The organism is Streptomyces sp. MK7 (assembly GCF_032658145.1).
Classification (GTDB): Bacteria; Actinomycetota; Actinomycetes; order Streptomycetales; family Streptomycetaceae; genus Streptomyces; species Streptomyces spiralis.
In genome coordinates, this window is the sequence record NZ_JAVACL010000018.1 from 55,533 (window position 1) to 111,037 (window position 55,505).

Sequence of the window (55,505 nt, forward strand, 5' to 3'; positions counted from 1 at the left end):
TAACACCTCATTGCGCCAAGTGGGGCAGGCACGTTGCGCAACCGCTGCGGCCCCGAAAGAGGATGGCCGTTTCCACCGAAAGGCGGCACGTCATGTGGTCCGTTCCGGTCCATCTGCGCGCGCCGTGTCTCCGCAGCCCGGCCGTCGTGCGGCTGTGAGGGCGTCAACTCGCGCCAGCGGACGGCACGGTGACGCGGGCCGTGCGTTGGTCGCCGTCCAGGATCCGCAGCGCCCGCGCAAGCGTCGCCGCGTGCAGCTCCGTCTCGCCCCGCTGGTGCATCAGCGTCAGTGCGTCGCGCAGCTCGGCCGCCCTGCCGACCAGGGCCTGGGCGGCCCGCAGGCCCCGGTAGGTGTCGCCGGACCGGCCGGGGTTGATCCGGCCGAGCAGGTCCACCACGTCGAGGTAACGGTCGATCAGTTCCGCCTCGGCGCGGGTCAGCGCGGGCAGCGGCGGCAGCTCGGGTGGCAGCATCGTCGGCTCACCCCGCGTCCGGTGCGGTCCGTGCGGCGTCGCGGCCCGGGACGATCCGGTCCACCAGCCCGTACTCCAGCGCGCCCCGCGCGTCCAGGACCCGCTCGCGGTCCAGGTCCGCGGCCACCTGCTCCGGGCCGCGCCCGGTGTGCCGTACGAGCATGTCCTCCAGGCGGGCCCGCACGCGCAGCAGCTCCTCCGCCCGGACGGTCAGGTCCGACACCTGCCCCTCCACCGGCTCGGGCAGCGACGGCTGCCGCAGCACCATCCGTGCCCCGGGCAGCGCGGACCGCTTGCCCGGCGCGCCCGCGGCCAGCAGCACGGCGGCGGCGGCGACGGCCTGGCCCAGGCAGACCGTCGCCACGTCGCAGGAGACGAACGCCATCGTGTCGTGGATCGCCGCCATGGCCTCGAAGGAGCCGCCGGGCGAGTTGACGTACAGCGAGATGTCCCGGTCGGGGTTCTGGTGCTCGAGATGGACGAGCTGTGCGATGACGTCGTTCGCCGAGGTGTCGTCGATCGGTGTGCCGAGCAGGACGATCCGTTCCTCCAGGAGTTTGGCGTACGGATCCATGGTGCGTCGTCCGCCGCTCGTGAGCTCGGTGAACTCCGGCAGGACGTGGTGGTCGGACGGTCGGTTCATGGCGCATCCCTCCAGAAAGAGATCTGTAAAAAATGTACAGGACGTACGCGCGTCGAGGGGGATGTCGACGGGGATCGCGCGGTGATTCGGTCTCCGGTCGTGCTCGGCAGGCTCCTGGAGCAAGCTGGAGATGGAACTCCGGCCGCTCGACGACCCAGGGGATCTCCATGGCGTTCTTCGCGATTTCCCGGTGGCATCCCCTCCAGCCGCTCTCCGTGACCGATCTCGTGCTGGAGCACGAGCGGCTGCACGAGGAGATCGGCCAGCTGCGGCACGCCGTGACCTCGCACGCCGTCATCGACCAGGCCATCGGTGCGGTGGTGGCCTTCGCCGGGGTGCCGCCCGACGACGCCTGGCGGGTGCTGCGGGAGGTCTCGCAGCGCACGAACACCAAGGTGCGCACGGTCGCCGAACACGTCCTGAAGTTCGCACAGGGCGGCGCGCTGTCCGACACCGAGCTGGAGGAGCTGAGGCGGGCGCTCGACCGGCACGCGGCGGGCCTGCCCGTGGGCCGTTCCGAGCCCTGAGGGCGACCGCGATGGCCCCGTAAGGTGGGTGTATGGCCTACGAGATTCCGGTGACGCAAGCCAGGGCTGAGCTCGCCGATCTGATCAACCGCGTGGTGTACGGCGGTGAGCGCGTCGTGGTCACGCGGCACGGCAAGCCTCTGGTCGCCCTGGTCTCCGCCGCCGACCTGGAACGACTGGAGGGCGAGTGCGAGGAGCCCGCCGGGGACCAGGTGATCGGTGCCGTCTCCCAGGTCCGGGACGTGGCCCCCGCCCCGCGCGAACAGCACCGCTTCGGCATCACGGCGGAGCACCGGGGACCGGAATCCCGCTAGCGCGTCGCCTTCTGACCGTACCCCCTCCGGGGCCGGGCCTTGGCCGGGCGCCGCGTATGGGCCGGCCCATCTGCCGGTCATGAAATGATCAAGGTCTGGTTAACGTCGACGAAACTCCGGCGAACTAGCCTCGCGTTCCACGCCACCTGCGGTTTTTCCGTCCGGGATGTTCGCAGATGGGCCATGTGTCCGTGTGTTAGACCTGTCCCGTCGCGGTGGCTGCGGCAACCGGACCCCGCACGGTCCGGAGCGAGGACTGTGAGGTGGGTACGTGCAACTGACCCCGCACGAACAAGAGAGGCTGCTGATCCATGTGGCGGCCGACGTGGCCGAGAAGCGCCGGGCCCGAGGGCTGAGGCTGAACCACCCGGAGGCGGTCGCCCTCATCACGTCGCACATCCTCGAGGGCGCCCGCGACGGCCGTACCGTCGCCGAGCTCATGTCCACCGGACGCAAGCTGCTCACCAGGGACGACGTCATGGAGGGCGTGGCGGAGATGATCCACGACGTCCAGGTCGAGGCCACCTTCCCCGACGGCACCAAGCTCGTGACCGTCCACGAGCCGATCGTCTGAGGGGGAGGACCGCCGTGATCCCCGGAGAGATCCTGTTCGCCGACGGCCCGATCGTCTACAACGAGGGCCGTGAGGTCACCCGGCTGACCGTGCTGAACGCCGCCGACCGCCCCGTCCAGGTCGGCTCCCACTACCACTTCGCCGAGGCCAACCCCGGCCTGGAGTTCGACCGCGCCGCCGCGCACGGCAAGCGGCTGAACATCGCCGCAGGAACCGCCGTGCGCTTCGAGCCCGGCATCCCCGTCGACGTCGAACTCGTCCCGCTCGCCGGTGCCCGCATCGTGCCGGGGCTGCGCGGCCGGATCGGGGGTGCCCTCGATGCCTGAGATCTCCCGCGCCGCCTACGCCGACCTGTTCGGTCCCACCACCGGCGACCGCATCCGGCTCGCCGACACCGACCTGGTCGTCGAGATCGAGGAGGACCGCTGCGGCGGCCCCGGACGCGCCGGTGACGAGGCCGTCTTCGGCGGCGGCAAGGTCATCCGCGAGTCCATGGGACAGTCGCGCGCCACCCGCGCCGACGGCGCCCCCGACACCGTGATCACCGGTGTCGTCATCGTCGACCACTGGGGCATCGTCAAGGCCGACGTCGGCATCCGCGACGGCCGGATCACCGGCATCGGCAAGGCGGGCAACCCCGACACCATGGACGGCGTCCACCCGGACCTCGTCCTCGGCCCGGAGACCGAGATCATCTCGGGCAACGGCCGCGTCCTCACCGCCGGCGCCATCGACGCGCACGTCCACTTCATCTGCCCCCAGGTCGCCGACGAGGCGCTCGCCTCCGGCATCACCACCCTGGTGGGCGGCGGCACCGGCCCGGCCGAGGGCTCGAAGGCGACCACCGTGACCCCCGGCCCGTGGCACCTGGCCCGGACACTGGAGGCGCTGGAGGCGTACCCGCTCAACATCGGCCTGCTGGGCAAGGGCAACACCGTCTCCCACGAGGCGATGCTCTCCCAGATCCGCGGCGGGGCGCTCGGTCTGAAGCTGCACGAGGACTGGGGCTCCACGCCCGCCGTCATCGACGCCGCGCTCACCGTCGCCGACCGCACCGGCATCCAGGTCGCCATCCACACCGACACCCTCAACGAGGCCGGTTTCGTGGGCGACACGCTCGCCGCGATCGCCGGGCGCGGCATCCACAGCTACCACACCGAGGGCGCGGGCGGCGGACACGCGCCGGACATCATGACCGTGGTGTCCGAGCCGAACGTGCTCCCCAGCTCCACCAACCCGACCCGCCCGTTCACCGTCAACACCGCCGAGGAACACCTCGACATGCTGATGGTGTGCCACCACCTCAACCCCGCGGTGCCGGAGGACCTGGCGTTCGCCGAGTCGCGGATCCGCCCGTCCACGATCGGAGCCGAGGACGTCCTGCACGACCTCGGCGCGATCTCGATCATCTCCTCCGACTCCCAGGCCATGGGCCGGGTCGGCGAGGTGGTCCTGCGGACCTGGCAGACGGCGCACGTCATGAAGCGCCGCCGGGGAGCGCTGCCGGGCGACGGGCGCGCCGACAACCACCGCGTACGTCGATATGTCGCCAAGTACACGATCAACCCGGCCGCCGCGCAGGGCCTGGACCACGAGATCGGTTCCGTCCGGACCGGCAAGCTCGCCGACCTGGTGCTGTGGGAGCCCGCCTTCTTCGGCGTCAAGCCGCTGCTGGTCATCAAGGGCGGGCAGATCGCGTACGCCCAGATGGGTGATGCGAACGCCTCGATCCCGACCCCGCAGCCCGTCCTGCCCCGCCCGATGTACGGCGCGATCGGACGGGCGCCCGCCTCCAACTCGTTCAACTTCGTGGCCCCGCTCGCGCTGGAGGACGGGCTGCCGGAGCGGCTCCAACTGGGCAAGCGCTTCGTCGCCATCGCCTCCACGCGCGGGGTGACCAAGGCCGACATGCGGGAGAACGACGCGCGGCCGGACGTACGCATCGACCCGGACAGCTTCGCCGTCCACATCGACGGCGAGCTGGTCGAGGCGACACCGGCCGCCGAACTGCCCATGGCCCAGCGCTACTTCCTCTTCTGAGGGTGCCGGCATGTCACGAGCGGCACTTCTCGTCCTGGCCGACGGCCGCTTCCCCGCCGGAGGGCACGCGCACTCCGGCGGGGCCGAGGCGGCCGTCAGGGCCGGGCGCATCACCTCAGCGGCGGACCTGGAGGACTTCTGCCGGGGGCGGCTGCACACGACCGGGCTGGTCGCCGCCGCCCTCGCGGCGGCCGCCGCACTCGGGCACGACCCGGCGGAACTCGACGCGGCGGCGGACGCGCGGACCCCGTCACCGGCGCTGCGGGTGGCCGCGCGCAAGCTGGGGCGGCAGCTGATGCGGGCCGCCCGGGCGACCTGGCCGACGGGCGAACTGGACGCCGTGGCACGGGCGTTCCCCAAAGGGGCCCATCAGCCGGTGGTGCTCGGACTGACGGCGCGGGCGGCCGGGCTGGGACCCGAGGACGCGGCGCACTGCGCGGCGTACGAGAGCGTCAGCGGGCCGGCCACCGCGACGGTACGGTTGCTCGGCCTCGATCCGTTCGACGCGACCGGTGTGCTGGCGCGGCTGGCGCCCGAGCTGGACGCGGTGGTCGAGCGGGCGGTGGCCGCGGCCCGGCTTGCCGCCGTCGACGGGGCCGATGCGCTGCCCGCGGCGTCGGCGCCGCTGCTGGAGATCGGGGCGGAGGCGCATGCGGCCTGGCCGGTGCGGTTGTTCGCGTCCTAGGCCGTTCCCGGTTCCTCCCAGGGAGTTGGCCCCCGCCGCCCCTTCCCGTTCCCGACCCTGGGGGCTTCGCCCCCCGACCCCCCATCGGCCTGAACGGCCTCGTCCTCACACGCCGGACGGGCTGACGTGCCCCGACCGGGCTGCTTGTAATGGAGCCATCTCATGCATCTCGATCATTCCCACCTCACCACCCCCGCCCCGAGCGCCGATGCGCGTCGGCCCGACGGGAGCCGGCGGGCGCTGCGGATCGGGCTCGGCGGGCCCGTGGGGTCCGGGAAGACCGCCACCGTCGCCGCGCTGTGCCGGGCGCTGCGCGAGGAGTTCTCGCTCGCCGTCGTCACCAACGACATCTACACGCGCGAGGACGCCGAGTTCCTGTTGCGCGAGGCGGTGCTGCCGCCCGAGCGGATCACGGCCGTGGAGACGGGCGCCTGCCCGCACACGGCGATCCGGGACGACATCTCGGCGAACCTGGAGGCCGTGGAGGACCTGGAGGACGCCGTCGGTCCGCTGGACCTGGTCCTCGTGGAGTCCGGCGGGGACAACCTCACCGCGACCTTCTCCAAGGGGCTCGTCGACGCGCAGATCTTCGTCATCGACGTCGCCGGCGGCGACGACATCCCGCGCAAGGGCGGCCCCGGCGTCACCACCGCCGACCTGCTCGTCGTCAACAAGACCGACCTCGCGCCGTACGTCGGCTCCGACCTCGGGCGGATGGCCGCCGACGCGAAGGTCGCGCGCGGCGAACTGCCGGTCGTCCTCCAGTCGCTGCGGAGCGAGACCGGGGCGTCGGAGGTCGCCGACTGGGTGCGGGCACGGCTCGCCGTGTGGGCGGCATGACGGCCGTGGTGCCGAGCGCGGCCGCCGCCACCGCCTCGACGAGCGGCGTCCGGGCCGCAGCGCGGATCGTCGCCCGGGACGACGGACGGGGCGGTACCTCCCTGCCCGTACTGGAGGGCGAGGGGCCGCTCGCGCCGCGGCGGACGCGGGGGAGCGGCGCCGAGGCGCACGTCCTGCTCGTCGGCGCGATGAGCGGACCGCTCGGCGGTGACCGTTTCACCGTCGACGCACGGGTCGGGAGCGGGGCCCGGCTGCGGATCGGGTCGGCCGCCGCCACCCTCGCGCTGCCGGGTCAGGCCCCGGGCGAGGCGCGGTACGACGTACGGCTCACCGTGGCCGACGGCGGCGAACTGCACTGGCTGCCCGAGCAGTTGATCTCCGCACGGGCCAGCGACCTGCGGGTCACCACGCGCGTCGACCTGGCGCCGACGGCGCGTCTCGTGCTGCGCGAGGAGCAGGTGCTCGGCCGGGCGGGGGAGCGACCCGGGCGGCTCACCAGCCGTCTCACTGTCCGGATCGGCGGCCGGGCTGTGCTCGACCAGGAGTTGTGCTGCGGCCCCGGCGCACCGGCCGGCTGGGACGGGCCCGCCGTGCTGGCCGGACACCGGGCCGTGGGACAGCTCGTCGTGGTGGGCCCGGAGTTCGCAGGGGCACCGGTGGCGGCCCGCATGCTCGGCGAGGGCGCCGTGCTGGTCCCGCTCGCCGGGCCCGCCGCGCTGGTGAGCGCGGTGGCGCCGGACGCGCTGCTGCTGCGCCGTCTGCTCGACGAGGCACTGGCCTCGCTCGACCCGGCAGCACCCCCGGATGCGGCACCGCATCTCCGCTGAGCGGAACTGCCCACGCCGGTTATCGGATTGGCAAAGAAGGTCAACGCCCCCTGTTCTCAGGGACCTCACAGCCGGAAGGATCCCCCGTAGCCAATTCGTAACGATGTACGGGGAGGTCCTACTTGAGGGACATCAGACCGAAGAGCCGGGTCATGGCGCTCGGTTCGGCCGGCGCGCTGGTCACGGCGACCCTGATAGCCGGCGCCGTGTCGGCCCCCGCGGCCAGCGCGGACAGCCGCCACGGCCAGAACCGCGAGGCGGTCGGCGCGGCCATCGCCGCCGCCCGCGCCGCCAAGGCCGGTATCGACTGGCGGGACTGCCCCGCCGACTGGGGACTGGCCAAGCCCATCCAGTGCGGCTACGTCTCGGTGCCGCTCGACTACACGCACCCCTTCGGCAAGCAGATCAAGCTCGCCGTCGACCGCATCGGCAACACCGGTACCCCGCAGGAGCGTCAGGGCGCTCTCGTCTACAACCCGGGTGGTCCGGGCGGCTCGGGCCTGCGCTTCCCGGCCCGGGTCACCTCCAAGAACCCCGTCTGGGCCAACGTGGCGAAGGCCTACGACTTCGTCGGCTTCGACCCGCGCGGTGTCGGCCATTCGGCGCCCATCTCCTGCATGGACCCGCAGGAGTTCGTGAAGGCACCCAAGATGGACCCGGTGCCGGACTCCGAGGCCGACAAGCTCGCCCAGCGCAAGCTGGCCCGCGAGTACGCCGACGGCTGCCTGGACCGCACCGGCCGGGCGATGCTCGAGCAGATGACCACGCCGAACACCGCCCGAGACCTGGACGTCATCCGCGCCGCGCTCGGTGAGAAGAAGATCAACTACCTGGGTGTCTCCTACGGCACCTACCTCGGCGCCGTCTACGGCACGCTCTTCCCGGGCCACATCCGCCGGATGATCGTGGACAGCGTCGTCAACCCGGCGAAGGAGAACATCTGGTACCAGGCCAATCTGGGCCAGGACGTCGCCTTCGAGGGCCGCTGGAAGGACTGGGAGGACTGGGTCGCCAAGAACGACGCCAGCTTCCACCTGGGCACCACTCGCGACGCCGTCCAGGCCAAGTGGCTCCAGCTGCGCGCCACCGCGAAGAAGAACCCGATCGGCGGGGTCGTCGGCCCGGCCGAGCTGCTCGGCTTCTTCCAGAGCGCCCCGTACTACGACTCCGCGTGGGTGCCGGTGGCGACGGTGTTCAGCAAGTACTTCGCCGGTGACACCCAGGCGCTCGTCGACGCCGCCGCCCCCGACATGTCCGACACCGCGGGCAACATCTCCTCGGAGAACGGCAACGCCGTCTACACGGCCGTCGAGTGCACCGACGCCAAGTGGCCCACCAGTTGGAAGAAGTGGGACCAGGACAACACGCGGCTCAACGCCAAGTACCCGTTCCTGACCTGGTCCAACGCCTGGATGAACCTGCCCTGCGCCAATTGGCCGGTTCGGCAGCAGACCCCGGTGAACGTCAAGACCGGCAAGGGCCTGCCGCAGGTGCTGATCGTGCAGTCCACGCGGGACGCGGCCACCCCGTACCCGGGCGCCGTCGAACTGCACAAGCGCTTCAAGGGCTCCCGTCTCATCACCGAGAAGGACGCGGGCTCCCACGGCGTCACCGGTCTGGTCAACCCGTGCATCAACAGCCGGGTGGACGCCTACCTGCTCACCGGCAAGGTGGACCGGTCGGACGTGACCTGCACTCCGCACGCGACCCCGCAGCCGTAACGGGCGGACGCACGCGCTGAGGGGCGGCCGGCATGCCCGGCCGCCCCTTCGCCGTCCCGTCCCGGCCCCGGGCCAGAGGTCAACCCAGCGGCGAACGCGGGAACCTGCGCTCCTTCTCGCCCGCGGCGGCGGCCTGCTCGGCCTTGGCCACGCCCGCGTACTGGTCGACGTACTCCTGCTCGGACAGCGTCAGGATGGCGTACATGATCTCGTCGGTGACGGCGCGCAGGACCGCCTTCTCGTCCTCCATCCCGGCGTAGCGGGAGAAGTCCAGCGGCTTGCCGAAGCGGATGACGACCGGGTGGATCCTCGGCACGACCTTGCCCGGAGGCTGGGCCTCGAACGTACCGATCATCGCGCAGGGCACCACCGGGACGCCCGCCTTGAGCGCCATGACCGCGACGCCGACCTTGCCCTTGTACAGGCGGCCGTCGTGCGAGCGGGTGCCCTCGGGATAGATGCCGAGCAACTCCCCCTTGCGCAGCACCCCGAGCCCCTCCCGGATCGCCGCCTGGCCGGCCTCCTTCCCGGAGCGGTCGACGGGGATCTGCCCGGCGCTGCGGAAGAAGGCGGCCGTGAGGCGGCCCTTGAGGCCCGGGCCCGTGAAGTACTCCGCCTTCGCGAGGAAGGTGATGCGCCGTCTGAGGATCGCGGGCATCAGGAAGTGGTCCGAGAACGACAGATGGTTGCCCGCGACGATGGCCGCACCGGAGTCCGGCACATGCTCCAGCCCCTCGATACGTGGCCGGAAGACCATCCGTAGCAGCGGTCCCAGCAGCACGTATTTGAGCAGGTAGTAGAACAAAGGGGTCGCTCCTCATCGTGCGGATCCGCCAGGCCGACGCGCTGGGCCGGCGTGTTCTCGCAGGTCAACCTCTGTGCCGTGGGGTGTAAGTGTATGTGCGGGGGCGGGCGCGCGGAACCGGGCGCGCGGCGCCTGCCGGATACCGCGCGCCCGGCGACGTACGGTGGGCCGTATGGCCCCTCCGCTTCCGGGTCCGCTGGAGGACCTGGCGCCGCTGCTCAGCCACTACGGCTACTGGGCCGTGGGTGGCGTGGTCCTGGTGGAGGACTTCGGGGTCCCCGCCCCGGGCGAGACCATCCTGATCGCGGCGGGTGTGTACGCCGGCGCGGGTGAGCTGAACGTCGTGGCCGTGGGCGTGATCGGGTTCCTGGCCGCCGTCGTCGGGGACAACATCGGCTATCTGATCGGCCACTTCGGCGGGCGCGCCTTCGTCCACCGGTGGGGCAGGTACGTCTTCCTGACACCGAAGCGGTTCGAGGCGGCCGAGCGGTTCTTCACCCGGCACGGCGGCGAGATCGTCACCGTGGCGCGCTTCATCGAGGGGCTGCGCCAGGCCAACGGCATCCTCGCCGGCACCACCGGCATGCCCTGGCGCCGCTTCCTCGCCTTCAACGCGCTCGGCGCGGCGCTGTGGGTGGGCCTGTGGGTGACCCTCGCGTACGTCGCCGGCACGCACATCAACGCCGTCTACGAGACCATCCAGCGGTACGAGGGGTACGTGCTCGCCGGGATCGCTGTCCTCGTCGTCGCGCTGATCGCCCGGCATCTGCTGCGGCGCAGGCGCCGACGCCAGGAGAGCCGGGAGGAACACCCTTGAACACTCCTGAGGAATACCCCTGGGGGGTATGCTGTTCCCGTGTGGTGAAGGGCCTCGTCGGCAGGCGAGGCCGCATCAGCGCCGGCAGGGGAGAGCGACGACGATGACATATCCAGCAAGCCCGCACGAACACCAGCATGAACACCACGGACCCCCTCACGGACACCACCAGGGGCACCCTCACGCGCAGGCCGCTCCGGCAGGCACGGGTGCCTCCTGGCGGACGGCCGCGCAGGCGACGCTGCACTGCCTGACCGGCTGCGCCATCGGCGAGGTGCTCGGCATGGTCGTCGGGACGGCGGCCGGGCTGCACAACGCCGCCACGGTCACCGTCTCGATCGCACTGGCCTTCGTCTTCGGCTATGCGCTGACCATGCGTGGGGTCCTCCGCGCGGACGTCCCCCTGCGCCAGGCGCTCAAGGTCGCCCTCGCCGCGGACACGGTGTCCATCGCCGTGATGGAGCTGATCGACAACACCGTCATGGTCGGGGTGCCCGGCGCCCTGGACGCGGGCCTCGCCGACGCGCTGTTCTGGGTCTCGCTGGTCCTCTCCCTCGTCCTGGCCTTCGTGCTGACCACTCCGGTCAACCGGTGGATGATCGGCCGGGGCAGGGGACACGCGGTCGTGCACGCCTACCACTGAACCTCGCCGGCCGTGACGCCGGTCACGCCGGCCGGTGTCACGGGTGGGGGCGGTCGTCCGGGCGCGTGGGTTCGTTCATCGGGCCGGGAGCCGTCCGGCCGTAGCGGCCGGGGTGCCGCGCGGCCCGGTGGACGCGCCGTTGGTGCGTGGCGGCGCCGGTCATCAGTGACAGGCCCAGGCAGAAGATCAGGGCGAGAGCGAGTCCGGCACTGAAGATCGCCAGGGTGTTCATGGTGGCGATCTGGTTGCCGAGCACCGAGACCGTGTAGTCGGGCCCGCCGGACAGGTTTCCGGCGATGGCCAGGCCGGTGAACGCGGCGGTGGCCGCCAGGAGAAGCAGTCCGAAGAGCAGCATGGGAGTCATCTCCTCAGGAAGTCCCGTCACCGCCTCGTGTACCCGCATCGCCGCCGCGCCAACGAGCCGGCCCGCAGCCGCGCGGACCGGGCGGGCATGTGCGGTGCCGCTCCCACCGGGTACCCGGCCGGAGCAGTGCGGTGAACGGCACCGCAGGACCTGACGAAGGGAGGCGTCATGGCTCAGCACGTACGCGACATCATGACCAGCCGACTGGTGACGGTGGAGCCGCAGACCTCGGTCACGGCAGCGGCCCAGAAGATGCGCGACGAGGACATCGGCATCGTCCTGGTCTGCGAGGGCGACGAACTGCGCGGTGTGGTCAGCGACCGCGATCTGGTGATCCGCTCGCTGGCGGAGGGCGGCGACCAGGAGAAGCGCACGGTCGCCTCGGCGTGCAGCGCCGAGCTCTTCACCGTGACCCCGGACGAGGACCTGGACTCCGCGGTGCAGATGATGCGCGAGCACGCGGTGCGCCGTATACCGGTCGTCGACCAGGGTCACCCCGTGGGCATCGTCTCCATCGGCGACCTGGCCATCGAACGCGACCCGCGCTCCGCGCTCGGAGGCATCAGCGCGGCCGAGCCCAACGAGTAGGCCACGACGGGACGGACCACGACGGGACGGAACCGGCGAGTCACTGCCGGGACCGACCACTGGGGGCGTCCGCGAGGGCGCCCCCAGCCGTCGGATCCGGGGGCCGTCAGGAGGCCAGGGCCTTCTCCAAGGAGCCGATCGCGGAGCGCAGTTCGTCCTCGGTGACGGTCAGCGGCGGCGCCAGCCGGATCGTGGAGCCGTGGGTGTCCTTGACCAGGATGCCCTCCCGCATCAGACGCTCGCTGATCTCCCGGCCGGTGCCGATGGCCGGGTCGACGTCGACGCCCGCCCACAGGCCGCGCGAGCGGAAGCCCACCACACCCGCGCCGAGCAGAGCGGTCAGCCCCTCGCGCAGCACCGCGCCCAGTTCGGCGGCCCGGCGCTGGAACTCACCGCTCTCCAGCAGTTCGACCACCGCCGTGCCGACCGCCGCGGCCAGCGGGTTGCCGCCGAACGTCGAGCCGTGCTCACCGGGCCGCAGCACGCCGAGCACCTCGTGGCTGCCCACCACCGCCGACACCGGCACGATGCCGCCGCCCAGCGCCTTGCCGAGCAGCACGACGTCCGGCACCACGTCCTCGTGCTCGACGGCGAGGGTGCGCCCGGTGCGTCCCAGACCCGACTGGATCTCGTCGGCGACGAACAGGCAGCCGGCCCGGCGGGTCAGTTCCCGCACACCGGCCAGATAGCCGTCGTCCGGGACGATCACACCCGCCTCGCCCTGGATCGGCTCGATCAGCACCGCCGCCGTGGTCTCGTCGACCGCCGCCTCCATGGCCGCCAGATCGTTGTACGGAACGATACGGAAGCCCGGCGTGAACGGCCCGAAGCCCGAGCGTGCCGTCTCGTCCGTCGAGAAGCTGACGATCGTCGTCGTACGGCCGTGGAAGTTGTCCGCCGCGACCACGATCGTTGCCCGGTCGGCGGGGACGCCCTTGACCTCGTACGCCCACTTGCGGGCCACCTTGATGCCGCTCTCCACCGCCTCGGCGCCGGTGTTCATGGGCAGCACCATGTCCTGCCCGGTCAGCCGCGCCAGCCGCTCGGCGAACTCGGCGAGCCGGTCGTTGTGGAACGCCCGCGAGGTGAGGGTGAGGCGGTCCAGCTGGTGGTGGGCCGCCTCGATCAGCGCGGGGTGGCGGTGGCCGAAGTTCAGGGCCGAGTAGCCGGCCAGCATGTCCAGGTAGCGGCGGCCCTCGACGTCCTCCACCCACGCACCCTCGGCCCGGGCGACGACCACGGGCAGCGGGTGGTAGTTGTGCGCGAGGACCGGCTCCTCGGCGCGGATCAGCTCGTCGGAGGTGCGGGTGTGCGCGGGTGCGGTCATGAGCGGATCTCCTGGGTGCAGCACTTGATACCGCCGCCGGCCTTGTGGAACTCCGACAGGTCGACGGGAACGGGCAGATAACCGTGGTCGGCCAGCCGGCCGGCGAGGGCCGTGGCGTCGGACGAGATGAAGACGTGAAGGCCGTCGCAGACGGAGTTGAGGCCGAAGGCCATCGCGTCCTCGCGGGTGGCGATCACCGCGTCCGGGTAGAGGCCGGCGAGCACCTCGCGGCTGCCGGGCGAGAACGCCTCCGGGTAGTACGCGATGTTCCCGTCGGTGCCGTCCGTGCCGTCGTCGAGGACGAACAGCGCCGTATCCAGATGGTAGAAGTACGGGTCCACCAGGGTCAGGCCGATCACCGGCACGCCCAGGTACTCCTGCGCCTCGCGATGGGCCTCCGGAGTGGTGCGGAAGCCGGTGCCGGCCAGCAGCCACCGCCCGGCAGGCACGAAGTCGCCCTCGCCCTCGCACACCGACTCGGGCCGGTAGACGTCGAACCCGGCCGACTTGAACCAGGTGTCGTAGGGGAGGGACTCCGGGCGCCGCTCCGGCGCGCGGAAGAAGGAGCCGAAGACGCGGCCGCCGACCACGACCGCCGCGTTCGCGGCGAAGACCATGTCCGGCAGACCCGGCACGGGTTCCACGGTCTCGACGGTGTGACCGTGGGCGCGGTAGGCGTCGACCAGCGCCTGCCACTGGGCCTGGGCGAGCGGGACGTCGACGGGGCGGTCCGGATGCATCCAGGGGTTGATCGCGTACTGCACGGCGAAGTGTCTGGGTTCGCAGACGACGAAGCGCCGCCGGCGCGGCACACGGGACTCGGGCACGAAGGGGTTCCTCCGCTTCCTGGGGTGTCGACTGAGGGTTGACACCACGGTAGGAAGTGACGGATACGGCCGACAAGGAACGAGAGCTGCGTGTCTGAGCAGCAATGCTGCGTATCCGAGCCGTTCAGCGCACGTCTGCTGCGTCTTCGGGGGCCGGCTGGCTGGCGCCCGCCTCCGGGCTGTCCGGCAGCAGATGCGACAGCACCATCACGCTGATCGTCTTGCGGATGAACGGCTCCGTCCGGATCCGCTCCAGCACCTCCTCGAAGTGCTCCACGTCCCGTGCCCGCACGTGCAGCAGCGCGTCCGCGCCGCCGGTCACCGTCATGGCCGCCGTGATCTCCGGATGGTTGCGCACCACCTCGGCCAGCCGCCGGGGCGGCGCCGCCCCCTCGCAGTACACCTCGACGTACGCCTCCGTGCGCCATCCCAGCGCCGACGGTTTCACCGTGGCCGTGAACCCGGTGATCACACCCGTCTCGCGCAGCCGGTCCACCCGCCGTTTCACGGCCGTCGCGGACAGGCCGATCTCCGTGCCGATCTCGGCGAAACTGCTGCGGGCGTTCGCCATCAGGGCGGTGAGGATCTTCCGATCCAGGTCGTCGAAGGGTACCGGCCTGCTGTTCATGTCGGCACTGTATCCAGCACCGTATCCAGCGCGAACGTCCACGCCCGGCACATGTCCAGGCGTGGCTTTCGCCCCTAGACTCCACGTTCATGCTGCGCGCCCTCGCCGTCGACGACGAACGTCCCTCGCTCGAGGAACTGCTGTACCTGCTGAACGCCGACCCCCGGATCGCCGGTGTGGAGGGCGCCGGCGACGCCACCGAGGCGCTGCGCCGCATCAACCGGGCCCTTCAGTCCGGCCCCGACGGGCCCGACGCCATCGACGTCGTCTTCCTCGACATCCAGATGCCCGGCCTCGACGGGCTCGACCTGGCCCGGCTGCTGACCGGGTTCGCCCGGCCGCCGCTGATCGTCTTCGTCACCGCCCACGAGGACTTCGCCGTCCAGGCCTTCGACCTCAAGGCCGTCGACTACGTCCTCAAACCCGTCCGCAAGGAACGCCTCGCCGAGGCCGTACGGCGCGCCGCCCAGCTGCGCGACGCCGCCCCGCGGATCACCGTCAGCGAGCCGGACCCCGACCAGATGCCCGTGGAACTCGGCGGTGTGACCCGGTTCGTCGCCGTCGACGACATCACCCATGTCGAGGCCCAGGGCGACTACGCGCGCCTGCACACCACCCGGGGCAGCCACCTGGTCCGCATCCCGCTGTCCACGCTGGAGGAACGCTGGCGCTCCCGCGGCTTCGTCCGCATCCACCGCCGCCATCTGGTCGCCCTGCGCCACATCGACGAGCTCCGGCTGGACGCGGGCTCGGTGAGCGTGCTGGTCGGCGACGAGGAACTCCAGGTCAGCCGCCGCCACGCGCGTGAGCTGCGGGAGCTGCTGCTGCGCCGGACCGCGCACTAGGGGGCGTACGCCATGCCGCAGGACGCCGGCGAACGCCGTGTCACCGTCACCGGCCCGCCCCGCCGCACCCGCCGGGCGCCGGGCCACTACCGCCCGCGCACCGAGATCGACGAGCAGACCACCCTCGGCCACACCTACGTCCGCTCCCTGATCCGCAGTCAGCTGCGCACCGCCCTGGCGGTGTTCGCGGTGCTGGTGCTGCTGGTCGCGCCGCTGCCGCTGGTGTTCGCCGCGGCCCCCGAGGCCCGCCGCCTGACCTGGGCGGTCCTCGGCTTCTGCCTCTACGCCCCCTTTGTACTGCTCGCCCGCTGGTACGTGCGCCGCGCCGAACGCAACGAACGCGACTTCGTACGGCTCGTCGAGGACCGCTGAGGACACGCGGCCGTGAACTCCGCCTACACCGTCCCCGCCGTGGCCCTCGTCGTCGTGGCCACCGTCCTGGTCGGCGCGTTCGGACTGCGCGTGTCCCGGACGACGTCGGACTTCTACGTCGCCTCCCGCACCGTCGGCCCGCGCCTGAACGCGGCCGCCATCAGCGGCGAGTACCTCTCCGCCGCCTCCTTCCTGGGCATCGCCGGCCTGGTCCTGGTCCAGGGACCCGACATGCTCTGGTACCCGGTCGGCTACACCGCCGGCTATCTGGTCCTGCTGCTGTTCGTCGCCGCCCCGCTGCGCCGCTCCGGCGCCTACACGCTGCCCGACTTCGCCGAGGCCCGGCTCGCCTCGCAGGGCGTGCGCCGGCTCGCGGGCGCCTTCGTCGTCGGGGTCGGCTGGCTGTACCTGCTGCCGCAGCTGCAGGGCGCCGGGCTGACCCTGGCGGTGCTCACCGGCGCGCCTGACGCCCTCGGCGGCGTCGTCGTGGCCGCCGTCGTGGTGGCCACGGTCGCCGCGGGCGGCATGCGCAGCATCACCTTCGTGCAGGCCTTCCAGTACTGGCTGAAGCTGACCGCCCTGCTCGTCCCCGCCCTCTTCCTCGTCCTGGCCTGGCAGGGCGACGGCGCCCCCCGCCACGCCTTCGACGAACCGCCCGCCTTCCGCGAGCAGCGCACCGTCCGCGTCGACGGCACCCTCGACCTGCGGCTGGAGCGCCCGCTCACCGTCACCGTCAGCGGGACCGTCGACGGCCGCACCCACCACGACCGGCAGACGACCCTGGCCGCCGGCACCCACCATCTCGAGCGCGGCACCCGGCTGACCTTCGCCCCGGGAACCGCCGTCCCCGAGGCCGCCCGGGGCGGCACCGGAGGCATGTCCACCTCGTTCACGGCGGGCCGCGAGGAACGACCGCTGTACGCCACCTACGGCCTCATCGTCGCCACCTTCCTCGGCACCATGGGCCTGCCGCACGTCGTCGTCCGCTTCTACACCAGCCCGCACGGCGTCGCCGCCCGCCGCACCACGGTCGCCGTCCTCGGCCTGATCGGCGGCTTCTACCTGCTGCCTCCCCTCTACGGTGCCCTCGGCCGGCTCTACGCCCCGGAGCTGACGATCACCGGGAACGCGGACGCCGCCGTCCTGCTGCTGCCCGACCGGATGATCGGCGGCCTCGGCGGCGACCTGCTGGGCGCGCTGGTCGCGGGCGGCGCCTTCGCCGCGTTCCTGTCCACGGCCTCCGGCCTGACCATGGCGGTGGCCGGGGTGCTCACCCAGGACGTGCTGCCCTCGCGCGGCCCGCTGCCCGCCCGCGGCGTGCGGCACTTCCGGCTGGGCACGGTGCTCGCCATGGCCGTGCCGCTGGCCGCGAGCGTGCTGGTCGGCGGGCTGCCGGTGGCCGACGCGGTCGGGCTCGCCTTCGCCGTGTCCGCCTCGTCCTTCTGCCCGCTGCTCGTCCTCGGCATCTGGTGGCGGCGGCTCACCCCGCCCGGCGCCGCGGCCGGCATGCTGACCGGCGGCGGCGCCGCGCTCGTCGCCGTCGCCGTGACCATGGCCGGCGTGCCCGGCAGCGGACCGCTGCGCGCCCTGCTCGCCTGGCCCGCCCTGTGGTCGGTGCCCCTGGGCTTCCTCACCATGGTGCTGGTCTCCCTGGCCACCCCGGGCCGGGTCCCCGCCGGTACGGCCGCGGTCCTCGCGCGCTTCCACCTGCCCGAGCAGCTACGGGCGGAGGTGCAGGCGTGAGCGGTTTCCTCGCCGGACTGTGCGTGGCCGTCCTGCCGCTGCTGGCTGCCGGCTTCTGGCTCGGCCGGCGCACCGCCCGGCCGCCGCACCTCGGCGGGCTCGGCACCCCCGTCGAGCACGCCACCTTCCAGACCCTGCACACCGCATCCCTGGCCGCGCCCCCGCTGCGGGCCGGGCTGACCGGGGAGACCGCCCGCAGATCGGCCCGCCGGCTGCGCTCCCTGCTCGGCACCGACGCGCTCTGCCTCACCGACGACACCCAGGTCCTGGCCTGGGACGGGGTCGGCGCCCACCACCGCGGCGAGATCATGGACCGGCTCACCGGGCCGCTGGACACCGGCCGCGGCGAGGCCTTCCGCCTGACCTGCGCGATCCCGGACTGCCCGGTGCGCTGGGCCGTCGTCGCCCCGCTCACCGTGGACGACCGCGTGCACGGCGCCCTCGTCGCCTGCGCGCCCCGCGAGTCCGCCGTCCTGGTCCGCGCCGCCGCCGAGGTCGCCCGGTTCGTCTCCGTCCAGCTGGAGCTCGCCGAGCTCGACCGGTCCCGCACCCGGCTGATCGAGGCCGAGATCAAGGCGCTACGGGCACAGATCTCCCCGCACTTCATCTTCAACTCGCTCGCGGTGATCGCGTCGTTCGTCCGCACCGACCCCGGGCGCGCCCGCGAGCTGCTGCTGGAGTTCGCCGACTTCACCCGCTACTCGTTCCGGCGGCACGGCGACTTCACCACGCTGGCCGACGAGCTCCACGCCATCGAGCACTACCTGGCGCTGGTGCGGGCCCGCTTCGGCGACCGCCTCGCCGTCACCCTCCAGATCGCCCCCGAGGTGCTCCCGGTCACCCTGCCCTTCCTGTGCCTGCAGCCGCTCGTGGAGAACGCCGTCAAGCACGGCCTGGAGGGCAAGACCGGCACCTGCCGCATCCGCATCACCGCCCAGGACGCGGGCGCCGAGGCGCTCGTCGTCATCGAGGACGACGGCGCCGGAATGGACCCCGAGCTGCTGCGCCGCATCCTCGCCGGCGAGGACAGCCCCTCCGGCGGCATCGGACTGTCCAACGTCGACGACCGGCTCCGCCAGGTCTACGGCGACGACCACGGGCTGGTCATAGAGACCGCGCCGGGCGCGGGCATGAAGATCGTCGTCCGGCTGCCGAAGTACCAGCCGGGCGTGCACTCCTCGGGACGGCTCGGGCAGCTCGCCGACTGAGGGACGGGGCTCAGCCGCTGCCGTGGGTGACCACCATGCCGAGGGTGATCAGACCCAGCACGACCCAGCCGAACCACAGCCAGCCGTTGCCGCCGAGCGCCACCGAGTAGGCCGTCACGGCGACCAGGGAGCCCACGGTGAGCGCTCCCATCGCCTTCGTGGAACCGTCCGTCGAACCGGGCATCGCGACACCCTCCTCGTGGTCCGTCTCCCCTCCATGGTGCCCCGGTTCCGCCGTCCGAGCGGTGGCGGTGCGGGGGAAAGCGGGGGATCGCGGAGGAAGAAGTCCGGGGACTCGAAGAAGCGTTCCGCTCAGGTGGTCAGTTCCCGCGTGCCTGGAGCGAGGCGAGATAGGCGTTGTACGCCTCGAGTTCCTTGTCGCCGTCCCGGTCCGCGGCCCGGTCCTTGCGCTTGGCCTGCCGCTGCTCGGAGCGGTACCACTGGAACAGCAGCGCCAGCAGCACCAGGACGGAGGGGACCTCGCTGAAGGCCCAGGCGATGCCGCCGGCCGAGGTCTGGTCGGACAGGGCGTCGATGCCCAGGGAGGCGGGCGGGTGGCTGAAGGTGTCCACCATGGGCGTGGAGCCCATCATCAGGGCGATGCCGAAGAACGCGTGGAACGGCATTCCCGCGAACAGCTCCAGCATCCGCATCAGATAGCCCGGGCGGTTCGTACCCGGGTCGATGCCCATGATCGGCCAGAAGAAGGCCAGGCCGACCGCGAGGAAGTGCACCATCATCGCGACGTGCCCCGCCTTCGACCCCATCAGGAAGTCGAACAGCGGTGTGAAGTACAGCGCGTACAGGCTCGCGATGAACATCGGGATGGTGAACGCGGGGTGCGTGACGATCCGGACGTAGCGGCTGTGCAGCAGTGCCAGCAGCAGCTCGCGCGGCCCCTTGCGGCCCCGGCCGGCCACCGGCAGCGCGCGCAGCGCCAGGGTGAGCGGGGCACCGAGCAGGATCAGGATCGGCGACAGCATGCTGATGATCATGTGTTGCACCATGTGCACGCTGAACATGACCATCCCGTAGTCGTTCAGTCCGGTGCACATCGTGAGCCCCACGGTCAGCACGCCCACGACGTACGCGACGGTGCGGCCCACCGGCCAGGAGTCGCCGCGCCGGCGCAGCCGCACCACGCCCCAGCCGTACAGGCCGAGGCCGAGCAGACAGGCGACGAGGAAGAACGGGTCCGCGGACCACGCGAGGCCGCGGCCCAGGGTGAACGGCGGCAGGTCCATGGTCATGCCATGCCCGCTGTGATCCATCCGCCGGCTCCTGATTCGTGGGGGTTGTGCGCTGTCTGACCGCAGCTGTGCGTGTCCGCCGCTGTCTGTCCGCAGCTGTCTGTCCGCACCAGACTAGAACCGCCCCCGGCCGCGACGGCGACCGGGGGCGGTTGGAGTCCGAGTGTGCCGCGTGTGACCTACAGCACGCACTCCGCCTCGGCGTACCGGTCGGCGGGAACCGTCTTGAGGGTCTCCACCGCCTCGGCCAGCGACACCATCACGATGTCCGTGCCGCGCAGCGCGGTCATCCGGCCGAACTCCCCGCGGTGCACGGCCTCCACGGCGTGCCAGCCGAACCGGGTGGCCAGCACCCGGTCGTACGCCGTCGGCGTGCCGCCGCGCTGGACGTGCCCGAGGATGACCGGCCGGGCCTCCTTGCCCAGGCGGTGCTCCAGCTCCAGGGAGAGCTGCCGGGCGATGCCCGCGAACCGCTCGTGGCCGTAGATGTCCTTGCCGCCCTCGTCGAAGTCCATGGTGCCCGGCAGGGGCTTGGCGCCCTCCGCGGCCACGACGATCGCGAACCGCTTGCCCGCCGAGAACCGCTCGCCGACCTTCTTCGCCAACTCCTCGATGTCGAAGGGCCGCTCGGGAACGACGACGGCGTGGGCACCGGCCGCCATGCCGGACTGGAGCGCGATCCAGCCGGTGTGGCGCCCCATGACCTCGACGATCAGCACCCGCTGGTGGGACTCGGCGGTGGTCTTCAGACGGTCCAGGGCCTCGGTGGCGACGGTCACGGCCGTGTCGAAGCCGAACGTGACGTCCGTCACCGCGATGTCGTTGTCGATGGTCTTCGGCACGCCGACGATGGGCAGGCCGTTGTCGGAGAGCAGCCTGGCCGCCTTGAGCGTGCCCTCACCGCCGATCGGGATGATCGCGTCCAGACCGAGCTCCTCGACATGGCCCCTGGCCCGCTCCACACCGTCCCGCAGGTGCTCGGGGCGGACCCGGGAGGAGCCGAGGATGGTGCCGCCGCGCGCCAGGATGCCGCCGACGGCGTCGAGGTCGAGCTTGAGGTAGTCGCACTCCAGAAGGCCCTTCCAGCCGTCCCGGAAGCCGATGACCTCGTCGCCGTGGTCGGCGACGGCGCGGTGCACGACGGACCGGATGACGGCGTTCAGGCCGGGGCAGTCGCCGCCGGACGTGAGGACACCAATGCGCATAGCCCGAATAACCTTCTCCACATGGGCACGGGACCGGACCGCGCTGTCCGGCTCGATCCCCGCCACCCTAGCGGCACCAGGGGGCAGGTCCGAACCATGCGTCCGCCTGCTGGACGGGGCCGCTCACCTGTGCGGACGGCCCGTCAGACGGGCTGGTCGCGCCGTGCTGACGGGCCGGTGTACGCGAGGTCGCACGAGCCGCGGAAGAACCGTTTCGCGCGCCCCCGACAGGCGCCGGGGGCTGCGCGGGCTGCCGCGCGGCCGTTCCCGCGCGGGCCGCTGGGCGGCTGCCCTACGCGGGCTGCTGCGCGGCCGCGATGCGCTCGTTGCGCAGGGCCTCGTACCAGCGGTCGTCGATCGGCGGCAGGGCGTTGACGTCGAGCGCCAGCTTCAGCAGCAGGTCCGCGATCTGCGGGTTGCGGGCCAGTACCGGCCCGTGCATGTACGTGCCGAAGACGGTGTCGTTGTACGCGCCCTCCGTGCCGTCGCCCGTGCCGTTGCCCTTGCCGATGCGGACCTGCGCGAAGGGGCGGGCGGTCGGGCCGAGGTGGGTGACGCCCTGGTGGTTCTCGAAGCCGGTCAGCGGCGGCAGACCGAGACGCGGGTCGATGTCCCCCAGCACGTCGCCGACGCACCGCTCGCCCTCGCCGCGCACCGACACCACGTCGAGCAGACCCAGGCCCGGCTCCCGCTGGCCGAGGTCGTTGACGAACTCGTGGCCGAGGATCTGGTAGCCGGCGCAGACGGAGAACACGATCGCCCCGTTCTGCACGGCCTGGTGCAGATGACCGTCGCGGCGCAGCCGCTCCGCCGCGAGCCGCTGCGGCCGGTCCTCGCCGCCGCCGATCAGGTAGATGTCGCCTGAGGTCGGGATCGGCTGGTCGCTGCGCACGTCGAGGCGGGCCACGTCCAGGCCGCGCTGGCGGGCCCGGCGCTCCACGACGAGCGCGTTGCCCTGGTCGCCGTAGGTGCTCAGCAGGTCCGGGTAGATCCACACCAGCCGCAGTTGGTTGTCGCTCATGAAGTGGTCGTCCTCCGTGGTCAGTTGCCGACGCGGCGGCGCAGGTCCTGGAACGCGGTGTAGTTGGCGATGACCTCGATCCGGCCCGGCGGGGCCTGCTGCACGGCCTGGTCGAGGTTCTCGCAGACCTGGAAGTGCTGGTTCGCGACCTCCAGACGCACCGCGAGGTCCAGCTTCCGGTCACCGATCACGAAGAGCGGGTGGCCGGTCAGACGCGTGTAGTCGACGTCCCACAGCCAGGAGGTGTCCGTGCCGTCCGCGCCGCGCGCGTTCACCGACAGGATGACCGGGGTGGGCGGCGGGTCGATGAGCGAGAACGTCTCCAGCCAGCCGGCCGGGTTCTTCGCCAGCAGCAGGCGCAGGTCGCGGCCCTGGAACTGGACGACGTCGTAGCGCCCGGCCACCGCCTGCACCTGGTACATCCGCTCCAGGGCGACCTGCGGCGGCACCCCGAAGACGGCGGCGACGGCCGCGGAGGAGGCGGCGTTGGCCTTGTTGGCGCGGCCCGGCAGCTGCAGGTGGATCGGCCAGGCCGAGCCGTGCGGGTCCAGCACGTGGTCACCGGAGAGCGCCCAGCTGGGCGTGGGCCGGCGGAAGCCGCACTCGCCGCAGAACCAGTCGTCCCCGGGGCGCTGCATCACACCGCCGCAGGACGGGCACGACCAGGCGTCGTCCTTCCACATCTGCCCGGCGGCCACCCAGATCACATTGGGCGAGGAGGACGCGGCCCACACCACCAGGGGGTCGTCGCAGTTGGCGACGATCACGGCCTTGGAGCCGGCCAGCCCCTCACGCCAGTTCTCGGCGAGCATCCGGGTCTCGGCGGCCCGGTCCAGCTGGTCGCGGGAGAGGTTGAGCAGCGCGATGCACTTGGGGTCGGTGTCGCGGGCCACACCCGCGAGGTACTTCTCGTCGACCTCTATCACGCCGAACTTCGCGTCCGAGCCGCCCGCCAGCGCGGAGGTGATGCCGGCCGGCATGTTGGCGCCGAGGGCGTTGGAGACGACCGGGCCGGCGGCCCGCAGCGCCTCGGCGATGAGCCGCGTGGTGGTGGTCTTGCCGTTGGTCGCCGAGACCAGGACGACGTTCAGGTTCTGGGCGAGCCGGGCCAGCAGGTCGGGATCGAGCTTAAGGGCGACCCGACCGCCGATCACCGAACCGCTGCCGCGCCCCGCGGCACGCGATGCCGCCGCGACCGCCTTGCCCGCGGTCACGGCCAGCTTGGCCCGCGGCGTGAGCGGGTCCGAGTTGCCTGCCATCAGTTCTCGATCCTCCTTGCATACGCGCCGCGCCTGAGCCATCCGGCAACGTGGTGTGGGCCTCAGCCTATCGAGATCCGTTCGCACTCCCGAACCCCGGCACCGTCGCGACGCCCGCGCGCCCTTCGCGCGTGACGACAGGACCGTACCCTTGCCGCCATGCCACACCGCTCGATCCCGGGCGCCCGCGGGCGCGTCCGGACCCTCAGCCTGCTCTCGGACCCGGTGCTGCACGCGCCCTGCCGCGAGATCACCGGCTTCGGCCCCGAACTGTCCGAGCTCGTGGAGGACCTGTTCGCCACGATGTACGCCGCCCGTGGTGTCGGCCTGGCCGCGAACCAGGTGGGGGAGTCTCTGCGGGTGTTCGTCTACGACTGCCCCGACGACGAGGACGTGCGTCACCTCGGTCACGTGGTGAACCCGCGCCTGGTGGAGACCGGCGGCGTGGTGGTCCGGGGCCCGGAGGGCTGTCTGTCCCTGCCCGGCCTGGAGGCGGGCGCCGAACGCCACGACGAGGCGGTCGTCGAGGGCTTCACGGTGACCGGAGAGCCGGTCACGGTGCGCGGGACGGGGTTCTTCGCCCGCTGCCTGCAGCACGAGTGCGACCACCTGGACGGCGGCCTGTACATGGACCACCTGACGGGGTGGCGCCGGCGCAGGCTGCTCAGGCAGGCGGCGAAGGCGCCCTGGAACCGCGATGGGGCCGATGGCGGGGGGTCCGGGTTCTAGAACCCCGGGCCCGGGGGGCGGGTTCTAGAACCCCGGGCCGCCCATCCTGTCCCCGGCCGCCGCGAGGCGGCCCCAGAGGAGGTCGGCGAGGCTGCGGACCAGTTCGGCGCGGGAGCAGGGGCGCTCGCCCAGCCACCAGTCACCGGCCGCGTGCATCATGCCGACGATGCCGTGGCCCCACACGCGCGCCAGCTGCTGGCTGTTCGGGCCGAGGTCCAGGCGCTCCTCGATGACCTGGGCCAGCTCCTCGCCCATGCGGCGCAGCAGCGGGGCGGAGTGCTTGCCGACGTCGAAGCCCTGGTCGCCGCCCTGGCCGCCCTCCGCCGGATGCATCAGGAACCGGTACACCTGCGGACGGGCCTCGATGGCCGCCAGATAGGTGTCCAGCGTCGACTCCACCCGTTCGCGCCGGTCCGCGGGGGCGTCCAGGGCGGCCCGCAGCGAGTCGAGCAGGGCGTCGGTGTGCCGCTTGGCGAGTGCGGCGTACAGGCCGCCCTTGTCGCCGAAGTGGCGGTAGAGGATCGGCTTGGTGATGCCGGCCTCGGCGGCGATGGCGTTCATCGAGGCCTGCGGGCCGTCGCGCAGCACCACCCGGTCGGCGGCCTCTAGCAGCTCGCGCCGTCGGCGGTCGGCGGACCGCTGCTGATCGGTCCGCTGTGTGGTGTCCATGAGCTCTCCCCACCCGTGTTGATTCGGTGACGCCTGCGCAAACTAACACCCGCCCCCGTACATCGAACGGGCTGCCGAGGACGGGCGCGGGATCCGACTTTTCCTACCGGCCGGTAACAGGGTACGGTTACCGCAAGTAACACGCAGGTGTGGCACTGGAGGGGACATGGCCGAGTTCACCATGGAGCTCAACGACGAACAGAAGGAGGTCCGGGACTGGCTGCACGGCTTCGCCGCCGATGTGATCCGCCCCGCGGCCGCCGAATGGGACGAGCGTGAGGAGACTCCCTGGCCGGTCATCCAGGAGGCCGCCAAGGTCGGCATCTACTCCCTCGACTTTTACGCCCAGCAGTACTTCGACTCCACCGGCCTCGGCATCCCCATGGCCATGGAGGAGCTGTTCTGGGGCGACGCGGGCATCGCCCTGTCCATCGTGGGCACCGGCCTGGCCGCGGTGGGTGTCCTCGCCAACGGCACCGAGGAGCAGATCGGCACCTGGATCCCCCAGATGTACGGCGATGCGGGCGACGTCAAGGTCGCCGCCTTCTGCTCCTCCGAGCCCGACGCCGGCTCCGACGTGGCCTCCATGCGCACCCGCGCGGTGTACGACGAGGCCAAGGACGAGTGGGTGATCAACGGGACCAAGACCTGGGCGACCAACGGCGGTATCGCCAACGTCCACGTGGTCGTCGCCTCCGTCGACCCGGAGCTGGGCTCCAAGGGCCACGCCTCCTTCATCGTCCCGCCGGACACGCCGGGCCTCGCCCAGGGGCAGAAGTTCAAGAAGCACGGCATCCGCGCCTCGCACACCGCCGAGGTGATCCTCGACAACGTCCGGGTTCCCGGCTCCTGCCTGCTCGGCGGCAAGGAGAAGCTGGACGAGCGCCTGGCGAGGGCCCGCGAGAAGGCCAAGCAGGGTGGCGAGCGCGTGAAGAACGCGGCGATGGCCACCTTCGAGGCGTCCCGCCCGGCCGTCGGCGCCATGGCCGTGGGCACGGCACGCGCCGCGTACGAGGTCGCCCTCGACTACGCCAAGACCCGCGAGCAGTTCGGCCGGCCGATCATCGACAACCAGGGCGTCGCCTTCCAGCTCGCCGACATGCGCACCCAGATCGACGCGGCCCGACTGCTGGTCTGGCGCGCCTCCTGGATGGCGGTCAACGGCAAGCCCTTCACGGCCGCCGAGGGCTCCATGTCCAAGCTGTTCGCCAGCGAGACCGCCAAGAAGGTCACCGCCCAGGCCATCCAGATCCTCGGCGGCAACGGCTACACCCGCGAGTACCCGGTGGAGCGCATGCACCGCGACGCGGCGATCTACACCATCTTCGAGGGCACCAGCGAGATCCAGCGCCTGGTCATCGCCCGCACGATCTCGGGCATGCCGATCCGCTAGGGCCTGCCCGGCGGATCAACGTGCAGGTGAGCGGCGCCGCCGGTCAAGCCGGGTGAGCGGGGGGCCGGCAAACGACGACAACGCCGCCGGGGTCCCCCACGCCCTCATGGCAGTCAGGGAGGGCGTGCCGGGCCCCGTGTCTGCGCCGTGATCCGCCGGACGGGCTCCGGTCGGGCCGGCCGACGTCCGCGTGCCCCATGGGTCGCGTATGTCGCGAACGTCACGCAGTCACCCACGTCACGAACGTCACGCACGGGCGGGGCACGCTTCCGGGCTCAGCGGTGCCGGAGCGGTGTCAGCTGCTCGATGTCGTAGCGCCGGCGCAGGTCTTCGATGGCCTCGTGGTCCGGGGGGCCTCCGTTGCCCAGGATCTCCAGGAGTTCCTCGAAGTACCTCTCGTGGTCCGGGGGCGGGGAGGCCTGGAAGAACATCTTGGCCGGGGATTCCGTGGGGTTGGCGAACGCGTGCGGGCAGCCCGGGGGCACCACGATGACCGTGCCCGGCGTCGCCCGCACGACCCGCTTGCCGGAAGGGGACTCCCACTTCTGCCAGCGGTCGGGGGTCCGGATCCGCGGCTCGAACGCGAGCACGTCCAGCTCGCCCTCCAGCACGTAGAACAACTCCTCGCTGCGCGTGTGCACATGGGCGCCCACGTCGAAGCCCGGCGGGACCTCCACCTCGAAGGTGGAGGCCGTCCGGGAGTGCGAACCGGTCACCTTGAACGTCACACGCTGAGCGGGCGTCTGGACGACCCGGCCGTGGCCCGGCGGTACCAGCAGCCCCTCGTTCGCGGTGGGCGGGGAATCCCCGGCCGCCGGGGCGGGACCCGGATCCTCCACGACCGCGGTGGAGTGAGGCTCGTTCGTCGCCGTCATCTCGGCTCACCACGTCACGGACAGGGTCTCGGGCCCGCGGATCAACGCGCCCTTCCTGAAGGGCACCTGACCCGGCGGAACCGCGAGCCGCAGCCCCGGCAGCCGGTCGAGGAGGGCGTCGACCAGCAGCTGCGCCTCCATCCGGGCCAGTTGGCCGCCCGGGCAGTAGTGCGGGCCGAAGCCGAACGCCACATGGGGGTTCGGGCTGCGCGAGAAGTCGATCTCCTCGGGGTCCGGGAAGACGTCCGGGTCGCGGTTGGCGGCCAGGTACGACACGTAGACCGCCTCGCCCGCCCGGATCCGCACCCCCTTGATCTCCACGTCCTCCTGTGCGATCCGCGACAGCCCGACCGCGTTGCGGTGCGGGATGTAGCGCAGCAGCTCGTCGATGGCCTGCGGACGGATCTCCGGACGGGCGCGCAGCTGGTCGGCCAGCTCGGGCCGGGTCAGCAGGACGTAGAACATCTGCCCGCTGTTGCTGGTGACCGCCTCGCCGCCGATCTGGAGCAGCACCGCGAGACCCACGGCCTCCGCCAGGGAGATCTCACGGCGCCCGACGGCGGCACCGAGCAGCGAGGCCACGTCCTCGGTGGCGCTGTCGACGCGCGCGTCGATCAGCTCGGTGAAGTACGCGCCCATCTCCTCCTTGGCCCGCTCGCTGACGTCGGCGCCGTGCGAGGAGGACAGGATCAGCTGGGTCCATGTGTGCATGCTGTGCCGGTCGGCGACCGGAACACCCAACAGCTCGCAGATCACCGCGATCGGGAACGGGCTGAGCACCGCACTGGTGAGGTCGGCGGGCGGGCCGGCCGCGAGGAGCTCGTCGACCAGCTCGTCCAGCATCCGCCGGGAGTTCTCCCGCACCCGCTCGACCCCGCGCGCGGTCAGCGCGGGAGCGACCGAGCGGCGCAGCCGGGTCTGGTCGGGGGGGTCCAGGAAGCCCACCGCGCCACGGCTCGGGATGAAGTGCGGGGCGAGCCGGGTGACCTGCCGGTCCATGACCGCCTCACGGCTGAACCGGGGGTCGTTGGTGACCAGCCGCACATCCTCCATGCGGGTCACCAGCCACGCCCAGCCCCGGCCGTTGGCCAGCTCGATGCGGGTGACCGGGCCCTCCTCCATCAGGTCGGTCAGCACCGGGTCGAAGTCGACCCCGGGCAGGTCGAGCGCCGGCCAGTGCCGGATCGGGGGGAGGGCTCCGGGGGCGGGCTCGGTGCCGGGGAGCGGTTCGGTGAGGGGAGGTGGCTGGGTGACCGGTGGCGGCTCGGTGACGGGGAGGGGCTCCGTGGAGGGAAGGGGCTCGGTGAGGGGAAGGGGCTCGGCGGGGCTGAGCGTCTCGGCGGCGGTGAGCGTCTCCGTGAGGGTCAGCGCCTCGGAGAGCGTCGCCTCGCTCGCCCCGGCCGAGCGGGCCACGGCTGCCTTTCCGGTCGCCCCGGCCGCCTCGGCCACCCCAGCCGCTCCGGCTGCCCCGGAGGCCTCGGCCGCTCCCGTCACGTCCGTCGCCCCGGTCACGTCCGTCGCCCCGGTCACGTCCGTCGCCCCGGTCACGTCGGCTGTGTCGGTCATGACCGGCCCCCGTTCTGCCAGCTGCCGAGGGACATCTCCGCGGTGATGCCGGGCCCGAACCCGGCCAGCAGCCCGCGCGCCCGGTCCTCGACGCCGCCCTCGTCGAACAGCCGGCGCAGCGCGTCCAGGACGACCGCGCTCGCGATGTTGCCGTACTCGGTGAGCGTGGCCCGGCTGAACCGGAACGCGTGCGGCTCGACGTGCAGGAACTTGCTGAGGTCGTCGAGGATGCGCGGACCGCCCGCGTGTATGACGTAGAAGTCCAGGTCGGTCGCGTCCCAGCCGTGCATCGCGGCGAGGTCCTGCAGGGCCGGGGCGAGCGGCTCCATCGTGGTGGGCACCCGCTTGTCCAGCAGGAAGTGGAATCCGGTCTCCCGGACGTCGTACGCGATCCAGTCCTCCGTCTTGGGGATCAGGTACGAGCCGTTGCGCTCCAGCCGGACACCGGTGCCGCCGGTGCCGCGGACCACGGCGGCGGCGATGCCGTCGCCGAACAGGCCGTTGGACAGCAGCGAGCCGACGCCGAGGTCGGTCGGCTGGTAGCACAGCGAGCAGAACTCGCAGGCGACGATGAGCGCGTTGGCGTCCGGGTAGGCGGAGCAGAAGTCGTGGGCCCGGTTGATCGCGGCGCCGCCCGCCGCACAGCCCAGCTGGGCTATGGGCAGCTGGCGGGTGGTGGAGTCGAAGTCCATCTCGTTGATCAGCCACGCCGTCAGCGAGGGCATCATGAAGCCCGTGCACGAGACGTAGATGATGACGTCGATGTCGGTGGTCAGGAGTTCGGCGTCGTCGAGCGCTCGCTGGATGACCTCGGGGACCCGGGCCTTCGCCTCGTGCTCGTAGAGCTTGTTTCGCTCTTGGAAGCCGGGGTGCTTCAGGGTCTCCTCGATGGGCTGCACGATGTGCCGGGTGTGCACACCGGTGTTCTCGATCAGCCGGAGGGCCAGCGGGAGTTGCGGGTGGTCCGCGTGACGGGAACGCGCGAGCTCCAGCGTTTCCTCCATGGTGATCACGTGTTCTGGAACGGACACCGAGGGCCTGCACAAAGTCGCCATGATCCGTGCCTGCTTTCGCCTTCCGGAAGGCCGGTAGCCCCCCGGTCAGAGGGTGGTGCACCCAGAAGGGTGGTCCACCCACGATCACCCGGGAGAGCGATGATCTCTCGCGGGACTACTCCAATCCGGCGACGAGGGAACGGGGCCGCAGTGCCCCGGCACCGTCCGGCGACCGGCGCGCGAGAGGGCGGCGACGAGGAGAGAAGCGCAGATCAGGGGCTTCGGCGGCGCGGGGCGGGGACCACGGTTCGTCCCGCCCTCGCCGGGGATCGCGGAAGGCACGGCGAGCGAGGGCGCGCGCGCCGCGCCCGGCGAAGGGACGACGCGGCGGTGGGGGCGGCCGCGGCCCCGGGACGCGGAGCGATGGGCTCGTGGGGCCCCGGACGGCGGGGGCTTGTGTGCTGGGGGCTGGGCTGTGCGGGCCGGCTCGGTCCGGCGTGCGGTTCATGGCTCCCGGCTCGGCGTACGGTCCGCGGACCGGCGTATGCCCCCGGGTGGTCCGCGTGGTCCGCTGGTCTGCGTGGTCCGGTGCTTCGCGTGGTCCGCGTGACTCTGGCGCCGTCGGCGCGGTGCCGCGCGCGCTGGAAGGGTCGTGGCGATGCCTATCCGGAGGCCGCCCCGCTGCTGTGCGCGATGCAGGCGACGTCGATCCGGTCGGCCAGTTTGGCGAGTTCGATGGTCAGCGCGGCCACCGTGTCCTCGTCGAGACCCTCCTGCCCGGACTCCACCAGGCGCAGCCACCGGCCGCCCACCGTCCGCAGCAGCTTGCTCACATCTGCCGCGGCCACCTGCAAGGTACCGCGGTCGTCGACGATCAGAGGGAGAGTCACTTCGCGGTTCACACAGGGGATCGTAGCCGCGGAACGCTTACGCTCCGTGCCATACAGTGGTGATGTTGCAGAACTCGCGGATTCCGTGCCCGGACAGCTCACGGCCGTACCCCGACCGCTTCACCCCGCCGAACGGGAAGGCCGGGTGCGAGGCGGTCATCCCGTTGACGTAGACGCTGCCCGCCTCCAGATCCCGTGTGAACCGGTCGACTTCGGCCTCGTCGTGCGTCCACACGTTCGAACTCAGTCCGAACAGTGTGTCGTTCGCGATCAGCACGGCCTCGTCCAGGTCGGCCGCGCGGTAGAGGGTGGCGACCGGGCCGAAGGCCTCCTCCCGGTGGATCCGCATCTCACGGGTGATGCCGGCGAGGACCGTCGGCGGGTAGTACCAGCCGGGCCCGTCGGGGCGCTTGCCGCCGCACAGCACGGTCGCGCCGCCGCGCACCGCGTCGTCGACCAGTTCCTCCAGGTCCTTGCGGGCCTGCTCGCTGGAGAGCGGCCCGATCTGGGTCTCCTCGTGCAGCGGGTCGCCCATCTCCAGCGCCTGCATGCCCCGTACGAAGCGTGCGGCGAAGGCGTCGTAGACGTCGGTGTGCACGATGAACCGTTTGGCGGCGATGCACGACTGCCCGTTGTTCTGGCACCGCGCGGTCACCGCGACCTCGGCGGCCCGGGCGAGGTCGGCGGACGGCATGACGACGAAGGGGTCGCTGCCGCCCAGCTCCAGCACCGTCTTCTTGATCATCTCCCCGGCGGTGGACGCGACGGCCCGGCCGGCGGGCTCGCTGCCGGTGAGCGTGGCGGCCTTCACCCGCTCGTCATGCAGGATGTCGTCGACCGCGCTGGAGGGGACCAGCAGGGTCTGGAAGCAGCCCTCCGGGAAGCCGGCCCGGTGGAAGAGATCCTCCAGGTACAGGGCGGTCTGCGGCACGTTCGAGGCGTGCTTGAGCAGGCCGACGTTGCCCGCCATCAGGGCGGGCGCGGCGAAACGGATCACCTGCCACAGCGGGAAGTTCCACGGCATCACCGCGAGCACGGGCCCGAGCGGCCGGTAGCGCACCCGGACCTCGGTGGCGCCGGAGTCCTTCACGTCGACGTCGGAGGGTTCCTCGTCGGCGAGGAGTTCCTCGGCGTGGTCGGCGTACCAGCGCATCGCCTTCGCGCACTTCACGGCCTCCGCGCGGGCCTGTCGGACCGGCTTGCCCATCTCGGTGGTCATCATGCGGGCGACGTCCTTCTGGTCCTGGACGATGAGGTCGGCGGCCGCACGCATCAGGCGGGCGCGCTCGTCGAAGGCCGTCGTCCGGTAGGTACGGAAGGTGGCCTCCGCGAGCTGGAGCCGGCGCTCGATCTCCTCGTCGCCCATGGCCTCGTACGTCTTGAGCGTCTCGCCGGTGGCCGGGTTCACCGTGGCGATGGACATGACTGACCTCCCTGGGAGCGCTGTGCTTCGACCTTCCCGCGCCGCGGTGGCCGCCGCAACGCGTAGTGCCTCGTCAGAACGAGTGCTCCGCCAGTCGGTCGAGAAACGCGGCCTGGGCGGTGACGATCACCTCGCGCGCCCGGTCCAGGCCCAGCCACGCGACCCGGTCGAGTTCCGGGAACTCCTGGGTGCGCCCGGAGCGCGGCGGCCACTCCATCAGGAACGTGCCGGGGGCGATCTCCGCCGGATCGAGATCGCCCTCGACCGCCCAGACGGTCACGATCTTGCCGTTCTTCTGCCGGACCTCGCCGAGCGGCACGGCCTCGCCCTCGGGAGGCTCCACCCCCAGCTCCTCCCGGAACTCGCGGCGGGCGGCCTCCCAGGCGGGTTCGTCGGGCTCGTACTCGCCCTTGGGCACGGTCCAGGCCCCCGCCTCGCGCCGGGCCCAGAACGGGCCGCCCATGTGCCCGAGCAGGACCTCCGTGCCGGCCGTGCCGTCGCCGGTGCGCCGGAACAGCAGCAGACCGGCACTGTGCCTGCCCCGACGGTCGCTCACGGCCCGACCTCCGGGTGCGCGGCCAGCAGCGTCTCCACGGTGTCCGCCTCCTCGGGGCGCTTGTCCTCGCGGTAGCGCACGACCCGGGCGAAGCGGAGGGTGACGCCCGCGGGGTAGCGCGTGGACCGCTGCAGGCCGTCGTAGGCGATCTCGACGACCAGCTCGGGCCGTACGAGCACCCCCCAGCCCTTCTCGTCGACGGCCAGCTCCCGCAGCCGCTCCGTCTGCCAGGCCAGCATCGCGTCCGTCATGCCCTTGAAGGTCTTGCCGAGCATGGCGAACCCGCCGTCGGCGGTACGGGCGCCGAGGTGGAGGTTGGAGAGCTTGCCGGTACGGCGGCCGTGCCCCCACTCGGCGGCCAGCACGACCAGGTCGAGGGTGTGGACGGGTTTGACCTTCAGCCAGGACGCGCCGCGCCGGCCCGCGCTGTAGGGGGCGTCCAGCGCCTTGACGACCACGCCCTCGTGGCCGCGTTCCAGGGTCCTGGCGAGGAAGTCCTCCGCCGCCCCGACCTCCTGCGGTCCGGACACGACCGTACGTCTGACCCGCATGGGCTCCGGGACCAGCCGGGCCAGCTCGGCGTGCCGCTCGCCGAACGGCAGGTCGAGCAGGTCCCGGTCGCCCACCGACAGCGCGTCGAAGAAGACCGGCGAGACGGGGACCGCCTGGGCGGCCGTGGCCACGTCCACCCGGGAGCCGACGCGCCCGGCGGTCTCCTGGAACGAACGCGGGCGCCCGTCCGCCCCGAAGGAGATGACCTCGCCGTCCAGGATGAACCGCTCGCCCGGCAACCCCAGGGCGGCCGCGGTCACTTCGGGCAGCCGGTCGGTGATGTCGTCCAGGGTGCGGGTGTGGATCCGCACCGTGTCGCCGTCGCGGTGCACCTGGACGCGGATGCCGTCCAGTTTCTCCTCCACGGCGCACCCGCCCAGCTTGTCCACCGCCTCGGCCACGGAGGAGGCGCTGTGCGCGAGCATCGGCAGGACGGGGCGGCCCACGGTGAGCCGGAAGCGCTCCAGCGCCGCCGGGCCCTCCGCGAGCAGCGCCTGCGCCACGGTCTGCAGCGACCCGGCCAGCATCACCGCCCGCCGCACGTCCGCCGCCGGTGCGCCTGTCGCCGCGGCCAGCCCCTCCACGGCGACGGCGTCCAGTGCCCCCTGCCGGACCTCCCCGGTGAGCAGCCCCCGCAGGAAGCGCTGTTCGCCCTCGGTGGCCGCGCCCATCAACGCGCCGACGATCCGGGCCCGTTCCGTCTGCGAGCCGGGCCCGGACACCTTGCCCAGCTCGCTCAGCCGGGCGTCCACCTCGCGCACGGTGAGCGACGGCGCGGCGGCCGGGGGTACCTCGCGGCCGAGCACCTTCCAGCCCACCCCGAGCCGCCCCTGCGGCAGCCGTCCCGCCAGATACGGGATGACGATCGGCACGTCGTCCGCGTCCGCCTCCCGGAACAGCTCCGCGAGCAGCGCGGTTTTGCGGGACCGCGCCGAGGTCGCCGCGACCTCCCGTGAGACCTCCGAAAGCCGCGCGAGCAACATGCAGCCATGGTGCACCGCGAGCCGCCGGTGCACACCCGGGCGGCACGGTCTGTTCGGGAGTGCGGTTCGTGTGCGTGTCGCGGATCGTCCGTGGGGTGCGGTCAGCCGGTGGGGTGCGGTCCGTCGCGGCGGCCCGGACGGGGCCGTGCGGCCGGGCGGGGCCAGGATCGGCCGTTCCGCCCGCTCACCCCCGGGCGGTGCTCTGCCAGGTGCTCTGCGTGGTGCTCTGCGCGGTGCTCTGTGCCGCCACGGCCGCGTCGAGGTCGGTGAACAGGAGTTCGCCGTTGATCGCCGCGCCGGCCCGGTAGCCGCGGCTGGCCGCGTTGATCACCTGTTCGGCGAAGCCGCTGGCGTTCCCGGCGGCCCACAGGCCCGGGACGGTCGTCAGGCCCCGTTCGTCGATCACGGGGTAGGTGCCGAACGGCGTCTCGCGCAGCTCGGCGCCCAGCCGCCGCAGGAGACCGGTGCGCGGCAGCGCGCGGGGGGCGACGAACAGCACCTCGCGGTCGTGTGTCGTCCCTTCCCCAGAAGGGGTGCCCCCAGCGAGCCGGACGCCGGTCAGCCGGTCGTCCTCGACGGCCAGGCCCGCCACCTCGCCCGGCACCACGTCCACCCCCGCCGCGGCCAGCCTGCGCAGATCGTCGTCGGACAGCTCCGCCTCGCCGACCCGGTGCAGGAAGAGCGTCACGTCCTTGGACCACTGGGTGACCATCAGCGCCTGGTGCACGCTCAGCGGACTCGTGGCGAGCACGCCGAAGGCGCGGTCGCGCACCTCCCAGCCGTGGCAGTACGGGCAGTGCAGCACGTCCCGGCCGAAGCGCTCGGCCACGCCCGGGACCGCCGGGAGCTCGTCCTTCAGACCGGTGGCGACGACCAGGTGCCGGGCGTGGACGGTGCGTCCGCCCGCCAGGGCGACGTCGAACTCGCCGGCCGCGTCCCGGACGGCGTCCACCGCCCGGTCCCGGACCAGTTCGACCCCGTACCGTGCGATCTCCTCACGGCCGGCGGCCAGGAACCCGGCCGGTGACATGCCGTCCCGGGACAGAAAACCCTGCATGTGCGCGCTGGGCGCGTTGCGCGGCTCGCCCGCGTCGACGACCAGCGTGCGGCGCCGGGCCCGGCCGAGGACCAGCGCGGCGGACAGCCCGGCCGCGCCGCCCCCCACGACGACCACGTCGTACTTCTCGGTCTTCCCGGTCTTCATGGTCTTCCCGGTCTTCTCCGTCATGGTGACCACCTCCGCCGACGACGGTCACTCCTCCGGTGCCGGATTGACAAACGTGTTTGCCGAACCTGCAATATCAGGCATGACGACCGACGAGGTACTGGCAGGAGTGGGGCCGAGGCTGCGGCGCATCCGCAAGGAGCGGGAGGTGACCCTCGCGGCCCTGTCGGAGGCCACCGGCATCTCCGTCAGCACCCTGTCGCGACTGGAGTCGGGCCTGCGCAAGCCCAGCCTGGAGTTGCTGCTGCCGATCGCCCGGGCCCATCAGGTCCCGCTCGACGAGCTGGTCGGGGCGCCGGCGGTGGGGGATCCGCGGGTGCGGGCCAAGCCCCTCGTGCGCGGCGGCCGCACCCACTGGCCGCTGACCCGGCAGCCGGGCGGCCTGCAGGCGTTCAAGGTGCTCGAACCCCAGCGCGGCCTGGAGCCGGAGCCGCGCAGCCACGAGGGGTACGAGTGGCTGTACGTGCTCTCCGGGAAGCTGCGGCTGGTGCTCGGTGAGCACGACGTGGTCCTCACGGCAGGGGAGGCGGCCGAGTTCGACACCCGCGTGCCGCACTGGTTCGGCTCGACGGGGGAGGGGCCCGTGGAGTTCCTCAGCCTCTTCGGACCGCAGGGCGAGCGGATGCATGTACGGGCGCGGCCGCGCCGTCCGTGACCATGAGACGCTTTCCCTATCGGCAAGCAACCGCTTAGTATGCATGCGATCCCGGTCCGAGGAACGCAGTCCCGTGGAGGCGGCGCATGCAGGCATGGCGAGTGCACGAGAACGGTGAGCCGGGCGAGGTGATGCGTCTGGAGCGGACCGAGCGGCCCACGCCCGGTGACGGCCAGGTCCTGCTCAGGGTGCGGGCGGCCAACATCAACTTCCCGGACGCCCTGCTGTGCCGCGGCCAGTACCAGGTCCGGCCGCCGCTGCCCTTCACCCCGGGCGTGGAGATCTGCGGCGAGACGTCCGACGGGCGCCGCGTGATCGCCAACCCGGCCCTGCCTCACGGCGGCTTCGCCGAGTACGCCCTTGCCGACGCCGCGGCCCTGCTGCCCGCCCCCGAGGCGCTCGACGACGCCGAGGCCGCGGCCCTGCACATCGGCTACCAGACGGGCTGGTTCGGCCTGCACCGCCGGGCCCGCCTGGAGGCCGGCGAGACGCTGCTCGTGCACGCCGCCGCCGGCGGGGTCGGCAGCGCGGCCGTGCAGCTCGGCAAGGCGGCCGGCGCCACGGTCATCGGTGTCGTCGGCGGTGCCGACAAGGCCGCCGTCGCCCGGGACCTGGGCTGTGACGTCGTCGTCGACCGGTGTGGCGAGGACGTCGTCGCCGCGGTCAAGGAGGCTACCGGCGGCCGGGGCGCCGACGTGATCTACGACCCGGTCGGCGGCCAGGCCTACGCCCAGTCCGCCAAGGTCGTCGCCTTCGAGGGCCGGATCGTGGTCGTCGGCTTCGCCAGCGGCTCCATCCCGAACCCGGCGCTCAACCACGCCCTGGTCAAGAACTACTCGATCCTCGGCCTGCACTGGGGCCTGTACAACACCAAGAACCCGAAGCTGGTCCAGCACTGCCAAGAGCAGCTCACCGAGCTGGCCGCCCGGGGTGCCATCAGGCCCTTGGTGAGCGAGCGGGTGCCGCTGGAGGAGGCCGCGGCCGCAGTGCAGCGGGTCGCAGACGGTCTGACGACCGGCCGGGTGGCCGTCGTCCCGACGCTGGAGAACGGAGCCGCCGTATGACCGACGCAGCCGAACTGCTCAGCCGCACCAGGGAGTTGCTGGCCGCCCACCCGCCCGCGGCGACCGACCGCCTGGACTTCCTCAAGGCCCGCTTCGACGCGGGACTGGCCTGGGTGCACTACCCGGAGGGCCTCGGCGGCCTCGGCGCCCCGCGCTCCCTGCAGGTCGTCGTGGACGCCGAACTGGAGGCCGCCGGCGCCCCCGACAACGACTCGCGCCGCAACGGCATCGGGCTCGGCATGGCCGCCCCGACCATCCTCAAGTACGGCACCGAGGAGCAGAAGCAGCGCTACCTCCGGCCGCTGTGGATCGGCGAGGAGGTGTGGTGCCAGCTCTTCAGCGAGCCCGGCGCCGGCTCCGACCTCGCGGCCCTCGGCACCCGTGCCGTCCGGGACGGCGACGACTGGGTGGTGAACGGGCAGAAGGTGTGGACATCGGGCGCGCACAACGCCCGCTGGGCCATCCTCATCGCCCGCACCGACGCGAACGTGCCCAAGCACGCGGGCATCACCTACTTCATCTGCGACATGACCGACCCCGGCGTCGACGTCCGTCCGCTGCGGCAGATCACCGGTGAGGCCGAGTTCAACGAGGTCTTCCTCACCGACGTCCGCATCCCCGACTCCCGCCGCCTGGGCGAGATCGGCGACGGCTGGCGCGTCGCGCAGACCACGCTGAACAACGAACGCGTCGCCATCGGCGGCATGCGGTTGCCCCGCGAGGGCGGCATGATCGGCCCGGTCGCGAAGGCCTGGCGCGAGCGGCCCGGGCTGCGCACCCACGACCTGCACCAGCGGCTGCTGAAGCTGTGGGTCGAGGCGGAGGTCGCCCGCCTCACCGGGGAGCGGCTGCGCCAGCAGCTCGTCGCGGGCCAGCCCGGCCCCGAGGGCGCCGGCATGAAGCTCGCCTTCGCCCGCCTCAACCAGGAGATCAGCGGCCTGGAGGTGGAACTGCGCGGCGCCGAGGGACTGCTGTACGACGACTGGACCATGCGCCGCCCCGAACTGGTCGACTTCACCGGCCGGGACGCCGGCTACCGGTATCTGCGGTCCAAGGGCAACAGCATCGAGGGCGGGACCAGCGAGGTCCTGCTGAACATCGTCGCCGAGCGGGTCCTTGGCCTGCCCGCCGAGCCGCGCACCGACAAGGACGTCGCATGGAAGGACCTGGCCCGATGAGCACACAGCCGGATCTTCTCTACTCCGAGGAGGAAGAGGCGCTGCGCGCCGCCGTCCGCGACCTGCTCACGGACCACTGCGACCCGTCGGGAGTGATCGCCCGGGCGGAGTCGGACGCCCCGCACGACCTCGCCCTGTGGAAGGCGCTCGCCGACGGCATGGGACTGGCCGGACTGCTGGTGCCCGAGGACAAGGGCGGCCAGGGCGCCACGCACCGGGAGGCGGCCGTGGTCCTGGAGGAGCTGGGCCGCGCGGTCGCTCCCGTGCCCTACCTCACCAGTGCCGTCGTCGCCACCGAGGCACTGCTGGCGTGCGGCGACGAGGAACTGCTCGCCCGGCTGGCATCGGGCCGCTCGATCGGCGCCCTCGCGGTCGGCCTGCACCTGGCCCCCGGCGCCGCCTTCCCTGTCGTGCGCTGTGAGAACGGCACCCTGCACGGGGAGCTCACCGGCATCGCGGACGCGGCCGTCGCCGACGTGCTGCTGGTTCCCGCCGAGGACGGCGGCCTGTACGCGGTGGGCGCCGACGCGGCCACCGTCACCGGCCAGGTGTCCCTGGACCTGACCCGTCCGGTGGCCACCGTACGGTTCGACGGCGCCGCCGGACGCCGGATCGGCGACGCAGGGCCCGCCGTGCGCAGGGCCCTGCGCGCCGCGGCCGGACTGCTCGCCTCCGAGCAACTGGGGCTCGCCGACTGGACGCTGACGGAGACGGTCCGCTACCTGAAGGAGCGCAAGCAGTTCAACCGGCCCGTCGGCGGGTTCCAGGCGCTCAAGCACCGGCTCGCCCAGCTGTGGCTGGAGGTCGTGGGCCTCCGCGCCGCCGCCCGCAACGCGGCCGACGCGCTCGCGCGGGACGAGGACGCCGATGTCGCGGTGGCCGTGGCCCAGGCCTGCGCCGCCCCGGTCGCCGTCCACGCGGCCGAGGAAGCGCTGCAACTGCACGGCGGCATCGGTATGACCTGGGAGCACCCGGTCCACCTGTATCTGAAGCGGGCCAAGGCGGACTCGATCGCCTACGGCACGGCGGGCGCCCACCGCGAGGCGCTGGCCCGCCTGGTCGACCTCCAGGCACCCTGACGCGCCACCCTCGGCGCCGACGGCGGATCGCCGCGGTTCCTACCGCCACCGTCGGCGTCGACGGCGGATCGCCGTGGGTCGCTGCGCGTCACCCTCCGCGCCGACGGTGGGGTGCCGCGGTCTCCTCGCAGAACCACACGTTCGGAGGACACGTCAGCCGCCCGGACGAACCCTCCGCTACGCCACACTTGCGGCCGAAAGCCGCGAGTGGGCGTGGCGGAGGAGGTTCACGGTGGCCATTTCCATCTCTGGGGTGCTGTTGCTCGCGATCCTGGCGATCATCTTCGTGCGCAACGGCGCCCTGAAGTTCTCGCACTGCCTGGTCTGTGTCCTGCTCGGCTTCTTCCTGGCCGGCACCAGCATGGCCCCCACGATCCACGAGGGACTGGAGGCCACCGCCCAGATCGTCAGCAGCCTGCGGCCCTGAGCCCGTCTCGCGGGAGAAGCTCACGGGGCGGAGAAGACTCCGACCCCGTTCGCCACGGCCCGTTCGGCGCCCCCGCTCGGGTGGTTGAGCACGCTCGCCGCGCTCTTCCCGGGCTTCCGGACGACCAGCGTGCTGGAGCCGCCGCCGTCCAGGCTGAAGCCCTCCGTGGCACCCAGTCTCCGCAGCGCCGAGGCGAGTTCGGCCATCGTGAGACCGCTGCGGTACTTGGACGCGCCGTCCAGGGCCAGAAGCAGCAGACGGTGGCCGCCGCTCCCGATGCCCACCGCGGTGCGCACCGCCGTCGCCGTGTTGTCCAGGCCGGCCAGCGGGGCGCCGTGCCGCAGCACGGGGAACCCGCCGACGGCGAAGGCGTAGGCGGCCCCGGACGCCGCCGCCAAATGGTGCTCCACCCGCACCGACTCGCCCTTGAACAGCTTGCGCAGCTGCCGCGCTCCGGCCTCGCGGCCCACCAGCACCGTGGTGCCGGCCGGGATGGTGCCGCGGCCGGGCTTGCCGGCCGTGGCGACGACCTGAGCGCCCTTGACGGTGACCTCGTAGGTGTCCGTGCTGCACGGAGCGCTTCTGCTGGAGTCGGTGCCGCAGGTGGCCCGCGCCCGTGAGGCGCTGCCCCAGTCGGAGGTGTAGGCCCCGATCGAACCGACCGGCAGCGCGTACTGGTTCAGACCGCCGAGCTTCCACACTCCCTCCGGCGTGGTCACCGAGCCGGAGAGGGTCAGCCGGTCCAGGCGTGCGGTGCGGTCCGTACCCACACCGAGTACGTCCCCGGTCGTCGTCTCCGGCGGCAGGGCGGGCCCGAAGCGCTGCCCGCGCGGCACCGCGGCCTTGAGGACGCGCCCGTCGGCGATCTCCGGGCCGACGGACGAGCCGGTCACCGCGACGCCCGGGTGCTGGGTCTCGGAGATGTGGAAGAAGTCGCCGTTGACTCCCGCCAGCGCGCCCTGAGCGTCGGCGAGTTGGGACACAGTGCCCCGCGCCGCCACCGCACGTGGATGCAGCAGGCCGACCCGTACGTGCTTGTTGTCCAGGTCGACGCTGACCAGGTGCGCGTGGGTCACGCCGTGGGCCGCGCCGAGGTCGAAGTCGCGGTACTCGATGCCCGGGGCGATCGCCTCGGCGCGCCGTGCGCCGCCGGCACTGGCCGGCGAGGCCCCCACCAGGGCCGTGCCCGCCAGCGAGCCGCAGGCCAGGAGGATCGTCAGCGCCGTTCTGAGCCGTCCGCAGCGACATGTCGAAGTGCCCACCGTTACCCCTGATGTCTCGTCAACTTCGCCTGAACTCAGGGAAGTGCACCAGAAACCGGTGCCGCGCACGGTGTTCGGACGCCGACGACGCGAGAACGGATGGGAAAACGCACTCCTTCGGGTGCTTCGAGAGACGACGGCGGGGGCTCGGGCGGCTCTCGGCGGAGGTCCGGCCGGGCACCCCGCTTGTGCCTGGCTCAGGGGTGGTGAAGTACGCCGATCACAGGGGCGTCGGGATCCCGCACGCAGAACCGGCGAGCGGGCGAGGGAGAGGGGGGCCGTCAGCCCGGCGAGGCGGGGAAGGGGAGGGGAGGGCTGCTCAGCCTGGCGAGGCGGGGAAGGGGAGGGGAGGGCCGGTCAGCCCGGCGAGAGGGGGGTGGGCGTCACCGGCCGTCCGCGAGCGGCTGCTCGGTCCAGACCATCTTGCCCGAGTCCACGTACCGTACCCCCCACGAGTGCGCCAGCTCCGCGGCGATGAACAGGCCACGGCCACCCTCGTCGGCCACCCGGGCGTGCCGCAGGTGCGGCGCGGCCTGGCCCGCGTCGCGCACCTCGCAGGTGAGCGTGCGGTCGTGGATCAGGCGGACCTCGATGGGCGGCGCCCCGTACCGCAGGGCGTTGGTGACGAGCTCGCTGACGATGAGCTGTGTGTTGAAGGCCGTCTCGTCGTCCACACCCCACTCGGCCAGCTGCTCGCCGGTACGACGGCGAGCGGTCGCCACCGAGGCGTGGTCGTCGCCGAACCGCCAGTTCGCGAACCCCTCGGCCGGGAAGGAGCGGGTGCGCGCGATGATTACCGCTGCGTCCCCGGCGCACAGACCCTCGGGGAGGCTGTAGACGACGTCGTCGCACAGCTCCTGCAGCGGTCGCTCGGCGTAGTCCGGCGCCGCCCGCAGCGGGCGGGAGGACTCCGCCAGGTACGCGGTGACCAGCGGGTCGCTGGTGAAGACCAGGACGCTGCCGGCCGGCACCTCGAACTCGGTGGTCGCGAAAGGCGCGTCCTCCGCCACGCCCAGACACGGCCCGGCCGGGGTGTCGGGAACGCTCATGGTGTGGTCGGGGCGGATCACCACGGGGGCGAGATGCCCGGCCGTCGCCATGCAGCAGGTGCCGGTCAGGGGGTCGTGGATGGCGTACGCGCAGTCGGCGGTGAGCGCCTCCCGGCGGAGGGGATCTCCCAGCGGCAGATTCGCTCGCTCGAACGCAAGTTCGGCGGCTGTGTCGTGCAGCCGGGCCAGGAGCTCGTCCGGGGAGAGATCGAACGCCGACAGGGACCGCACGACCGTTCGCAGCTGCCCCATGCTGGCCGCCGCGTTCAGGCCCTGCCCGGAGACGTTGCCGACCACCAGCGCGGTCCGGGCGCTGGACAGAGTCATGGTGTCGTACCAGGAGCCGGGGTCGGCACCGCTCACCGACAGATAGGCGGTCTCCAGCGACGCGTGCGTCTCGGGGCGCCGGGGCAGCAGCTGACGCTGGACGGTGGCGGCGATCGTGTGCTCACGGATGTAACGCCGCGCGTTGTCGATGGCGAGGGCGGTGTGGGCGGCCAGCTCCACCGCGAGCTGCCGGTCGCCCGTGTCGAACGGCGGCGACTGTCCGGTGCGGTACAGGCTGACCAGGCCCAGCGCCGTGTCGCGCAGCGCCAGCGGCACCACCAGCAAGGTGTGCGACTTCGAGGAGTGCATCGCCTCCGCCCGCGCCGGGTCGAAGGGCATCCACGGGTCGGACGCGTGCAGGGGCACCACCCGGGGGCGCAGATCGGCAAGCGCCTGGGTGAAGGGCGTGGGCCCCGGCAGCCGGTGCACCTCACCCACCGGATACGCCTGTGGCGGGTGCGCCCGGCCGCTGCGGAAGGCGGTGCGCATCAGCGCGGTGCCCGGCGGCAGCGGGGCCGGCGGCGGCTCGTCCCCGCGGATCACCGAGTCCACCACCTCCACGATCGCGACGTCGGCGAACTCCGGAACCACGGCCGCGACGAGTTCCTCACCGGTCACCGCCGGGTCCAGCGCCCGACCCACCCGCCGCCGCGCGGCGTCGAGGACCTCGGTGCGGGCCCGCCCCCGCTCGCGCTCCGTGACGTCGACCGCGGTGACGGCCAGCCCGAGCACCTCCGGCTGCGGCCCTCTCTCCAGACGCACCGCGGTGACCTCGAAGTCGCGCTCCTCGGGCGGTTCCCCCTTGATCTGCGCCCGCACGATGCGCTGCCACAGGGGTTCCCCGGTCTCCAGCACCTGGTGCAGCACGGTCTCCATGTCGCTGTCCTCGACCATGCGGTACACCTCGCGGACGGGCCGTCCGACCAGGTCGTCCAGATGCACACCCCGCATGGCGGGCGTCGCGGTGTTCAGCCGCACCACTCGCAGATCGGTGTCCAGCAGATGGAGCCCGACCGGTGAGGTGGTGAACAGTGCCTCCAGCATGGCGGCCGACGCCTTGTCCACGGGCCGTCCCGGATCGCCGTACGCCACTGGGACCTCCTTCGGACTCGGCCGACGCACCCGGCCCGCCCGGGCACGCGCCCGCCGGCACGCGCCCGGGGGCGCCTCTCCAGCGTGCTCCGCCCGCGGTCGCGCCGCACGCGCAGCACCCTGGCCGCACGACCGCCGACGGCAGGTGGGGAGGACGGTGTCCGTCAGGCGAGGTCGACCAGTCTTATGTAGCGGACCCAGTCCCAGTTCGGCCCTGGGTCGGTGTGGTCCGTGCCGGGGACCTCGTAGTGCCCGATGATGTGGGCCCGGTCCTTGGGGATGCCGTACCGGTCGCAGACGGCCGAGGTGAGTCTGGCCGACCGCTGGTACAGGGCGTCGGTGAAGTAGGCCGGCTCGTCCACCCACCCCTCGTGCTCGATGCCGATGCTGTGCGTGTTGTAGTCCCAGTTCCCGGCGTGCCAGGCGATGTCCGCTTCATGGACGCACTGCGCGACGTGCCCGTCGGCGGACCGCACGAGGTAGTGTGCGGACACCTTCTGCTGGGGGTTCTGGAAGATGGCCAGGGTGTTGGCGTACGTCTCCTGGGTGACGTGGATGATCACTCGGTCGACGGAGTAGCTGGTGGGCCGGTCGGACGCCGTGTAGTTGGAGATGCTCGCCGGCTGCCACTCGGCGGGGGGATAGTCGACGGCCCCGGTCCGGGCGCCTGCCCGGGTGGCGGGAAGTAACGCGTAGGGAACGACGGCCAGGGTGGCGCCCTTCAGGATCCGTCGTCTGGTGGGCTGGAGTCCGGCCCGGTCCATGGGCGATGGCCTTTCTCGTGGGGTTGCTCGTCGTCGTGGGCTCGCTCGTCCTCGTGGGGACGCTGGTCGCTGGCAGGGGTCGGTTGCTCGCGGGATGTCTGGCCTCGGAGGATGCGTCTCGGTGCGGTGAGTCTCGCGTACTGCAGGCCGCTCCCCGCGGAGCACGGCCGCACCCGTGTGGCTGGTGTCGCGTCCGACGGCCAGGGTGATGCGGCCGCTCGCTCGCGCCTCTCCGTCCCGGGCCGGATCGGCGCTCGCGTGAATTACGGTACGGCGCCCGGGGGTTGGGCTGAAGAGCACCGCCACGTTCGGTGGACAGGCGGGGAACTGTGGAAAACTCGGCCACCCGAACGAGTGAAGTGGGCCTGTGGTCAGGCGCGTTCGGCTACCGCCGCCGGGTCGTCGAGGACGGCCCGTACCACCGCGTGCGCCGCGCCCAGGAGCGGACCCTCCGGGCCGAACCGGGACACGGACACCGGGCAGGCCGGTCCGGCGGTGCGCCGGGCCAGCTCGGCCTCCAGCGACGGCAGCAGCCAGGGCGCGAGAGCGGCCAGCGCGCCGCCCAGCACGACGGTCTCGGGATCGAGCAGATTGACCGCGCCGGTCAACGCGATGCCGAGCGCCGTACCGGCGTCGCTCAGCGCGCGCCGCACGCCCTCGTCGCCGGCCTCGGCGCGGGCGGCGAGCAGCCCGACGCGGCCCTCGCCCGGTTCCAGGCCCGCCGCCCGCAGCACCGCCTCCTCGCCCGCGTACTGCTCCAGGCATCCGCGCCCGCCGCACGCGCACGCGGGCCCCTCCGGCTCGACCGGCACATGCCCCAGCTCACCCGCGAAGCCGCGGGTACCGCGCAGCAGCCGTCCGTCGACCACCACGGCGGCACCGATGCCGATCTCCGCCGACACGTGCAGGAAGTCCCGTGGTGTGCCCTCGCCGAGCCAGAGCTCCGCCAGAGCACCGAAGTTCGCCTCGTTGTCCACGGCCGGGGCGAACTCGTCGGGCAGCAGGGCGGCGAAATCGGTGTCGTGCCAGTCGAGGTTGGGTGCCCGCACGACCGTACGGCCGTCCCGGGCGATCAGACCGGGCACGGCGACGGCGAGTCCCGCCGGCCACAGGCCCTGCTGCCCCGCCTCGGCGACCACCTGGGATATGAGCGCGGTGAGGTCCTTCGCCACCGGTTCGGCCGAGCGTCCCCGGTTCGTGCCGTGCCGTACCGCGCGCGCCCGCACCTGGCCGCGCAGGTCGACCACGCAGGCCGCGAGGTGATCGACCCCCACCTCCGCACCGACCCCGGCCGGGCCGCGCCCGCTGACGGCCAGCGCCGAGCCGGGGCGGCCCACCCGGCCGGGCCGCTCGGGGCCCAGCTCCTCCAGCAGCCCCGAGCGGATGAGCTCGTCGACGAGCGTCGACACCGCCGCCCGGGTCAGACCGATGCGGGAGGCGACCGCCGCCCGGGACAGCGGCCCCTCGGCGCTGACGGTGTGCATGACCCGGGCGAGGTTGCGGCGACGCATGCCCTGCTGGGTGTCGGGCAGCGCCCGTCCGGGACGGGCGGGGTGCGGCTCGTGCAGCGGTGCGGTCATGCCTCCGTCGTCCTCGGTCGGTGTCCGGCGGCGGGAGCCCGCCGCCGGTGCCTGTCGGCGGGTGCCCGCCGGTCCGGTCAGCAGGTCAGCGGCCCCGCTCCAGCAGCGGGGCCGCGTCGGAGAGTACCCCGGAGATCCTGGCCAGCGTCTCCTCGTCCCGCTCCACGGCCTCCAGCACCGGTCCGTCGGCGGTGTTCCAGCGGCGGGCGACCGCGGCCGGGGACTCGCCCGTCAGCAGGCCCGCCGCCTGCGCGGCGGCGCCCAGCGCGACCAGTTCCTTGGCCTGCGGGACCTGCACCGGCCGTCCCGACAGCCGCCGCACCGTCTGCTGCCAGGCCGTGCCCCGGGCCCCGCCGCCGATCAGCAGCAGGGGAGTGGTCCGGTCGGCGTCCTGGTCGAGGACCAGGTCCAGCGCGCCGAGCAGGGAGTGGACGGCGCCGTCGTAGGCGGCCTGCAACAGCTGCCCGGCGGTCGTGTCGTGACGCAGGCCGTGCAGCAGCCCGGAGGCGTCGGGCAGGTTCGGGGTGCGTTCGCCGTCCAGGAAGGGCAGCAGGGTGACGGTGGTGCCGGGCTCGACGGCCTCCCGGTCCCGGCCGAGCAGGGCGGCGACGCGGTCGACGGCGAGGGTGCAGTTCAGGGTGCAGGCCAGCGGCAGCCAGTCGCCGTGCGCGTCGGCGAAACCCGCCACGGTGCCGGACGGGTCGGCGGGGCGGTGCCGCGACACCGCGTACACCGTGCCCGAGGTGCCGAGGCTCAGCACGGGCGTGCCGGGCCGCAGCCCGAGGCCGAGCGCGGCCGCGGCGTTGTCACCGGTGCCGGACGCGACCAGGGTGCCCTTGGAGAACGGCAGGTCATGGATGTCGCGCACGGTGCCCGCCACCTCGCCGGGCCGCACCACCCGGGGCAGCAGCGCCGGGTCGAGCCCGACCCGGGCGAGGATCTCCTCGTCGTAGGCCTCGGTCGCCGATGCCCACCAGCCCGTTCCCGAGGCGTCGCCCCGGTCGGTGGTGCCCTGGCCCGTCAGGCGCTCGGTGAGATAGTCGTGCGGCAGCCGCACCGCCGCCACCGACCGCGCCGCCTGAGGTTCGTGCTCGGCCAGCCAGGCCCACTTCGTCACCGTGAAGGAGGCGCCGGGCACGCTGCCCGTGCGCTCCGCCCACGCCTTCGGGCCGCCCAGCTCGGACACGAGCCGCCTGGCCTGCGGGGCCGAGCGCACGTCGTTCCACAGCAGTGCCGGGCGTACGGGTTCGCCCCGGGCGTCCAGGGTGACGAGCCCGTGCTGCTGGCCGGCGACCGAGACGGCGGCGGCCTCGTGCGCCGCCTCTCCGCACTGGTGCAGCGCCGCGCGCAGGGCGTCCCACCACTGGCGCGGGTCGCTCTCGCGGCCCGCCCCCGAGGACACGGTGTGCGGTGCCTGGCCGCTCGCCACGACCCGACCGGTGGCCGCGTCGACGACGAGCGCCTTGGTGGACTGGGTGGACGAGTCCACACCGACGACGAGCGGACCCTCGGCTGCTGACATCGGCTCTCCCTAACTTTTTTCGCGGCTCACGGGATCTGACCTGCGGTTTCAACGTTTCTCCGGGGCCCGTGACCCGGGTGTGGCATCGGTCGGGCCCCCCTGTCCCTTCCCAGGGACGCGTCGGCATACTAATTTGTAAACCGCCATGACGAAATAGTCGCAAGCGAGCAAGGAGCCGCGGCATGAACTACCAGCCCACCCCCGAGGACAGGTTCACCTTCGGCCTGTGGACCGTCGGCTGGCAGGGACGGGACCCGTTCGGCGACGCCACGCGCCGCGCCCTCGACCCGGTCGAGACGGTGCAGCGCCTGGCCGAACTGGGCGCCCACGGAGTGACCTTCCACGACGACGACCTGATCCCCTTCGGGTCCTCCGACAGCGAGCGCGAGTCGCACATCAAGCGCTTCCGGCAGGCGCTCGACGCGACCGGCATGACCGTGCCGATGGCCACCACCAACCTCTTCACGCACCCCGTCTTCAAGGACGGCGGGTTCACCGCCAACGACCGCGACGTGCGCCGCTACGCGCTGCGCAAGACGATCCGCAACATCGACCTGGCGGCCGAGCTGGGCGCGAAGACCTATGTGGCCTGGGGCGGCCGCGAGGGCGCCGAGTCCGGCGCCGCCAAGGACGTCCGTGCCGCCCTCGACCGCATGAAGGAGGCCTTCGACCTCCTCGGCGAGTACGTCACCTCCCAGGGCTACGACCTCCGCTTCGCCATCGAGCCCAAGCCGAACGAGCCGCGCGGCGACATCCTGCTGCCCACCATCGGCCACGCCCTGGCGTTCATCGAGCGCCTGGAGCGCCCCGAGCTGTACGGCGTGAACCCGGAGGTGGGCCACGAGCAGATGGCCGGCCTGAACTTCCCGCACGGCATCGCCCAGGCCCTGTGGGCGGGCAAGCTCTTCCACATCGACCTCAACGGCCAGTCCGGCATCAAGTACGACCAGGACCTGCGCTTCGGCGCCGGTGACCTGCGTGCCGCCTTCTGGCTGGTCGACCTGCTGGAGAGCGCCGGCTACGACGGCCCGCGCCACTTCGACTTCAAGCCGCCGCGGACCGAGGACTTCGACGGCGTGTGGGCGTCGGCGGCCGGCTGCATGCGCAACTACCTCATCCTCAAGGAGCGCGCGGCCGCCTTCCGCGCCGACCCGGAGGTCCAGGAGGCCCTGCGCGCCGCCCGGCTCGACCAGCTCGCCCAGCCCACGGCGGCCGACGGCCTCCAGGCGCTGCTCGCGGACCGTTCTGCCTTCGAGGACTTCGACGTCGACGCGGCCGCCGCGCGCGGCATGGCCTTCGAGCAGCTGGACCAGCTCGCCATGGACCACCTGCTGGGAGCGCGGGGCTGACCCACAGGTGCGGGGGTGTCCGGCACGCGCGTGCCGGACACCCGTCGGCCCCTCAGCGGCGCGCTGTGACGGGCGCACGTACTTCACTGCCGGCTCTTCACTGCTGGCTCTCCACTTCCGGCTCGCGGTTCACTGCCGTCTCGCGCCGATGAGGACCGGCCGGCCGAGTTCCCGGGGACGCCTGCCGGCCGGGAGGGGCGCCCCGCCGCTCTGTCCGCCGGGAAGCGCGCACGGCCACCTCCCGCCGGGAAAGGCGTGCACCGCGGGCGCACGGCCTCGGACGGCGTCGGTGCCCTCCGCGCCGCTGCTCAGCCGAGTTCCTCGTCCATGGCCGTGGCACCCGCTGCCGCGGCCAGTGCCGTCGCCGGGTCCGGGGCCGGGCCCCCGGCCGGTACCCAGTGGCCGTCCTCCTTCCGGTACGGCCACCAGCGGCCGTCCCGCCCCAGGCGGAGCTGGTGCCCCGCGCCGACGACGGTCCACCGGTTGCCCGCCGCCCGCAGGCAGGGCCGTTCCTCGTCCTCCCAGGCCGACTCCAGGGCGGCACGCGCGCGTGCCTGAGCCTCTTCGCCGGGAGTCCACTCCTCCTCGAGCACGGACAGGCCGGCCGGCCCTCCGGCCCGCCAGGCCCGGACGGCGAGCTCGAGCTGTGCCCTGCTGCGCCCCGAGCCCTTGGCCAGCCGGTCCAGCACCGCACCCTCGCAGGATCGGCTGCCCGGAGCACCCGCGGCGAGACGTACGGCGTCCTGAGCAACGGTCGGCTCGCCGGCCGTGAGGTGATCTGCTGGCCGTGTCCCGAGCGCCCCGGCGAGCCGGCTGTGAGCCGCCGCGGCGGTCTGCGCGGCCAGGAACTCCAGCGCCGCCGGATCGACGCCGGGCGCGGGGGCCGCCTCGGTGACCAGGGACGGCGGGAGCCCCGGCTCCCTCGGCGGATCCGGCAGCGCAGGCAGCGGAGGCAGGACGCACGCCGCAGCGGACGCCTCCGCGGCGTCCACGCCGTCCGGCGCGGACGGCTCGTCGGCGTCCGCGGCCGTGTCGCGGGCCCGCAACTCTCCGAACAGGGCGCGCTCGCCACGACCGCGCATCAACAGCAGCACGAACGGATCCTGGTCCAGCAGCCGCGTCACCAGGTGGCAGAGCGCCGCCGTGTGCCCACAGTGGTCCCAGGCGCCGCAGTCGCATTTCGGTTCCAGATCCCCGATCCCGGGCAGCAGTTCGATTCCGGCCGCCGCGGCGTCCTCGACGAGGTGCGGCGGCAGGTCACGGTCGAGCAGTGCGGCGAGATGACCGGACCGTTCGACGGCCACGTCCAGGAACCGGGCCCACTGGTCGTCGGACAGCCGCTCCAGCAGGACGTCGGCGCGGTGCGCGGTACCGTCCGGGTCGTGCACCACGGCCGTGATGCGGCCCGGGCGTACGGACACCGCGCCGACGGCTCCCGCCCGGGCGAGCCGGCGGCCCGTCCGCACCTGCTGCGCGTCCAGCGCCGTGTCCTCCAGCGCCTTCAGCCAGGCGTGACCCCACCAGGTCCGGGCGAAACCGCGTCCCTGCGCGGGCGGCAGCGCGGCGAAGGTCAGCTCCGTGTCGATGGCGTGGTCGTTCATCGGGGTCCTCCTCGCAGCTCCACCAGGTCGGCCAGTTCCGCGTCCGTCAGTTCTGTGAGCGCCGGCTCGCCCGCGCCCAGGACCGCCTCGGCCAGGTTCCGTTTGCGGTGCAGCAGATCGGCGATGCGGTCCTCGATCGTGCCCTCGGCGATCAGCCGGTGCACCTGCACGGGCCGGCTCTGCCCGATGCGGTACGCGCGGTCCGTGGCCTGCGCCTCGACCGCGGGGTTCCACCAGCGGTCGTAGTGCACGACATGCTCCGCGCGTGTGAGGTTCAGCCCGGTGCCCGCGGCCTTCAGCGACAGCAGGAACACCGGCACGTCACCGTCCTGGAAGCGTCGGACCATCGCCTCCCGCTCCGTGACCGGTGTGCCGCCGTGCAGGAACTGCGACCGCACCCCGCGGGCCCCCAGGTGCCGTTCGATCAGCCGTGCCATCTGCACGTACTGGGTGAAGACCAGGACGCTCGCGCCCTCGGAGAGGACGGTGTCGAGCAGCTCGTCCAACAGTTCGAGCTTCCCGGATCGGCCCGCGATCCTCGGCCGCTCCTCCTTGAGGAACTGCGCCGGATGGTTGCAGATCTGCTTCAGCCCGGTCAGCAGCTTCACGATCAGCCCCCGCCGGGCCATGCCGTCCGCACCGGCGATCTCCGCGAGCGTCTCGCGCACCAGGGCCTCGTAGAGGCCCGTCTGCTCCCCGGTGAGCGACACGGCCCGGTCGGTCTCGGTCTTCGGCGGCAGCTCGGGTGCGATGCCCGGGTCCGACTTGCGGCGGCGCAGCAGGAAGGGGCCGACCAGCCGGGAGAGCCGCTCGGCCGCCGCCGGGTCCCGGCCGCTCTCCACGGCCTGTGCGTGGCGGGCGCGGAAGGTGCCCAGCCGGCCCAGCAGTCCCGGCGTCGCCCAGTCCAGGATCGCCCACAGCTCGGACAGGTTGTTCTCCACGGGGGTGCCGGTGAGCGCCACGCGCGCGCGTGCACCGATGGTGCGCAGCTGCCGGGCCGTCGCCGAGTACGGGTTCTTCACGTGCTGGGCCTCGTCCGCCACGACCATGCCCCACCCGGCGTCGGCCAGCCGCCGCGCGTCCAGGCGCATCGTGCCGTACGTGGTCAGGGCGAACCCGTCGTCGCTCAGGTCGGCCAGATCGCGGTGTGCGCCGTGGAAGCGGCGCACCGGCGTGCCGGGTGCGAACCGCTCGATCTCCCGCTGCCAGTTGCCCATCAGCGAGGTGGGGCACACGACCAGCGTCGGTCCGGCGGTCGCCGGGTCGCCCTGCCGGTGCAGATGCAGTGCGATCAGTGTGATCGTCTTGCCGAGTCCCATGTCGTCGGCCAGGCAGCACCCCAGCCCCGACGACGTCATGTGGGCCAGCCACCCCAGACCGCGCAGCTGGTAGTCGCGCAGCCGGGCGTCGAGTGCGGCCGGCTGCTCCACGGGCTCTGGCGACGCCGGGTCCGTCAGCCGGTCCCGCAGGGCCGCCAGCCATCCCGTCGGCCGGACCTCGACCCGCTGGCCGTCGACCTCGGTGGAGCCCGTCAGGGCGGCGCCCAGCGCCTCCACCGGCGTGATCTTCCTGTCCTGCCACGACCGGGCCCGGCGCACCTCGCCGGGATCGATCAGGACCCACTGGTTGCGCAGCCGCACCAGGGGCCGGTTCGCTTCCGCCAGGCGGTCCAGCTCAGCGCGCGTGAGCCGCTGGTCGCCCAGCGCGAACCAGGGATCGAAGGCGAGCAGGGCGTCCGCGGACAGGACCGACCGGGTGTCCGCCGGGGCGGCGCCGGGGCCCTCGGTGTCCTCCGGTGGCCCGATGGCCATGCCGGAGGCCACCCCGCGCGCCAGCTCTGCGGGCCAGTGCACCTCCACTCCGGCCGCGGCGAGCACCCGGGCGGCCTCTCCGAGGAGCTCGGCGACCTCCTCGTCGGCGAGGTCGACGGAGTCCGGCACGGTCGCCGACAGCAGCGGCGTCAGCGCCGGCCAGGAGCGGGCCGCGCGGCGCAGGGCGAGCAGGACATCCGTACGTGCCCGAGGGCCGAACGCGCCGTCCGCGGCGCCGGATCCGGCCCATACCTCGGCTGCGTCGGCGACCCTCGCGGGACCGCTCACGCTGTGCACCTGCAGCACCGCGCGGAACCGCGGCTCCGGGCCGCCGTCCGGCCCGGCGTGGTCCAGTCCCGGCACCTCGAGGCGCAGGGAGATCCGCACCCCGGCGTCGTGGCCCGCGGCGACCGCCGCGGCCCACGCCCGCTGCTCCGGGACGTGCTGCGGCTCCGGTGCGGCGTAGGCCGGTCCGTCGGTCACCAGGGAGGCGGCGGGTGTGCGGGGCAGTGCGTCGGCGACCGCGTCCAGGAAGGCGCGCAACAGCGGCTCCTGGTCGGGCAGCAGCAGGTCCTCGGTGTTCTCGAGCGGGACGGCGTGCGCCTCGGGCGGCATCGAGGCGGCCAGCTCCTGGACCCGATCGGTGTCCTGGCCGCGCAATGGAGCCGCGCGCCAGGCGTCGTGATCCCCCGCGGACAGTCCCGGCAGCAGCAGGCCGCGTGCCGTGAAGTGCAGGGCCAGCAAGGCTGCCGCACCCCAGAACACACAGGCGCGATGGCCGTGCTGGGTGACACGCGCGTGCGTGAGCACAGGCAGGGCCGCCCGCACGGGGAGCAGGACCGCGGGCACGGTCACCGGCTCGACGCCACCGTCCAGGGGCAGGACGACCGTCAGGTCCTCCACCGGGGCGCCGGGGACGGCCGGGGGAGCGCAGCCGTCGGGACGCCAGAAGGCGACCCGGCCTGCGCGGGCCGGGTCCGCCGGCAGGAACACGGCACAACAGCGGGCCAGTTCGGAGATCTCGGTCGGTGTTGCCAAGGCAGTGCTGTGCACAGCGATACCGATTCCTCAAATTTGACTACTGGGCTCGAGCCGCCGACCATACAGCGCCGCGACGGCGTACCGGGAACGCCGTGGCGGTGACGTATGTCACCGCGCCTCACCGGCGCTGCCATCGCGCGGCCTCATGGTTGCCGCCGCGCTGTCCTGGGGTGCTGCCAGCCCCCCGTGACCGCGCGGGGCTGCCCCCCTAAGCACCCGGGGGCTGGCGCCATGGTCCGCACAGGCTCTCCGTTCGTACGTTTCCTCAGGTCAGACCGTTGCCAAGAGAGAGCCGGAGACCTCACCATGCCCCAGCCCGCCGCAGCCGTCGCGGACGGTACCGAAGCAAGGACCGATGGCCCGTCCGCCGGCAGCGAGTTCGCCCCCCTGCTGCGCGCGGTCAAGGACCAGGGCCTCCTGGGGCGGCGGTACGCCTGGTACGCGCGTGCCATCGCGGTCAACGCGCTCGCCCTGGCCGGCGTGGTCACGGGCCTCGTCCTGATCGGCGACTCCTGGTGGGCGCTGCTCCTGGCGCCGCCGCTCGCCGTGCTGTTCGCCCGCACGGCGTTCATCGGCCACGACGCGGGCCACGCGCAGATCACCGGGGACAAGTCCGTCGGCCGGCTCATCGGACTGGTGCACGGCAATCTGCTGCTCGGCCTGAGCTACTCGTGGTGGAACACCAAGCACAACCGGCACCACGCCAACCCCAACCACATCGACAAGGACCCGGACGTCGCCGCGGACGTGCTGGTCTTCACCGGTGAGCAGGCGGGCGACCGCAAGGGCTGGCGCGGCTGGCTCACCCGCAACCAGGCCTGGCTGTTCTTCCCGCTCACTCTCCTCGAAGGCGTCGCCCTCAAGGTGCACAGCTTCCAGGACCTGCGCCGGCAGCCGCCCCGGGAGCGGGCACTGGAGGGGGCACTGCTCGTGGCCCACGTCGCGGCCTACACCACCCTGCTGCTGACCGTCCTGTCCCCCGGGAAGGCGCTGGCGTTCGCCGCACTCCACCAGGCGCTGTTCGGACTGCACCTGGGCCTGTCCTTCGCGCCCAACCACAAGGGCATGGAGATGCCCGACCCGGACGGCGAACGCTGGGGGCATCTGCGCCGCCAGGTGCTCACCTCACGCAACATCCGCGGCGGAGCCCTGACCGACTGGTTCCTCGGCGGACTCAACTACCAGATCGAGCACCATCTGTTCCCCAGCATGCCCCGCCCGCATCTGCGGCTCGCCCAGCCCCTGGTGCGTGCCCACTGCCGGGAACTGGGCATCGCCTACGCGGAGACCGGCCTCGTCGACTCCTACCGGCAGGCACTGCGCCACCTGCACGAGGTGGGGGAGCCGCTCAGGGCACAGTAGACGCACAGTGGACGTGGAGCGGGCCGCGGCCCGTAGGGGTGCGGCTCAGGGATCTCTCAGGGGCGTCTGGGGGCCGCGGGTGGAACCGCGGGGGCCTCGGGGCCGTTTCCACGACAGAGAGCGGCAGCAGTGGCCGCGAAGGAGGCGACAGATGTCGAAGAACGCGAAGATCGCCGCAGGGGGTGTGGCGGTCGGGCTGATCCTGATGATCTGGCTGCCTTGGTGGGCCGCGCTCCTGATAGTCCTGGGAGTCCCGGCCGCCGCGTACCTCACGCTGGACCCCTCGCAGCGACGCCGGCTGCGCCGCGTCACCCGCAAGGAGCTCGGCCGCTGAGGCACCACCGTCCCGGCGTGTCCCCGGGCAGGGCGCACGAGTCGACGGCATCGCCGCCCGCGGGCCTGCCCACGGTCCGGTCCGGGGGAGGCGTGGGGCCGTGCTAGGTGAGTCCGCCGCCTTGGACAGCGGCGCGTCCAGGCCGCCGTGCAGCGTGATCAGTGGCCTGCGATCCGCCCGGTCAGCGCCACCGGGCCACCGCCCGGTGGACGGCGGTGGGCCGGGAGGCGCGGTCGTACATGCCTCGGAGGCGCACCGCGCCAGGTCCTCGGACGGGAACCGCGGGGACGGCACGGGCCAGGCGAGCTCGGAGCCGCCCCGTCGTGCGGGCCCGGTTCCACATTCTTCATGGGCCGGCATCACATGGAGCGACACCTCGGCATCGGGAGCCAACACACGCGTTACGCGGTGAACTGCCGTGCGGCCCGGCGGATCAGCTGGGGCGTACCGCCAGCCTGTCCAGGGCCTCGAGCAGACCGGGCAGTTCGGCGCCCCGGCCGACCGGCAGGACCTCGCCGGGCTCCTCGTCGAGGAGGACGAAGGCGATGTCGTCGGTGCGGGCCACCATGGACCAGCCGGGGCCGTCGGCTCGCAGGGTCCGGGCGTC

Annotated in this window: 54 protein-coding genes and 1 pseudogene (1 of these 55 only partly in view); 26 read left to right on the plus strand and 29 right to left on the minus strand. The window is 72.7% G+C overall.

Translation table 11 applies throughout. The features are described 5' to 3' along the window. Positions 1–163: 163 nt before the first annotated feature. The gene (locus R2S09_RS20700) at positions 164–472 is read right to left on the minus strand and encodes a hypothetical protein (protein ID WP_316742538.1); all 309 of its coding nucleotides are present in this window, start codon (positions 470–472) and stop codon (positions 164–166) included. A 7-nt stretch (positions 473–479) separates the two neighbouring features. Next, positions 480–1,115 (minus strand): ATP-dependent Clp protease proteolytic subunit, encoded by a 636-nt coding sequence (locus tag R2S09_RS20705; RefSeq protein ID WP_306185547.1) that lies wholly within the window; start codon positions 1,113–1,115, stop codon positions 480–482. A 167-nt stretch (positions 1,116–1,282) separates the two neighbouring features. Between R2S09_RS20705 and R2S09_RS20710 the strand changes: the two genes are divergently transcribed. From R2S09_RS20710 to R2S09_RS20750, 9 genes are all read left to right on the plus strand, one after another. Next, positions 1,283–1,642, plus strand: coding sequence for an ANTAR domain-containing protein (locus R2S09_RS20710; protein ID WP_306185545.1), 360 nt, complete (start codon positions 1,283–1,285; stop codon positions 1,640–1,642). Between the two features lie 32 nt (positions 1,643–1,674). Then, positions 1,675–1,956: a type II toxin-antitoxin system Phd/YefM family antitoxin gene (locus tag R2S09_RS20715; protein ID WP_306185543.1), complete on the plus strand. Its 282-nt coding sequence runs from the start codon at positions 1,675–1,677 to the stop codon at positions 1,954–1,956. Between the two features lie 271 nt (positions 1,957–2,227). Then, positions 2,228–2,530 (plus strand): urease subunit gamma, encoded by a 303-nt coding sequence (locus R2S09_RS20720; protein WP_306185542.1) that lies wholly within the window; start codon positions 2,228–2,230, stop codon positions 2,528–2,530. Between the two features lie 14 nt (positions 2,531–2,544). Then, complete coding sequence (locus tag R2S09_RS20725) at positions 2,545–2,856, plus strand: urease subunit beta (protein ID WP_030178055.1); 312 nt, start codon at positions 2,545–2,547, stop codon at positions 2,854–2,856. Continuing rightward, complete coding sequence (locus R2S09_RS20730) at positions 2,849–4,570, plus strand: urease subunit alpha (RefSeq protein ID WP_306185539.1); 1,722 nt, start codon at positions 2,849–2,851, stop codon at positions 4,568–4,570. The genes R2S09_RS20725 and R2S09_RS20730 overlap by 8 nt, the downstream gene beginning before the upstream one ends. 10 nt (positions 4,571–4,580) lie before the next feature. Further along, positions 4,581–5,255, plus strand: a complete 675-nt coding sequence (locus R2S09_RS20735) for an urease accessory UreF family protein (protein WP_316742542.1) — start codon at positions 4,581–4,583, stop codon at positions 5,253–5,255. Positions 5,256–5,417: 162 nt separating this feature from the next. Next, positions 5,418–6,095 (plus strand): urease accessory protein UreG, encoded by a 678-nt coding sequence (ureG, locus tag R2S09_RS20740; protein WP_306185535.1) that lies wholly within the window; start codon positions 5,418–5,420, stop codon positions 6,093–6,095. Next, a complete protein-coding gene (locus R2S09_RS20745) occupies positions 6,092–6,922 on the plus strand; it encodes an urease accessory protein UreD (RefSeq protein ID WP_306185533.1) in 831 nt (276 codons plus the stop codon). The genes ureG and R2S09_RS20745 overlap by 4 nt, the downstream gene beginning before the upstream one ends. Before the next feature lie 152 nt (positions 6,923–7,074). Continuing rightward, a complete protein-coding gene (locus R2S09_RS20750; RefSeq protein ID WP_399144306.1) occupies positions 7,075–8,643 on the plus strand; it encodes an alpha/beta hydrolase in 1,569 nt (522 codons plus the stop codon). Between the two features lie 79 nt (positions 8,644–8,722). Here R2S09_RS20750 and R2S09_RS20755 read toward each other — a convergent pair whose 3' ends face one another. Next, a complete protein-coding gene (locus R2S09_RS20755) occupies positions 8,723–9,448 on the minus strand; it encodes a 1-acyl-sn-glycerol-3-phosphate acyltransferase (protein WP_306185531.1) in 726 nt (241 codons plus the stop codon). A gap of 172 nt (positions 9,449–9,620) precedes the next feature. On the opposite strand from R2S09_RS20755, the gene R2S09_RS20760 reads away from it, so the two are divergent. After that, complete coding sequence (locus R2S09_RS20760) at positions 9,621–10,265, plus strand: DedA family protein (RefSeq protein WP_316742546.1); 645 nt, start codon at positions 9,621–9,623, stop codon at positions 10,263–10,265. A gap of 103 nt (positions 10,266–10,368) precedes the next feature. Beyond that, positions 10,369–10,908, plus strand: a complete 540-nt coding sequence (locus tag R2S09_RS20765) for a DUF4396 domain-containing protein (RefSeq protein WP_316742547.1) — start codon at positions 10,369–10,371, stop codon at positions 10,906–10,908. A 37-nt stretch (positions 10,909–10,945) separates the two neighbouring features. Here R2S09_RS20765 and R2S09_RS20770 read toward each other — a convergent pair whose 3' ends face one another. After that, positions 10,946–11,263, minus strand: coding sequence for a hypothetical protein (locus R2S09_RS20770; protein WP_306185526.1), 318 nt, complete (start codon positions 11,261–11,263; stop codon positions 10,946–10,948). 177 nt (positions 11,264–11,440) lie between these two features. Here R2S09_RS20770 and R2S09_RS20775 point away from each other — a divergent pair, with 177 nt between their 5' ends. Next, positions 11,441–11,860, plus strand: a complete 420-nt coding sequence (locus R2S09_RS20775; protein WP_306185524.1) for a CBS domain-containing protein — start codon at positions 11,441–11,443, stop codon at positions 11,858–11,860. A 106-nt stretch (positions 11,861–11,966) separates the two neighbouring features. Here the strand turns inward: R2S09_RS20775 and rocD are convergent, their stop codons facing one another. The 3 genes from rocD to R2S09_RS20790 all read right to left on the minus strand — a co-directional run bounded on the left by rocD (position 11,967) and on the right by R2S09_RS20790 (position 14,642). Beyond that, positions 11,967–13,187, minus strand: coding sequence for an ornithine--oxo-acid transaminase (rocD, locus tag R2S09_RS20780; RefSeq protein WP_316742549.1), 1,221 nt, complete (start codon positions 13,185–13,187; stop codon positions 11,967–11,969). Beyond that, on the minus strand, positions 13,184–14,014 hold the full coding sequence (ddaH, locus tag R2S09_RS20785; RefSeq protein ID WP_316742551.1) for a dimethylargininase: 831 nt from the start codon (positions 14,012–14,014) through the stop codon (positions 13,184–13,186). The genes rocD and ddaH overlap by 4 nt, the downstream gene beginning before the upstream one ends. Positions 14,015–14,138: 124 nt before the next feature. Continuing rightward, positions 14,139–14,642 (minus strand): Lrp/AsnC family transcriptional regulator, encoded by a 504-nt coding sequence (locus R2S09_RS20790; RefSeq protein WP_306185519.1) that lies wholly within the window; start codon positions 14,640–14,642, stop codon positions 14,139–14,141. An 89-nt stretch (positions 14,643–14,731) separates the two neighbouring features. Between R2S09_RS20790 and R2S09_RS20795 the strand changes: the two genes are divergently transcribed. From R2S09_RS20795 to R2S09_RS20810, 4 genes are read left to right on the plus strand one after another with little or no spacing between them, the layout of a single operon-like run. After that, positions 14,732–15,487, plus strand: coding sequence for a LytTR family DNA-binding domain-containing protein (locus R2S09_RS20795; protein ID WP_306185517.1), 756 nt, complete (start codon positions 14,732–14,734; stop codon positions 15,485–15,487). Between the two features lie 12 nt (positions 15,488–15,499). After that, entirely contained in the window at positions 15,500–15,859 is a 360-nt protein-coding gene (locus R2S09_RS20800) for a hypothetical protein (protein ID WP_306185515.1), read from the plus strand. 12 nt (positions 15,860–15,871) lie between these two features. Next, a complete protein-coding gene (locus tag R2S09_RS20805; protein ID WP_316742553.1) occupies positions 15,872–17,602 on the plus strand; it encodes a cation acetate symporter in 1,731 nt (576 codons plus the stop codon). Continuing rightward, positions 17,599–18,810, plus strand: coding sequence for a sensor histidine kinase (locus R2S09_RS20810; protein ID WP_306185513.1), 1,212 nt, complete (start codon positions 17,599–17,601; stop codon positions 18,808–18,810). The genes R2S09_RS20805 and R2S09_RS20810 overlap by 4 nt, the downstream gene beginning before the upstream one ends. A 10-nt stretch (positions 18,811–18,820) precedes the next feature. Here R2S09_RS20810 and R2S09_RS20815 read toward each other — a convergent pair whose 3' ends face one another. The 5 genes from R2S09_RS20815 to R2S09_RS20835 all read right to left on the minus strand — a co-directional run bounded on the left by R2S09_RS20815 (position 18,821) and on the right by R2S09_RS20835 (position 23,545). Further along, positions 18,821–18,994 (minus strand): hypothetical protein, encoded by a 174-nt coding sequence (locus tag R2S09_RS20815; RefSeq protein ID WP_306185511.1) that lies wholly within the window; start codon positions 18,992–18,994, stop codon positions 18,821–18,823. Positions 18,995–19,130: 136 nt separating this feature from the next. Then, positions 19,131–20,081, minus strand: a complete 951-nt coding sequence (locus R2S09_RS20820; protein ID WP_306185509.1) for a cytochrome c oxidase assembly protein — start codon at positions 20,079–20,081, stop codon at positions 19,131–19,133. A gap of 158 nt (positions 20,082–20,239) precedes the next feature. Further along, the gene (locus R2S09_RS20825; protein WP_306185507.1) at positions 20,240–21,265 is read right to left on the minus strand and encodes a 6-phosphofructokinase; all 1,026 of its coding nucleotides are present in this window, start codon (positions 21,263–21,265) and stop codon (positions 20,240–20,242) included. A 292-nt stretch (positions 21,266–21,557) separates the two neighbouring features. Beyond that, on the minus strand, positions 21,558–22,286 hold the full coding sequence (locus R2S09_RS20830; RefSeq protein WP_316742556.1) for a glutamine amidotransferase: 729 nt from the start codon (positions 22,284–22,286) through the stop codon (positions 21,558–21,560). Positions 22,287–22,306: 20 nt separating this feature from the next. Then, positions 22,307–23,545 (minus strand): MurT ligase domain-containing protein, encoded by a 1,239-nt coding sequence (locus R2S09_RS20835; protein ID WP_306185504.1) that lies wholly within the window; start codon positions 23,543–23,545, stop codon positions 22,307–22,309. Between the two features lie 159 nt (positions 23,546–23,704). Between R2S09_RS20835 and def the strand changes: the two genes are divergently transcribed. Then, positions 23,705–24,274 (plus strand): peptide deformylase, encoded by a 570-nt coding sequence (gene def, locus R2S09_RS20840; protein WP_316742558.1) that lies wholly within the window; start codon positions 23,705–23,707, stop codon positions 24,272–24,274. A gap of 24 nt (positions 24,275–24,298) precedes the next feature. Here def and R2S09_RS20845 read toward each other — a convergent pair whose 3' ends face one another. Then, the gene (locus R2S09_RS20845) at positions 24,299–24,943 is read right to left on the minus strand and encodes a TetR family transcriptional regulator (RefSeq protein ID WP_306185501.1); all 645 of its coding nucleotides are present in this window, start codon (positions 24,941–24,943) and stop codon (positions 24,299–24,301) included. A 166-nt stretch (positions 24,944–25,109) separates the two neighbouring features. Here R2S09_RS20845 and R2S09_RS20850 point away from each other — a divergent pair, with 166 nt between their 5' ends. Continuing rightward, on the plus strand, positions 25,110–26,336 hold the full coding sequence (locus R2S09_RS20850; RefSeq protein WP_306185498.1) for an acyl-CoA dehydrogenase family protein: 1,227 nt from the start codon (positions 25,110–25,112) through the stop codon (positions 26,334–26,336). A gap of 275 nt (positions 26,337–26,611) precedes the next feature. On the opposite strand, the gene R2S09_RS20855 is transcribed toward R2S09_RS20850, so the two are convergent. The 8 genes and pseudogenes from R2S09_RS20855 to R2S09_RS20890 all read right to left on the minus strand — a co-directional run bounded on the left by R2S09_RS20855 (position 26,612) and on the right by R2S09_RS20890 (position 35,404). Further along, positions 26,612–27,211, minus strand: coding sequence for a cupin domain-containing protein (locus R2S09_RS20855; protein WP_306185496.1), 600 nt, complete (start codon positions 27,209–27,211; stop codon positions 26,612–26,614). 6 nt (positions 27,212–27,217) lie between these two features. Beyond that, positions 27,218–28,396, minus strand: a complete 1,179-nt coding sequence (locus R2S09_RS20860) for a cytochrome P450 (RefSeq protein WP_316742618.1) — start codon at positions 28,394–28,396, stop codon at positions 27,218–27,220. A gap of 377 nt (positions 28,397–28,773) precedes the next feature. Beyond that, positions 28,774–29,841, minus strand: a pseudogene (locus R2S09_RS20865) (type III polyketide synthase); the annotation flags it as partial. 593 nt (positions 29,842–30,434) lie between these two features. Next, complete coding sequence (locus tag R2S09_RS20870; protein WP_316742559.1) at positions 30,435–30,674, minus strand: DUF6213 family protein; 240 nt, start codon at positions 30,672–30,674, stop codon at positions 30,435–30,437. Between the two features lie 25 nt (positions 30,675–30,699). Beyond that, positions 30,700–32,085, minus strand: coding sequence for an NADP-dependent succinic semialdehyde dehydrogenase (locus R2S09_RS20875; RefSeq protein ID WP_306185493.1), 1,386 nt, complete (start codon positions 32,083–32,085; stop codon positions 30,700–30,702). Positions 32,086–32,158: 73 nt separating this feature from the next. Next, positions 32,159–32,641 carry an NUDIX domain-containing protein gene (locus R2S09_RS20880; protein ID WP_306185491.1) on the minus strand — a complete coding sequence of 161 codons (483 nt, stop codon included), beginning with the start codon at positions 32,639–32,641 and terminating at the stop codon, positions 32,159–32,161. Next, positions 32,638–34,176, minus strand: a complete 1,539-nt coding sequence (locus tag R2S09_RS20885) for an ATP-dependent DNA ligase (RefSeq protein WP_306185490.1) — start codon at positions 34,174–34,176, stop codon at positions 32,638–32,640. Before R2S09_RS20885 ends, R2S09_RS20880 begins: the two co-directional genes overlap by 4 nt. Positions 34,177–34,360: 184 nt before the next feature. Then, the gene (locus R2S09_RS20890; RefSeq protein ID WP_316742562.1) at positions 34,361–35,404 is read right to left on the minus strand and encodes an NAD(P)/FAD-dependent oxidoreductase; all 1,044 of its coding nucleotides are present in this window, start codon (positions 35,402–35,404) and stop codon (positions 34,361–34,363) included. 79 nt (positions 35,405–35,483) lie between these two features. Here R2S09_RS20890 and R2S09_RS20895 point away from each other — a divergent pair, with 79 nt between their 5' ends. The 5 genes from R2S09_RS20895 to R2S09_RS20915 all read left to right on the plus strand — a co-directional run bounded on the left by R2S09_RS20895 (position 35,484) and on the right by R2S09_RS20915 (position 39,804). Next, positions 35,484–36,056: a helix-turn-helix domain-containing protein gene (locus R2S09_RS20895; RefSeq protein WP_306185487.1), complete on the plus strand. Its 573-nt coding sequence runs from the start codon at positions 35,484–35,486 to the stop codon at positions 36,054–36,056. 86 nt (positions 36,057–36,142) lie between these two features. Then, a complete protein-coding gene (locus R2S09_RS20900) occupies positions 36,143–37,120 on the plus strand; it encodes an NADPH:quinone oxidoreductase family protein (RefSeq protein ID WP_316742565.1) in 978 nt (325 codons plus the stop codon). Beyond that, positions 37,117–38,298 (plus strand): acyl-CoA dehydrogenase family protein, encoded by a 1,182-nt coding sequence (locus R2S09_RS20905; protein ID WP_306185484.1) that lies wholly within the window; start codon positions 37,117–37,119, stop codon positions 38,296–38,298. The genes R2S09_RS20900 and R2S09_RS20905 overlap by 4 nt, the downstream gene beginning before the upstream one ends. Further along, positions 38,295–39,377 carry an acyl-CoA dehydrogenase family protein gene (locus R2S09_RS20910; RefSeq protein ID WP_316742567.1) on the plus strand — a complete coding sequence of 361 codons (1,083 nt, stop codon included), beginning with the start codon at positions 38,295–38,297 and terminating at the stop codon, positions 39,375–39,377. Before R2S09_RS20905 ends, R2S09_RS20910 begins: the two co-directional genes overlap by 4 nt. Before the next feature lie 232 nt (positions 39,378–39,609). Then, positions 39,610–39,804: a hypothetical protein gene (locus R2S09_RS20915; RefSeq protein ID WP_030167020.1), complete on the plus strand. Its 195-nt coding sequence runs from the start codon at positions 39,610–39,612 to the stop codon at positions 39,802–39,804. Positions 39,805–39,824: 20 nt separating this feature from the next. Here R2S09_RS20915 and R2S09_RS20920 read toward each other — a convergent pair whose 3' ends face one another. The 5 genes from R2S09_RS20920 to xylB form a co-directional block, all read right to left on the minus strand. Continuing rightward, positions 39,825–41,066 carry a phosphodiester glycosidase family protein gene (locus tag R2S09_RS20920; RefSeq protein ID WP_306185479.1) on the minus strand — a complete coding sequence of 414 codons (1,242 nt, stop codon included), beginning with the start codon at positions 41,064–41,066 and terminating at the stop codon, positions 39,825–39,827. A gap of 383 nt (positions 41,067–41,449) precedes the next feature. Next, entirely contained in the window at positions 41,450–43,534 is a 2,085-nt protein-coding gene (locus tag R2S09_RS20925; protein WP_306185477.1) for a SpoIIE family protein phosphatase, read from the minus strand. Between the two features lie 164 nt (positions 43,535–43,698). Further along, complete coding sequence (locus R2S09_RS20930; protein WP_316742571.1) at positions 43,699–44,298, minus strand: N-acetylmuramoyl-L-alanine amidase; 600 nt, start codon at positions 44,296–44,298, stop codon at positions 43,699–43,701. Between the two features lie 371 nt (positions 44,299–44,669). Then, positions 44,670–45,878: an ROK family transcriptional regulator gene (locus R2S09_RS20935; protein WP_316742572.1), complete on the minus strand. Its 1,209-nt coding sequence runs from the start codon at positions 45,876–45,878 to the stop codon at positions 44,670–44,672. An 85-nt stretch (positions 45,879–45,963) separates the two neighbouring features. Next, complete coding sequence (gene xylB / locus R2S09_RS20940) at positions 45,964–47,400, minus strand: xylulokinase (protein WP_306185474.1); 1,437 nt, start codon at positions 47,398–47,400, stop codon at positions 45,964–45,966. Between the two features lie 182 nt (positions 47,401–47,582). Between xylB and xylA the strand changes: the two genes are divergently transcribed. Then, on the plus strand, positions 47,583–48,749 hold the full coding sequence (xylA, locus tag R2S09_RS20945; RefSeq protein WP_316742574.1) for a xylose isomerase: 1,167 nt from the start codon (positions 47,583–47,585) through the stop codon (positions 48,747–48,749). A gap of 308 nt (positions 48,750–49,057) precedes the next feature. Here xylA and R2S09_RS20950 read toward each other — a convergent pair whose 3' ends face one another. Together R2S09_RS20950 and R2S09_RS20955 are read right to left on the minus strand one after the other, a co-directional pair. Then, a complete protein-coding gene (locus R2S09_RS20950) occupies positions 49,058–50,350 on the minus strand; it encodes an SWF or SNF family helicase (RefSeq protein ID WP_316742576.1) in 1,293 nt (430 codons plus the stop codon). Beyond that, on the minus strand, positions 50,347–53,199 hold the full coding sequence (locus R2S09_RS20955; RefSeq protein WP_316742578.1) for a DEAD/DEAH box helicase: 2,853 nt from the start codon (positions 53,197–53,199) through the stop codon (positions 50,347–50,349). The genes R2S09_RS20950 and R2S09_RS20955 overlap by 4 nt, the downstream gene beginning before the upstream one ends. A 309-nt stretch (positions 53,200–53,508) precedes the next feature. Here R2S09_RS20955 and R2S09_RS20960 point away from each other — a divergent pair, with 309 nt between their 5' ends. Beyond that, positions 53,509–54,564: an acyl-CoA desaturase gene (locus R2S09_RS20960; RefSeq protein ID WP_316742579.1), complete on the plus strand. Its 1,056-nt coding sequence runs from the start codon at positions 53,509–53,511 to the stop codon at positions 54,562–54,564. 151 nt (positions 54,565–54,715) lie between these two features. Further along, entirely contained in the window at positions 54,716–54,898 is a 183-nt protein-coding gene (locus R2S09_RS20965; RefSeq protein ID WP_306185466.1) for a hypothetical protein, read from the plus strand. 433 nt (positions 54,899–55,331) lie between these two features. Here the strand turns inward: R2S09_RS20965 and R2S09_RS20970 are convergent, their stop codons facing one another. Beyond that, on the minus strand, positions 55,332–55,505 hold the 3' portion of the coding sequence (locus R2S09_RS20970; RefSeq protein WP_316742581.1) for a hypothetical protein. It continues 732 nt past the right edge of the window; the window shows 174 of its 906 coding nt (coding positions 733–906); the start codon falls outside the window, past its right edge — the gene reads right to left on this strand; the stop codon is at positions 55,332–55,334.

What these genes read in the sequence shown, in the direction of transcription:
- R2S09_RS20700 (WP_316742538.1), bottom strand. Translation starts at nt 472, where the DNA reads ATGCTGCCACCCGAGCTGCCGCCGCTGCCCGCGCTGACCCGCGCCGAG.
- R2S09_RS20705 (WP_306185547.1), bottom strand. Translation starts at nt 1,115, where the DNA reads ATGAACCGACCGTCCGACCACCACGTCCTGCCGGAGTTCACCGAGCTC.
- R2S09_RS20710 (WP_306185545.1), top strand. Translation starts at nt 1,283, where the DNA reads ATGGCGTTCTTCGCGATTTCCCGGTGGCATCCCCTCCAGCCGCTCTCC.
- R2S09_RS20715 (WP_306185543.1), top strand. Translation starts at nt 1,675, where the DNA reads ATGGCCTACGAGATTCCGGTGACGCAAGCCAGGGCTGAGCTCGCCGAT.
- R2S09_RS20730 (WP_306185539.1), top strand. Translation starts at nt 2,849, where the DNA reads ATGCCTGAGATCTCCCGCGCCGCCTACGCCGACCTGTTCGGTCCCACC.
- R2S09_RS20735 (WP_316742542.1), top strand. Translation starts at nt 4,581, where the DNA reads ATGTCACGAGCGGCACTTCTCGTCCTGGCCGACGGCCGCTTCCCCGCC.
- ureG (WP_306185535.1), top strand. Translation starts at nt 5,418, where the DNA reads ATGCATCTCGATCATTCCCACCTCACCACCCCCGCCCCGAGCGCCGAT.
- R2S09_RS20745 (WP_306185533.1), top strand. Translation starts at nt 6,092, where the DNA reads ATGACGGCCGTGGTGCCGAGCGCGGCCGCCGCCACCGCCTCGACGAGC.
- R2S09_RS20750 (WP_399144306.1), top strand. Translation starts at nt 7,075, where the DNA reads ATGGCGCTCGGTTCGGCCGGCGCGCTGGTCACGGCGACCCTGATAGCC.
- R2S09_RS20760 (WP_316742546.1), top strand. Translation starts at nt 9,621, where the DNA reads ATGGCCCCTCCGCTTCCGGGTCCGCTGGAGGACCTGGCGCCGCTGCTC.
- R2S09_RS20765 (WP_316742547.1), top strand. Translation starts at nt 10,369, where the DNA reads ATGACATATCCAGCAAGCCCGCACGAACACCAGCATGAACACCACGGA.
- R2S09_RS20770 (WP_306185526.1), bottom strand. Translation starts at nt 11,263, where the DNA reads ATGCTGCTCTTCGGACTGCTTCTCCTGGCGGCCACCGCCGCGTTCACC.
- R2S09_RS20775 (WP_306185524.1), top strand. Translation starts at nt 11,441, where the DNA reads ATGGCTCAGCACGTACGCGACATCATGACCAGCCGACTGGTGACGGTG.
- rocD (WP_316742549.1), bottom strand. Translation starts at nt 13,187, where the DNA reads ATGACCGCACCCGCGCACACCCGCACCTCCGACGAGCTGATCCGCGCC.
- R2S09_RS20790 (WP_306185519.1), bottom strand. Translation starts at nt 14,642, where the DNA reads ATGAACAGCAGGCCGGTACCCTTCGACGACCTGGATCGGAAGATCCTC.
- R2S09_RS20795 (WP_306185517.1), top strand. Translation starts at nt 14,732, where the DNA reads ATGCTGCGCGCCCTCGCCGTCGACGACGAACGTCCCTCGCTCGAGGAA.
- R2S09_RS20800 (WP_306185515.1), top strand. Translation starts at nt 15,500, where the DNA reads ATGCCGCAGGACGCCGGCGAACGCCGTGTCACCGTCACCGGCCCGCCC.
- R2S09_RS20815 (WP_306185511.1), bottom strand. Translation starts at nt 18,994, where the DNA reads ATGCCCGGTTCGACGGACGGTTCCACGAAGGCGATGGGAGCGCTCACC.
- R2S09_RS20820 (WP_306185509.1), bottom strand. Translation starts at nt 20,081, where the DNA reads ATGGATCACAGCGGGCATGGCATGACCATGGACCTGCCGCCGTTCACC.
- R2S09_RS20825 (WP_306185507.1), bottom strand. Translation starts at nt 21,265, where the DNA reads ATGCGCATTGGTGTCCTCACGTCCGGCGGCGACTGCCCCGGCCTGAAC.
- R2S09_RS20830 (WP_316742556.1), bottom strand. Translation starts at nt 22,286, where the DNA reads ATGAGCGACAACCAACTGCGGCTGGTGTGGATCTACCCGGACCTGCTG.
- R2S09_RS20835 (WP_306185504.1), bottom strand. Translation starts at nt 23,545, where the DNA reads ATGGCAGGCAACTCGGACCCGCTCACGCCGCGGGCCAAGCTGGCCGTG.
- def (WP_316742558.1), top strand. Translation starts at nt 23,705, where the DNA reads ATGCCACACCGCTCGATCCCGGGCGCCCGCGGGCGCGTCCGGACCCTC.
- R2S09_RS20845 (WP_306185501.1), bottom strand. Translation starts at nt 24,943, where the DNA reads ATGGACACCACACAGCGGACCGATCAGCAGCGGTCCGCCGACCGCCGA.
- R2S09_RS20850 (WP_306185498.1), top strand. Translation starts at nt 25,110, where the DNA reads ATGGCCGAGTTCACCATGGAGCTCAACGACGAACAGAAGGAGGTCCGG.
- R2S09_RS20855 (WP_306185496.1), bottom strand. Translation starts at nt 27,211, where the DNA reads ATGACGGCGACGAACGAGCCTCACTCCACCGCGGTCGTGGAGGATCCG.
- R2S09_RS20875 (WP_306185493.1), bottom strand. Translation starts at nt 32,085, where the DNA reads ATGTCCATCGCCACGGTGAACCCGGCCACCGGCGAGACGCTCAAGACG.
- R2S09_RS20885 (WP_306185490.1), bottom strand. Translation starts at nt 34,176, where the DNA reads ATGTTGCTCGCGCGGCTTTCGGAGGTCTCACGGGAGGTCGCGGCGACC.
- R2S09_RS20890 (WP_316742562.1), bottom strand. Translation starts at nt 35,404, where the DNA reads ATGACGGAGAAGACCGGGAAGACCATGAAGACCGGGAAGACCGAGAAG.
- R2S09_RS20895 (WP_306185487.1), top strand. Translation starts at nt 35,484, where the DNA reads ATGACGACCGACGAGGTACTGGCAGGAGTGGGGCCGAGGCTGCGGCGC.
- R2S09_RS20900 (WP_316742565.1), top strand. Translation starts at nt 36,143, where the DNA reads ATGCAGGCATGGCGAGTGCACGAGAACGGTGAGCCGGGCGAGGTGATG.
- R2S09_RS20905 (WP_306185484.1), top strand. Translation starts at nt 37,117, where the DNA reads ATGACCGACGCAGCCGAACTGCTCAGCCGCACCAGGGAGTTGCTGGCC.
- R2S09_RS20910 (WP_316742567.1), top strand. Translation starts at nt 38,295, where the DNA reads ATGAGCACACAGCCGGATCTTCTCTACTCCGAGGAGGAAGAGGCGCTG.
- R2S09_RS20930 (WP_316742571.1), bottom strand. Translation starts at nt 44,298, where the DNA reads ATGGACCGGGCCGGACTCCAGCCCACCAGACGACGGATCCTGAAGGGC.
- R2S09_RS20935 (WP_316742572.1), bottom strand. Translation starts at nt 45,878, where the DNA reads ATGACCGCACCGCTGCACGAGCCGCACCCCGCCCGTCCCGGACGGGCG.
- xylB (WP_306185474.1), bottom strand. Translation starts at nt 47,400, where the DNA reads ATGTCAGCAGCCGAGGGTCCGCTCGTCGTCGGTGTGGACTCGTCCACC.
- xylA (WP_316742574.1), top strand. Translation starts at nt 47,583, where the DNA reads ATGAACTACCAGCCCACCCCCGAGGACAGGTTCACCTTCGGCCTGTGG.
- R2S09_RS20950 (WP_316742576.1), bottom strand. Translation starts at nt 50,350, where the DNA reads ATGAACGACCACGCCATCGACACGGAGCTGACCTTCGCCGCGCTGCCG.
- R2S09_RS20960 (WP_316742579.1), top strand. Translation starts at nt 53,509, where the DNA reads ATGCCCCAGCCCGCCGCAGCCGTCGCGGACGGTACCGAAGCAAGGACC.
- R2S09_RS20965 (WP_306185466.1), top strand. Translation starts at nt 54,716, where the DNA reads ATGTCGAAGAACGCGAAGATCGCCGCAGGGGGTGTGGCGGTCGGGCTG.